We start from the raw sequence: 56405 nt of genomic DNA on the forward strand, positions 1-56405 counted from the left end.
ACCCTGCCCCCCGCCGGCTCCGCCGTGGCCACCCCGCTCCACGCCAGGGGGCGATTGCCCCCCCCCACGTCTACAGCGCGGGGGCCCCCCGCACCGCGCTTCGGGGGCCCCACGGCGTTCCCGTACCGTCGCCGCATGGATCCCCCGGACCGTACGGAGATCAGGGCCTGCCGCGCCGCAGACGTGCCCCTGCTCGACCGCCACCTTCCCGCCCCCGGGGCGCCGACGCGTCACGCCGACCGGTTCGCGCGCCAGGAGGCCGGGGCCGGCACGTACCTCCTCGCCTGGCGGGACGGCGTACCCGTCGGCCACGGGCAGGTCCGCTGGGACGGGTGCGCGGCGCCCGAGGTGCGGGCCGAGGTGGGGGACTGCCCCGAGTTCAACGGCCTCGACGTACGGCGGGAGCTCCGGGGACAGGGCATCGGTACGGCCCTGATCCACGCGGCCGAGGGACTGGCGCGGGAGCGCGGCAGAGCGGCGCTCGGCCTCGGCGTGGCCCGGGACAACCCGCGCGCGGCGGCCCTGTACGCACGGCTCGGCTACGCGCCCGTCGTGGCGTACACCGACCGCTGGAGCTGGACGGACCTGAGCGGTCACCCGCACGACGAGGCCGACCCGTGCACGTTCCTGGTCAGGGACCTGGCGGCAGGGGACGGTTGACGGGGACGTACGGCCGGAGGGCCTCCGCCACCGCCGCCGCGATCAGGGCATGCCCCCGGTCGTCCGGGTGCAGTCCGTCCGCCAGGTGCTCCGGGCCGAGCAGTGGTCGTCCTGAGAGGACCAGGAGGCGCCCGTCGCCCTCCGCCGCCAGGTCCCGGCCCGCCCGCTCCATCGCCCTGCGCAGCTCCGTGAGGGTCGCTCCGAGGGCGTTGCGGGTGTGCTCGGCCTCCGGGCGGAGCACCGGCGAGACGATCAGCAGCGGGGCCTCCGGATGCCCCTGGCGCACGAGCCCGACGAAGGCCCGGACGGTGGCGTACAACCAGTCGGCCGTCGCGGGCACCCGCGACCAGCAGTTGGTGCCGAAGGCGAGGGTGATCACCTCGCCCGGGAGCCGCGCCAGCTGCTCGGCGAGGGGGAGCTCGCCCCGGGCCCCGCCCGCGTATCCGAGGTTCACCGCGTCGAGGCCGAGCAGCCGTCCCGCCGTCGCGGGCCAGGACAGGGCCGGACGGGTCGACCACCAGCCCTCGGTGATCGAGTCGCCGTGGACGAGCCAGCGGGGCCGGACCGGGGCGGGGGAGAGGGCGCCGCCGACGGCCCGCAGGGCGAGCGGCACCGGGGCCTGCCCCTCCGGGAGGTGGACGGTGAAGACACCGCCGGCCGGGGGCAGCGGCAGGGTGACGGTGGCCTCCGCGGCCGGGGCGGCGCAGGTCTCGCCGACCAGCCGCGTACCGCTCCAGACGGCGAAGCAGTGGCGCAGCCCGGCGAGGGGGTCGTCCGGCTCCGGGACGGCCGCCCGGTAGCGGAGCCGTACCGCGCGCGTGCCCGGCGCGGCCGTGAACTCCAGCCGTACGCCGATGGGCAGCGCGGCCCGCGCGGCGATGTCCCACGGCAGCCGCTCCAGGTCGGCGGGATCGGCCCGCACCGGCCGGCCGCCGTCCAGCCAGGCGGTACCGCGGAGGAAGGGTGTCGGGTCGAGCCAGCCCACCGGGTCCTCCGTTCGCGGGGAGGTCGGGAGCTCGAAGCGTCGGTCATCGGCCATGAGGAGTCCCTACGCGCGAGAGCACCGGTTCACACCCCGATGTGTCGATTCATGCGGGGGAGCGCAATGTTTCCCCGTCTGCGCCCGAAGAGCGCAATGATCATCCGCCAGTGCGCAACAACCCTGCATTACGAGTGCGAACCTCTGGCGCTTAGGCTCGTGCCTCGTACCAGGAGTGGCGGCGACCGCCTGCTCGGCGGTTCCCCTTCCCCCGTGGGTCTGACGCGTCATGCCCACGTACCGCTGCGGTCGTCTCCGTACCCACAGGCAGCGATAAGGAGCCTCCGCAGTGCTGGATCAAGGCACAGCCCCGCCGGTCGACGACACGACCACCCGCAAGACCTCCGGGCTCGGCGCACTTACCCGGCGCAAGCCAGTGGAACGCCTGGTCATGGAGGGTGGGCAGGGTGAGGGCGGTAGCCTCCGCCGCTCGCTCACCATGTGGCAGCTGACCATGATCAGCATCGGTGCCACGCTCGGCACCGGCATCTTCGTCGTCCTCGGCGACGCCGCCCCCAAGGCCGGCCCCGCAGTCACGATCTCCTTCGTGATCGCGGGCCTGACCGCACTCTTCTCGGCCCTGTCCTACGCGGAGCTGGCCGGATCGGTGCCCGTCTCCGGCTCCTCGTACTCGTATGCGTACGCAACGATGGGTGAACTCGTCGCCTGGGTCTGCGGCTGGTGTCTGGTCCTGGAGTACGGCGTCTCCGTCGCGGCGGTCGCCGTCGGCTGGGGCGAGTACCTCAACGAACTCCTCGACGGCACCCTGGGGATCACCATCCCCGAACAGGTCTCGTCCCCGATGGGCGAGGGCGGCTTCATCAACCTGCCCGCGCTGGTCGTCGTCCTGCTCGCCATGGTCTTCCTGATGCGTGGCGCCAAGGAGAGCGCCCGGATCAACTCGATCATGGTCGCGGTGAAGATCGTCACCCTGCTGCTCTTCATAGGCATCGGGTTCCTGGGCATCAAGGGTGGCAACTACACGCCCCTCGCCCCGCTCGGCATCACGGGCATCAGCGCCGGCGCCGCTACCCTCTTCTTCTCGTACATCGGCTTCGATGCCGCCTCCACCGCCGGTGAAGAGGCCAAGAACCCCAAGCGCGACCTGCCCCGCGCGATCATGCTCTCGCTGCTGATCGTCACCGTGCTCTACGTCCTCGTCGCCTTCGTCGCCGTCGGCGCCATGCCGTGGCAGGACTTCGGGTCCACCGAGGCCGCGCTCGCCAAGATCATGACCGACGTCTCGGGGCACACCTTCTGGGGTGTCGTCCTCGCCGCCGGCGCCGTCGTCGCCATCGCCTCCGTCGTCTTCGCCGTCCTCTACGGCCAGACCCGCATCCTCTTCGCCATGTCGCGCGACGGGCTCGTTCCCAAGGCCTTCGCCAGGGTTCACACCAAGTCCGGCGCCCCGCGCGTCAACGTGGTGATCGTCTCCCTCTTCTGCGGCACTCTCGCGGCCTTCATCCCGCTCGGCAAGCTCGCCGACGCCACCAGCATCGGCACGCTCTTCGCCTTCGGCCTCGTCAACGTCGCCGTCGTCATCCTGCGCTGGACTCGCCCGGACCTGCCGCGCACCTTCAAGGTCGCCCTCTTCCCGATCACGCCGATCCTCGGCCTGATCGCCTGCGGCTACATGATGTTCAGTCTGGACACCGCCACGTGGATCGTCTTCGGTGGCTGGATGGTGGTGGGCCTCGTGTTCTACTTCCTGTACGGCATGCGCCGCTCCCGACTGGCTTCCGAACAGAAGTGATCCACCCGTAGTGCGACTCAACGACCTCGACGAACGCATCGTCCACGCTCTCGCGGAAGACGCCCGCCGCAGCTACGCCGACATCGGCATGCTCGTCGGACTCTCCGCGCCCGCCGTGAAGCGGCGCGTGGACCGGCTCAGGGCCGAGGGTGCCATCACCGGCTTCACCGTACGGGTGGACCCGGCGGCGCTCGGCTGGGAGACCGAGGGCTTCGTCGAGATCTACTGCCGCCACAACACCTCGCCGAACGACATCCGGCGAGGCCTGGAGCGGTACCCCGAAGTGGTGTCCGCGTCGACCGTCACCGGCGACGCGGACGCCGTCGTCCAGGTCTTCGCCTCGGACATGCGGCACTTCGAGCGGGTCCTGGAGCGGATCGCGGGCGAACCGTTCGTGGAGCGCACCAAGTCCGTCCTGGTGCTCTCGCCGCTGCTGCGGCGCTTCTCCTCGGGCTCGCCCGCGTAACCCTGCGGGGCGTCGGCGATCGGGGCGGTGCGGGCCGTGGTTCCCGCACCGCCCCTTCGCCCGTCCACCCCCGTGGGGCGGTCCATGGGTGGCCGCTCTACTCGGTCGGGTAGACGAACTCCCAGGGCGTGACCCGGAAGTCGCCCGTCCCCTCCTGGACCTTCTCGAACGGCGCTCCGCTGACGCACGGCGGGACCTTGTCCTTCTGCGGGTCGGCCGTCATCCACGTGTAGCCGAGCCGGTCACCGCCGGCGTCGTCGTGCACCGTGACCCCGACGCGCGCCTTCCGGAACTCCTTCACATCCGTCTCGACGACGACGCCGGACACGACAGCCACCTTGCCGCCCGTGGCGAGGCAGTCGACCTTCACCTTCGCGTACCCACCCCAGTCACCCTTGTAGTGGCTGAAGCGGAACGTGCCGGTGGCCTTCATCGGGTCCTGCCGGTCCTGCTCGGCCAGGTGGGCGTCGAAGGAGAACGTGATGTCGTCCCCGGCCGGCCGGTACAGCTTCGCCGTGCCGGTCAGCGCGGCGGCCTCCCGCTGCACGGTCCGCGCGGCGGACATGCCGTCCGCGCCCTCCCCCGAGGCGACGGCGGAACCGGTGGCTCCCGCGATGATCAGGAAGGCGGCGGCGACGGCGATGATCTTCGTACGGCGCTTCATGGTCGTTTCGGTCCTTTCGGCAGGTCAACCGGACGACCACCACTCTTCCGCGACCACCGCCGCACGGCGTCGCACCCGAGGACGGTCCCGTCTCCGCCGTGCGGCGGGGAAGCCCTGCGACCCCCGGGGGAGGCGTGCGCAACGAATCGCCGCCCCACCCGTCGATCGCGCAACGGTTCGACGGTCGGTCCGCAACGCTGCCGCCTTGTCCCGGCGGAGTCCGGAACCGTACCGTTTTTGACGTCTCCCTCCCCCTTCAGACACTCCGAGGACCGCCGATGCCCGCGCTGCGCACCGCCCTGCTCCAGAGCTCCGGACAGCCCGGTGACGTGGCCGCCAACCTCGCCGTCCTCGACGAGGCCGCAGGTCGCGCCGCGGCCACCGGAGCCGGCCTCCTCATCGCCCCCGAGCTCTTCCTCACCGGGTACGCGATCGGCGACGACGTCCCGAGGCTCGCCGAGCCCGCCGACGGCCCCTCGGCGCGGGCCGTCGCCGCACTCGCCGTCCGCCACGGTCTCGCGATCGTCTACGGCTACCCGGAGCGGGACACCGAGCGGCACGGCGTGCTCTACAACTCCGCCCGGCTCGTCGGCGCCGACGGCACCCTCCTGGCGAACTACCGCAAGACCCACCTCTTCGGCTGCTTCGAGCAGAAGTGGTTCACCCCCGGCGACCGGACCGTCGTCCAGGCCGAGGTCGACGGCGTCCGCGTCGGCATGCTGATCTGCTACGACGTCGAGTTCCCGGAGAACGTCCGGTCCCACGCGCTCGCCGGCACCGACTTCCTCGTCGTCCCGACCGCGCAGATGCACCCCTTCCAGTTCGTCGCCGAGTCGGTGATCCCCGTCCGCGCCTTCGAGAGCCAGATGTACGTGGCGTACGTGAACCGGACCGGGCCCGAGGGCGAGTTCGAGTTCGTCGGCCTCTCCACCCTCGCGGGCCCCGACGGCACCGCCCGCGCCCGCGCCGGACGCGGCGAGGACCTCGTCTTCGGCGAGGTCGACCCCGACTTCCTCGCGGCCTCCCGGAAGAACAACACCTACCTCGCCGACCGCCGCCCCGGGCTCTACGGCTCCCTCGTCTGAGCCGTCGCCCACCGGGCCGCCGTGCACAGGCACGGGCCCTCCCCAGCCTTCCTGACCTGCCTTTTCTTTTCCGTGCAAGGAGTCCGTACCCCATGACGTCCACGGTGCCCACGACCGCCGTCCCCCACAGCGACGGCCAGCCGCCGATCACCATGTTCGGTCCGGACTTCCCGTACGCCTACGACGACTTCCTGGCCCACCCGGCCGGGCTCGGCCAGATACCGGCCACCGAGCACGGCACCGAGGTCGCCGTCATCGGCGGCGGTCTCTCCGGCATCATCGCCGCGTACGAACTCATGAAGATGGGCCTCAAGCCCGTCGTCTACGAGGCCGACCAGATCGGCGGCCGGCTGCGGACCGTGGGCTTCGAGGGCACCGCCACCGAGGGCCTCACCGCCGAGATGGGCGCCATGCGCTTCCCGCCCTCCTCGACCGCCCTCCAGCACTACATCGACCTGGTCGGCCTGGAGACCAGGCCGTTCCCGAACCCGCTGGCCGAGACGACCCCCTCGACCGTCGTCGACCTCAAGGGCGAGTCGCACTACGCCACCACCGTCGACGACCTCCCGCAGGTCTACCGCGACGTGATGAACGCGTGGAACGCCTGCCTCGACGAGGGCGCCGACTTCTCCGACATGAACCAGGCCATGCGCGAGCGGGACGTCCCGCGCATCCGCGAGATCTGGTCGAAGCTCGTCGAGAAGCTCGACAACCAGACCTTCTACGGCTTCCTCTGCGAGTCGGAGTCCTTCAAGTCCTTCCGGCACCGCGAGATCTTCGGCCAGGTCGGCTTCGGCACCGGCGGCTGGGACACCGATTTCCCCAACTCCATCCTGGAGATCCTCCGCGTCGTCTACACCGAGGCCGACGACCACCACCGGGGCATCGTGGGCGGCTCGCAGCAGCTGCCGCTGCGCCTGTGGGAGCGCGAGCCCGGGAAGATCGTCCACTGGGCGCAGGGCACCTCGCTCAGCTCCCTGCACGGGGGCGCCCCGAAGCCGGCCGTGACCCGGCTGAACCGGACCGCCGGCAACCGGATCACCGTGACCGACGCCTCCGGGGACATCCGCACCTACCAGGCGGCGATCTTCACCGCACAGTCCTGGATGCTGCTCTCCAAGATCGCCTGTGACGACTCGCTCTTCCCGATCGACCACTGGACGGCGATCGAGCGCACCCACTACATGGAGTCGTCCAAGCTCTTCGTGCCCGTCGACCGGCCGTTCTGGCTGGACAAGGACGAGGAGACCGGCCGGGACGCCATGTCGATGACGCTGACCGACCGGATGACCCGCGGCACGTACCTCCTTGACGACGGACCGGACAAGCCGGCCACGATCTGCCTCTCGTACACCTGGTGCGACGACAGCCTGAAGTGGCTGCCGCTCTCCGCGAACGAGCGGATGGAGGTCATGCTGAAGTCGCTCGGCGAGATCTACCCGAAGGTCGACATCCGGAAGCACATCATCGGCAACCCGGTGACGGTCTCCTGGGAGAACGAGCCCTACTTCATGGGCGCCTTCAAGGCGAACCTGCCGGGCCACTACCGCTACCAGCGGCGCCTGTTCACCCATTTCATGCAGGACAGCCTCCCCGAGGACAAGCGGGGCATCTTCCTCGCGGGCGACGACATCTCCTGGACGGCCGGCTGGGCCGAGGGCGCGGTGCAGACGGCGCTCAACGCGGTCTGGGGCGTGATGCACCACTTCGGCGGCGCCACCGACGGCACCAACCCGGGTCCTGGCGACGTGTACGACGAGATCGCCCCGGTCGAGCTGCCGGAGGACTGAGTTCCTAGGGGCGTCCGAGCGGGGTGAGCAGCATCCGCCCCACCAGGCCCACCGAGCGGTCGAGGCGCTCCGTGAACTCCCCGGCGAGCTCGGGGAGTTCACGGAGCTGCCAGAGCGAGCGCGCCGCGAGCCAGGCCCCGTCCCTGGCCCGGTCGAGGCTCCAGCAGCCGAGCAGATGGGTGAGCGGGTCCGCGATCTCCAGGAGGTCCGGGCCCGGCATCAGCTCCTCCCGGATGCGCTCCTCCAGGAGGACGAGGATGTCGCCGACCCGGTCGAACTCGTCCTCCAGGTCGGGCGGCGCGCACTCCAGGATCCGGCAGGCGTCGACGACGGCGAGCGCCAGGTCGTGGCCGACGTGGGCGTTGATCCCGGCGAGCGCGAACTGCAGCGGCCGTACGCCGGGGTGGCGCCGGTAGTGGAAGAGGGGCCGCCAGCAGGCGGGGGCGGGGCCACCGGTGGCGACGGCGTCGACCGCCGCGAGGTACCGCTCGGCGAACCGTACGTCGAGGATGGCGGCGGCCCTCCGGTCGGCGAAGCCGCCCGCCTCGATGGCGTGGCCGATCTCCTCCGTGACGGTCAGATAGACCCGGTTGAAGACGGCGACCCCGTCGGCCGGATGCCAGGCCGAGCGGAGCGACCGCATCCGGTCCACCACGGGGTCGACCGCCACGAAGGGCCCGAGCAGATGCTCGGCCCGCTCGATCTCCTCGGCCCGCTCGATCTCCTCGGTCTGTCCGACCTTCTCGATCTGCTCGATCTGTTCGATCTGCTGGGTCTGCGCCATGGGGGCAGGCTCCCAGCCACCGGGCCCGGGCGGGAGCACCCCGGGCCCGGCTTCCCCAGAACGGGCGAATCACTCAGTTCTTCGACAGCGGTTCCTCGCCGGACGTGCTCTCGTACGAGCTGGTCCCGGAGTCGAGCAGGGGCTCCTGCTCCTTGAGGTGGGCCGGGGCGAAGGCGCGCAGCACGTGGTAGCCGGTGATGACGACGATCGTGCCGAGCGCGATGCCGCCCAGCTCGAAGGTGTCGGTGAAGGTCAGCTTCACCCCGCCGACGCCGATGATGATGCCGGCGGCGGCCGGGACCAGGTTGAGCGGGTTGCGCAGGTCCACCCCGGCGTTGATCCAGATCTGGGCGCCGAGCAGGCCGATCATGCCGTACAGGATCACGGTGATGCCGCCGAGGACACCGCCGGGGATGGCGGCGACGACCGCGCCGAACTTCGGGCAGAGCCCGAAGAGCAGGGCGAAGCCGGCGGCGGCCCAGTAGGCGGCGGTCGAGTAGACCCGGGTGGCGGCCATGACGCCGATGTTCTCGGAGTACGTGGTGTTCGGCGGGCCGCCCACGGCCGTCGACAGCATCGAGGCGGCGCCGTCGGCGGCGATCGCGGTGCCGAGCTGGTCGTCGAGCGGCTTGCCGGTCATCTCGCCGACGGCCTTGACGTGTCCGGCGTTCTCGGCGAGCAGGGCGATGACGACGGGCAGCGCGACCAGGATCGCCGACCACTCGAAGCTCGGTCCGTGGAACGAGGGCAGGCCGATCCAGTCGGCCGTGGAGACTCCGGAGAGGTCGAGCCGCCAGTGGTCGGTGACCTGGCCGCTCGGGGACATCGAGTGGATCTTCCCGAAGACCAGGTCGAAGACCCAGGAGATGCCGTAGCCGAAGATCAGGCCGAGGAAGATCGCGATCCGGGACCAGAAGCCCCGCAGGCAGACCACGGCGAGACCGGTGAACAGCATCACGAGGAGGGCCGTCCACTGGTCCTGCGGCCAGTACGTCGACGCGGTGACCGGGGCCAGGTTGAAGCCGATCAGCATGACGACGGCGCCGGTCACGATCGGGGGCATCGCCGCGTGGATGATCCGCGCCCCGAACTTCCGGACGGCGAGACCGGCGAGGAAGAGCGCCGCGCCCACGACGAGGACCGCGCCGGTCACGGTGGCGCTGGTGCCGCCGGAGGCCCGGATGGCGGCGGCGACACCGACGAAGGAGAGCGAGCAGCCCAGGTAGGAGGGGACGGTGCCGCGGGTCGCGAGGAGGAAGATCGCGGTCGCGACACCGGACATCATGATCGCCAGGTTCGGGTCCAGGCCCATGAGGACCGGGGCCACGAACGACGCCCCGAACATGGCCACCACGTGCTGGGCGCCGAGGCCGACCGTACGGGGCCAGGAGAGCCGCTCGTCCGGACGGACGACGGCCCCGGGAGCGGGTGTTCGCCCGTCGCCGTGCAGGGTCCAGCGCACGCCGAGGTTCATGAGGTCGCTCCCGTTCTGCGGTTCGGGCCGCCGTGTCGCGACCGCTGAAGATCAGCCACATGGTATGCGCCACCGCAGGTGGGAGCCGTGCGCCGGAGGCCGGGGCCGATCGACGGGAGGACGCGGGCCGCCGAGCGGAGCCTCTGTGCCGGAGCCCGCGGCCCGACCGGCGGGAGGACGTCAGGACGCGTCCGGCGGATCGTGGCCCGGTCGGCCAGGGGCGTCAGCCGCCGACCGGACCGGAGGCCTTCGCCTGGGCGCCGTCCGCCGCCGGTGTCGACGCCGTCTTCCGGCCCGCCGTCCTCAGTACCCCCGCGCCGGCCACCAGACCCAGCGCGAGCAGGGTGACCAGGCCGAAGGAGACGACCAGGGAGGTCGCGTCGGCGATGCCGCCGATCGCCGAGGGGGCGATCAGACCGGAGGTGTACGTGATGGTGGCGACGCCCGCGATGGCCTGGCTGGGATTCGGGCCGCTGCGCCCGGCCGCCGCGAAGGCGAGCGGGACGACGACGGCGATCCCGAGCCCGATGAGACCGAATCCGGCCATCGCCACGGCGGCGTGCGGGGCGAACACGACCATGAGCCCGCCCACGGTCGCGGTGACGCCCCCGACGCGTACGGTACGGACCGCCCCGAAGCGGTCCACGACCCGGTCGCCGGCAAGCCGTGCCACGGCCATCGTCAGCGCGAAGGCGGTGGTGGAGGCGGCCGCGAGCCCGGCCGAGCTGCCCAGCTCGTCCCGGAGGTAGACGGCGGACCAGTCGAGGCTCGCGCCCTCCGCGAAGACCGCGCAGAAGCCGATGGCGCCGATGACCAGGGCGGACCTGGGCGGCAGCGCGAACCGCGGCGGGGCCTCCTCGTCCGGGGTGCTGCGCACGTCGAGCACGCCCTGGCAGAAGAACAGGCCGAGCGCGGTGAGGAGCAGGGCCGCGGTGAGGTGGTGGAGCCGGGCGTCGCCGCCGAGGTGGGCGGCGACCGTGCCGGCGGCGGAGCCGATGAGGGCGCCGACGCTCCACATGCCGTGCAGGCTCGACATGATCGACTTGCCGAGCCGGTTCTCGGTCTCGACGCCGAGCGCGTTCATCGCGACGTCGGACATGCCCGCGGTGGCGCCGTACACGAAGAGCGCGCCGCACAGCCCCCAGATGTTCGGTGCCAGCGCCGGCAGCGTCAGGGAGAGCGTCCACAGGGCGAGCAGGCCGCGCAGCGCCGTGCGGGCGCCGAAGCGGTGGCCGATGGCCCCGGCGAGCGGCATCGCGAGCGAGGCGCCGAGCGCGGGGAAGGCGAGCGCGAGTCCGAGCTGGCCCGCGCTGACGCCCGCGTGCTCCTGGATCCAGGGGATCCGGGTCGCGAAGCTGCCGGTGACGGCGCCGTGGACGCAGAACACGGCGGCGACGGCGAAGCGCGCCCGCCGCAGGCGATCGGTGCTGGTGACGGTCTCCGCCGCCATGGGCCCCTCCCGGTGGTCGTGGTGTGCGCGTAAACTATCAGGAACCCTGCCTGATAAATAGACCGCGGCGGGGAGTGCCGCTCCCCACGAGTCTGAGAGGATCGCCGCATGGCCGCATCCCCGAGCACCGCACGAGCCATCAACGACCGGTTCGCCCTGCGACTGCTCCAGGACGAGGGCCCGTTGACGGCCACTCAGCTCAAGGCCCTCACCGGCCTCTCCCGGCCCACCGTCGCCGACCTCGTCGAACGGCTCCAGGGCTCCGGGCTCGTCCACGTCGTGGGGGAGTCGGGAGCCGAGCGCCGCGGCCCCAACGCCAAGCTGTACGGGATCGTCGCCGACCGCGCGCACCTCGCCGCCCTCGACGTCCGCACCCGCTCGGTCTCCGTCACCGTCTCCGACCTGCTCGGCACCACCCTCGCCGAGGCGTCCGTACCCGTCGGCGACGACAGTGGCACCGGGCCGGCCGTCGAGAAGGCGGTCACGCTCCTGGAGCGGACCGTGAAGGAGGCGGGCGCCGACCGGCTGCACACCGTCGCCGTCGGCGCTCCCGGGCTCATCGACCCGGCCACCGGCGAACTGCGCGACTCCACGGGGCTCCCCGCCTGGCACCGCCGGCTCGTCGCCGTCCTCCAGGAACGGTTGCCGGCCCATGTGCTCGTCGAGAACGAGACCAACCTCGCCGCCGTCGCCGAACTGCGCGAGGGCGCCGCCCGCGACCGCGAGGACTTCGTCCTGCTCTGGCTCGGTCAGGGCGTCGGCGCCGCCGTCGTCCTCGACGGGCGGCTGCGCCGCGGTGCCTCCGGCGGCGCCGGCGAGATCGGCTTCCTGCCCGTGCCCGGCACCTCGGGACTGCCCTCGGCCACCGGCTGCGACGGCGGCTTCCACGAGCTGGCCTGCGCGGCCGCCGTCGAGACCCTCGCCGTCGCCCACGGGCTCGACCCGGCCGACGCGCTCGCCTCGGGCCACGGGCCCTTCCTCGACGCCCTCGCCCGTCGCCTCGCCGTCGGAGCGGCCGCGGTCGTCTCCGTCCTCGACCCCGGCTGTGTGGTTCTCGGCGGGGAGACCGGCCACCAGGGCGGCGCCGGACTCGCCGCGCGCGTCGAGTCCGAACTCGTGACGCTCTCACCCCTCCGTACGGAGGTCCGGCCCACCGCCCTGGGCGACACGGCCGTCCTCCGCGGCGCCCTGCTGCGCGCCCGCGACGCGGCGCAGGACGAGCTGTTCCCGTAGCCCGTGGCCCGTGGCCCGTGGCCCGTAGCCCGTAGCCCGGGAACGGGTGCGCGCCGCGCCCCGGACAGGGGGGCGCGGCGCGAAGAGAGCCCGGCGGCGGCAAGGGCCGTGAGTGTCCGCCGCCGGGAGCTTTCAGGGGAAGGCGTCGGAGAGGGCAGGTCAGGTTCTCAGCAGGCGCCGAGGTCCTTCCAGACGCCCCACTCGCCGGTCGTGCCCGGCGTCTCGTTCTGGGTCCACCACTGGGCCTTGTACTTGCGGCCGTTGTGGGAGACCTCGTTGCCCGCGTTGTAGACCGTGCCGGCCACGTACGCCGGGACCGAGCCGCAGCCCGTGGCCGGCGGCGTCGTCGGGGGAGTCGTCGGCGGAGTGGTGGGCGGCGTCGTGGGCGGGGTGGTCGGCGGGGTCGTGGAGCCCGGCTCCACCACCGTCGTGCCGCGCGCCAGGTCACCGGCGAGGGCGTACGTCGTGCCGTTGATGTTCACCGTCCAGTTGGAGGGGGTGGACACCGGCAGGTAGTAGTTGAAGGCCAGGTCGACCGTGGCGCCCGGGGCCAGCGACTGCCAGGCCGGGAGCTTCAGGGAGACGCGGTGGAAGTCGCCCTTCAGACCGCCCACGTTGGAGCCCGTGTGGTCGCTGCTGACGACCTTCGTGCCGAAGCCGGACTGGTCGGAGGCGTTGGCCGGCGCCGAGGTGCCGTAGTCGAACTGGAACTCGGTGCCGCCGGGGAGGGTGGTCGCCGTGTTGTTGGTGATCTTGATCTTCGGGGTGATCGGGTAGTTCGAGTCGCCCAGCTTGAACTCGGTGAACTGGGCGTCGATCTTCACGGCCTGGGCCGGCAGCGCCTTGTTCGACTTCTTCGCGCCGTACGGGGCGGCCGCCTTGAACTTGTCGTACATCAGCGAGGTGAGCGTGGAGCCCATCTCGTACTGGCCCTTGGCGGCGTTCCAGGCGTAGTCGCCCGCCATCTCCCAGACCATGGTGCCGCCGATGCCCTTGGCGACCACGTAGTCGGCCTTCGCGGCCACCGACTGCTCGTCCTCGGTGGAGAGGAAGACCCTCTTCTGCGCGTTCCACAGCCACGGCGCGACCAGGGTCGAGTCGTACTTGCGGGCGTAGGTGCCGGTCAGCGTGGTGTTCGCGGGGAAGCCGTACTGCGTGACGTAGTCGCCGACGATCCCCTTCTCCAGGTTCTTGGCGTGCCACATCGGGTTCGAGCCGGCGGGCGACTCGACGCCGTTGGTGTCCTTGTCGTGCCACAGGTTGTCGATGCCGACGGCGCCGTCACCGCACTTGGTCAGACCGGCTCCGGCCGGGCAGGTGGCCGCGGAGGCCTTGCCCCACAGGCCGTCGGTGCCGCCCTGCACGTTCTTGTGGCCGCGGGTGTAGTAGGGCAGGCCGATGTTGATGCGACCGGCCGGCATCGAGCCGCGGAAGTAGTGGTAGGCCCAGTCGGTGTTGAGGTAGCCGATGCCGCCGTACTGCGCCGAGCCGTAGACGTTGGCCGCGGCGAGCTCGCCGTCCTTGCCGTCGTCGAAGAGCGAGGCGTTGGGCCCGACGTACTCGTTCCAGGCGCCGTGCAGGTCGTAGGACATGATGTTGACGTAGTCCAGATACTTCTGCATCTGGAAGGTCTCCATGCCGCGCAGCAGGTAGCCGGAGGAGGGGGCGGCGACGGTCAGCAGGTAGTGCTTGCCGTCGGCGGCGCCGGCCGCGTCCAGCTTCTCGCGGAGGGACTTCATGAGGGCCGCGTAACCCTGCACGAGCCCGGCGCGGCGCGCGTTGGCGAACTGCCAGTCGAGCGGGTTGCCGGCGTCCTTCATGGTCGTCGGGTACTCGTAGTCGATGTCGACGCCGTTGAACCCGTACTTGCGGATGAACTCGACGGACGACGTCGCGAAGGTGTCGATCCCGGCCTGGTTGACCGAACCGTCGGCGTTGGTGGCCATCGAGTAGAAGCCGCCGGAGTTCACGCGGTCGCCGTTGTCCGCGAAGTAGCCGCCCGTCTCCGCCCAGCCGCCGACCGAGATCAGCGTCTTCACGTTCGGGTGCTGCTTCTTGAACTTGTTGAGCAGGTTGAAGTGGCCCTTGTAGGCGTACGCGGGGTCCATCTCGGCTCCGGCGACACCGGGCCAGGTCATCCCGGTGGCCGCGTTGTTCGGACCGTCCGCGCCGACGGAGAGCTTGTTGTCCCCGCCGACGTGGCCGAAGGCGTAGTTGATGTGGGTGATCTTCTCCCACGGGATGTCCTTGGCCAGGTACGCGGGCTGGCCGTTCTTGCCGGTGCGCCAGCCGGTGAAGTAGCCGATGACCCGGCGCTGGTGGTCCGCGCCCATCTTCTCGCGGCCCTCGGTGTCGTAGACCGAGCAGTACGGGACGTCGACGCCGGGGGTCTTGTGGAGCCCGTCGGGACGACAGGACTCGTTGTCGGCCGCGTACGAGACGCCGCCGACCAGCGAGCTGAGCAGCAGCCCGGTGACGGCCGCGCCGGAAGCGAGCAGCGAGGCTCTCTTCGTGGTGGGGGACAACACGATCGGTTCCTCCTGGGGAGGCTGGGAAAACACAACGAACAAGGCGGTGGGTCGTGTTGGGCCCGTGGAGTGCGCACGCCGTCGGACCGTTACCTCGGAGGTGACACGGAGATTAAGAGGACTAGACCAGTGCGTCAATAGGTCTGGACCAAAGTCGTCGTCAGCGGAATCGTGTGAGCCAGCCCACAGGGTCTCGGCCGCATGGCCTCACGGCGTCCGTGGCACACTGGCCCTGTATCAGCAGCAGCGCACTCCGGGGTCGGTGTAATTCCGAACCGGCGGTATAGTCCGCGACCCGTCCGCAGCCAGCGGCCGGTTGACCAGGTGAGATTCCTGGACCGACGGTGAAAGTCCGGATGGGAGGCAGTGCGCGGCGGGCGACCCCTGTCAGGGGTGTGCCGGCCGTACGTCCGCTGGTCGCCGTTCCCGGCGAACCACGCGACGCCGGCCTCGGCGCACCCTGCGCGAGGCGTCGTTTCCGCTCTCTGTCGTCATCGACAGGCCCCGGAGTCCGTGCCCGAAGAGGCAGGAGGACCCGGTGGCCCAGCAGGCCGACACCACCGCCATGCGACGCGCCGTCGAGCTCGCCGCCCGCGGTCTCGGCGCCACGAGCCCCAACCCCGTCGTCGGCTGTGTCGTCACCGACGCCTCCGGCCACCGGGTCGGCGAGGGCTGGCACCGGCGCGCCGGAGGCCCGCACGCCGAGGTCCACGCCCTGCGCGAGGCCGGCGCACTCGCCCGCGGCGGCACCGCCTACGTCACCCTCGAACCCTGCAACCACACCGGCCGCACCGGCCCCTGCGCCCAGGCCCTGATCGAGGCCGGGATCAGCCGGGTCGTGTACGCGGTCGGCGACCCGAACCCGCAGGCCACGGGCGGTGCCGACACCCTGCGCGGCGCCGGGGTCGAGGTCGCGTCCGGAGTCCTGGCCGCCGAGGCCGAAGCGGTCAACATCGCCTGGCTCACCTCCGTACGCCACGGCCGCCCCTTCGTCCGGTGGAAGTACGCCGCCACCCTCGACGGCCGGATCGCCGCCGCCGACGGCAGCTCCCGCTGGATCACCTCCGCCGAGTCGCGCGCCGACGTCCACCGGCTGCGCGCCGAGTCCGACGCCGTCGTCGTCGGCTCCGGCACCGCCCGCGCCGACGACCCCCATCTGGCCGTACGCGGCATCGAGGGGGCCGTCCAGCCGCTGCGGGTCGTCGTCGACACCGAGGCGACCGCCGTGAAGCCGGGCGCCCGGATCCTCGACGACGCGGCCCCCACCCTCATCGCCGTCGCCGAGGACGCCGAGACCACGCTCACGGACGTCGTACGCCTCCCGAGGGCCGAGCACGGCCTCTCCGTCCCCGCCCTCCTGGACGCCCTCCACGCGCGCGGTGTCCGCTCCGTCCTCCTCGAAGGCGGCCCCACCCTCGCGGGCGCCTTCCTCGCCGCGGGCGCCGTCGACCAGGTCGTCGGCTACCTCGCCCCCGTCCTCCTCGGCGCGGGCCCGAACGCCCTCGCCGACGCGGGAATCGCCACCATCACCGACGCGTTGCGGCTCGACATCACCGAGACCGCGCGCATCGGAACCGACCTCCGCATCACCGCCATCCCCAAGGGAGCCTGACCGTGTTCACCGGAATCGTCGAAGAACTGGGCGAGGTCGTCGCCGTCGAGCAGCTGGAGGACGCCTCCCGCTTCCGACTGCGCGGCCCCCTGGTCACGGAAGGCGCCCAGCACGGCGACTCCATCGCCGTCAACGGTGTCTGTCTCACGGTCGTCGAGTTCGGCGACGGCGAGTTCACCGCCGACGTCATGGCCGAGACCCTGAAGCGGTCCAGCCTCGGCGCCCTCGCCATCGGCTCCCGCGTCAACCTGGAGCGGCCCATGGCCGTCGGCGGCCGCCTCGGCGGTCACATCGTCCAGGGCCACGTGGACGGCACCGGCACGATCCTGGAGCGGACCCCGTCCGAGCACTGGGAACTCGTCAAGGTCGGCCTGCCCGCCCACCTCTCCCGGTACGTCGTCGAGAAGGGCTCGATCACGGTCGACGGCGTCAGCCTCACCGTCGTCGAGGTCACCGACGACTGGTTCACCATCAGCCTCATCCCCACCACCCTCGACCTGACCACGCTCGGCATCAAGAAGAGCGGCGACCCGGTCAACCTCGAAGTGGACGTCATCGCCAAGTACGTCGAGCGGCTGCTCGGCGCCGACGCCAAGGAGAACGAGAAGTGAACTGGCTCAACTCCGAGGCGTTCACCGTCCTCGACCAGCACATCATGTGGTCCGACATGATCGGCAACACGATCGGACTCATAGCCCTCGCGCTCGGCTGGCGCCGCTCCATCCTCACCTGGCCCGCCCAGCTGCTCTCCGGCCTGATCCTCGTCGGCGCCTACGCCTCCGCGAACCTCGCGGGCGGCGTCGGCAAGCAGCTCCTCGTCATCGGCGTCGCCGCCTGGGGCTGGTGGCAGTGGAACCGGGGCAGGCAGCAGGCCCAGGACGGCTCCATCGCCGTCCGCTTCGCCACCTGGAAGGAACGCGGCCTGCTCCTCACCGGAGCGGTTCTCGGCACCCTCGCCGTCGGCGGTCTCTTCACCCTCTACCCGTCGCTCTCCTGGAGCCCGTGGGCCGACGCGTACATCTTCGTCGGCACCCTCGTCGCGATGGTCGCCCAGGCCCGCGGCCTGGTCGAGTTCTGGTTCGCCTGGCTCCTCGTCGACCTCGTCGGCGTCCCCCTCGCCTTCCACAGCGGCCTCGCCTTCTCCGGACTGGTGTACGTCATCTACTTCGCCCTCGTCATCTGGGGCATGCGCGACTGGTGGCTCCGGACGCGTACCACCTCCGCTCTGGAAGGAGCAACGGCATGAGCGCGCATCCGCTGTGGGACGCCACCGACCTCGCCCTCGACCCCGTCGAGCAGGCCATCCGCGACATCGCGGCCGGCCGGCCCGTCGTCGTCGTCGACGACGAGGACCGCGAGAACGAGGGCGACCTCGTCATCGCCGCGGAGAAGGCCACGCCCGAGATCGTCGCCTTCATGATGAGCGAGTGCCGCGGCCTGATCTGCGCGCCCATGGAGGACGACGAACTGGAGCGCCTCCAGCTGCCGCAGATGGTCGAGCACAACACCGAGTCGATGCGGACGGCCTTCACCGTCTCCGTCGACGCGGGCCCCGCGCACGGCGTCACCACCGGCATCTCCGCCGCCGACCGCGCCACCACCCTGAGGATGCTGGCGAGCGGCTCCCACGAGCCCTCCGACTTCGTCCGCCCCGGCCACGTCTTCCCGCTGCGGGCCAAGTCCGGTGGCGTCCTCGTCCGCAACGGCCACACCGAGGCCGCCGTCGACCTCGCCCGTCTCGCCGGCCTCCGCCCGGCCGGCGCGATCGTCGAGATCGCCGGCGAGGACGGCGTCATGCTGCGCCTGCCCGAGCTCGTCCCCTTCGCCCGCAAGCACGGCCTGACGATCATCTCCATCGAGGACCTGATCGCCTACCGGCGCTCCGCCGAACCGACCGTCCGCCGCGAGGCCGAGGTCCGGCTCCCCACCGCGCACGGCGACTTCACCGCGTACGGCTACCGCTCCATCGTGGACGGGGTCGAACACGTCGCCCTCGTGCACGGCGAGATCGGCGACGGGGAGGACGTCCTGGTCCGCGTCCACTCCGAGTGCCTGACCGGCGACATCTTCCACTCCCTGCGCTGCGACTGCGGCCCCCAGCTCCAGGCCTCCATGGACCGGATCCAGGAGGCCGGCCGCGGTGTCGTCGTCTACCTCAGGGGCCACGAGGGCCGCGGCATCGGCCTGCTGTCCAAGCTGCGCGCGTACGAGCTCCAGGAACGCGGCCGCGACACCCTCGACGCCAACCTGGAACTCGGCCTGCCCGCCGACGCCCGCGACTACGCGGCCGGCGCGCAGATCCTCGGCGACCTGGGCGTCCGCAGCCTGCGCCTGATGACCAACAACCCCGACAAGATCGACGCCCTCACCCGGTACGGCCTGAACGTCGAGGGCCGCGAGCCGATGCCGGTCACGGCCGGCGAGCACAACCTCCGGTACCTGACCACCAAGCGGGACCGGATGGGCCACGACCTGCCCTGGCTGGACGGCTCCCCTGCCTCCACCTGCGGCAACCAGTAGACCTTTCACTTCGCATCACTTCGCATCACTTCGCATCACTTCGTACGGTTCAATACGGTTCAAGGAGAGACATGAGCGGCAAGGGCGCACCCGTCCTCAGCGTGAAGAACTGCGGCGACCTGCGGGTCGCGGTCGTCGCGGCGCAGTGGCACGAGAAGATCATGGACGGTCTCGTCGACGGCGCCCTGCGCGCCCTGAGCGAACTCGGCATCGAGGAGCCGACCCTGCTGCGCGTCCCCGGCAGCTTCGAGCTCCCGGTCGTGGCGAAGGTCCTCGCAGGGCGCGGCTACGATGCCATCGTGGCGCTCGGCGTCGTCATCCGCGGCGGAACGCCGCACTTCGAGTACGTGTGCCAGGGCGTCACCCACGGCCTCACCCAGGTCTCGATCGACACCGGCGTACCCGTCGGCTTCGGCGTCCTCACCGTCGACACCGAGGAGCAGGCCCTCGACCGGGCCGGCCTCGAGGGCTCCAGCGAGGACAAGGGCCACGAGGCCGTCACCGCCGCCGTCGCCACCGCGACCACGCTGCGGACGGTCAGCGAACCCTGGCGCTGAGTGCGCGACCCTCACCCCGTACCCTTAGGACCATCATGGCGAACAAAACCTTCGAAGAGCTCTTCGCCGAGCTCAAGCTCAAGGCCGAGACCGGCGACCCGGCCACCTCCCGCACCGCGGAGCTGGTGGACAAGGGCGTCCATGCCATCGGCAAGAAGGTCGTCGAAGAGGCCGCCGAGGTCTGGATGGCCGCCGAGTACGAGGGCAAGGAAGCCGCCGCCGAGGAGATCTCGCAGCTGCTGTACCACGTCCAGGTGATGATGGTCGCCCGCGGGATCTCGCTCGACGACGTCTACGCCCACCTCTGAGCAGGATTCCTCCCCGAGCACGACTTCTCAGGTCTTTTCCCCACCACTCCCAGGCAAAGGAAGCTCACCCCATGCTGCGCATCGCCGTTCCCAACAAGGGTTCCCTCTCCGGACCTGCGTCGGCAATGCTCCATGAGGCCGGCTACCGCCAGCGCAAGGAGTCCAAGGAACTCGTGGTCATCGACCCCGACAACGAGGTCGAGTTCTTCTACCTGCGCCCGAAGGACATCGCGATCTACGTCGCCTCCGGGAAGCTGGACATCGGCATCACCGGCCGTGACCTGCTCCTCGACTCCGGCGCCAGCGCCGAGGAGATCCTCGCGCTGAACTTCGGCCGCTCCACCTTCCGGTACGCCACCCGCCCGGGCACCGCGAACGGCCCCGAGGACTTCGGCGGCATGACGATCGCCACCTCCTACGAGGGCATCGTCGCCAAGCACCTCGCCGACCAGGGGATCGACGCCTCCGTCGTGCACCTCGACGGCGCCGTCGAGACCGCGATCCAACTGGGCGTCGCCCAGGTCATCGCGGACGTCGTGGAGACCGGCACCAGCCTGCGCAACGCCGGCCTCGAGGTCATCGGCGAGCCGATCCTCACCTCCGAGGCCGTCGTCGTCCGCCGCCACGGCGCCGAGGACGACCACCCGCAGGTCCAGCAGTTCCTCCGCCGCCTCCAGGGCGTCCTCGTCGCCCGCTCGTACGTGATGATGGACTACGACTGCCGCGCCGAGCACCTGGAGCAGGCCGTCGCCCTCACCCCGGGCCTGGAGTCGCCGACCGTCTCCCCGCTGCACAACGAGGGCTGGGTCGCCGTCCGCGCGATGGTCCCCGCCAAGGAGGCGCAGCGGATCATGGACGACCTGTACGAGATCGGCGCCCGCGCCATCCTCACCACCGCCATCCACGCCTGCCGCCTCTGACGGCACGGACCGTACGCCCCGAGGCTCCGAGGAACACCCGATGTCCCAGCCCACCGTCCCCGCCCTCCCGGTCACCTTCCGCCCCGGGCGCACCCGGGCCGTCCTGCTGACCGTGGGAATCGCGATGTTCGCCGTCATCACCGCCGTCGCGCTGATGCTGGAGCGGCTCGGGCCGGGGGAGCGCGTCAGCTTCGTCTTCGTCGCCGCGCTCTTCCTCGGGGTCCTCGTCCTGCTGAGCCGCCCCAAGGTGGTCGCCGACGACGAGGGCGTCACGGTCGTCAACATCACCAGGACCCGGCGGCTCGCCTGGGCGGAGATCCTCAAGGTGAACCTGCGCCCCGGCGACGCCTGGGTGTTCCTCGACCTGAGCGACGGCACCAGCCTGCCGGCGCTCGGCATCCAGCCCGGTATCGCCAGGGAAGCGGCGATCCGGGACGCCCGCGCGCTGCGGGCCCTGGCCGAGGCCCACGGGTCGGGCGCGGAGCGGACGGCCTGATCCGAGCCGGGGCCGCGCCGGGGGTCCCTCCGGCGTCACCCTTCCGGGACCGACAAGCCCACAGCCGGGGTTTCCTCCGGTGGGACCCGGGTCCGTCCCCCATCCGGGTCCGACCCCCTGCCCCTCGGGGCCTTCGCGTGGCTACTCTGGATGCGGTGGTGCCGAGCGGCACCACCGCCTCGCGTGTGCAGGGCCGCCGACACGGCCCGCGAGGCCTCTCCCTTCGACCCGAGGAGTGACTCCCTCCAGCAATGGACGGATCGTCCGGTAATACCTGCGCCGCCCCCTCCCAGGAGGCGGCGGCATGATCGTCTCCCTTCTGCTGCTCGTCGCGGCCTTCGTCCTCATCCTCGCCAACGGCTTCTTCGTGGCCGCCGAGTTCGGTCTCGTGACCGTCGAGCGGGCCGAGGCCGAGCGGGCCGCGGCCGCCGGCGACCGGCGCGCCCGCACCGTCGTCGCCGCCCTGCGCGAGCTGTCCTTCCAGCTCTCCGGAACCCAACTCGGCATCACGATCACCTCCCTCGTCGTCGGCATGCTCGCCGAGCCCGCGCTCGCCGGACTGCTGCACGGCCCGCTCACCGCGACCGGACTGCCGGCGGGGGCGGTCTCCGGGATCTCGGTGGTGATCGGGATGCTGCTCGCCTCCGCCGTCCAGATGGTGGTCGGCGAGCTCGTGCCGAAGAACTGGGCGGTCTCCCGGCCGCTCCAGGTGGCCCGTTTCGTGGCCACTCCGCAGCGCCGCTTCTCCGCCCTCTTCCGGCCGGTGATCTCCCTGCTCAACCGGGTCGCCAACCGGCTGGTGCGGCTCCTGGGCGTCGAGCCCACCGAGGAGCTGGACTCGGTCCGCACCCCGGGTGAACTGGTCTCCCTCGCCCGGCACTCCGCCCTGGCCGGCGCCCTCGAACAGGACACCGCGGACCTCTTCGTACGGACCCTGTCCCTCGGCGGCCTCACCGCCGAGCGGGTCATGACCCCGCGCGTGAAGGTCAGCGCCCTCCAGTGGGGCGCCACCGCGGCCGACGTCCTCAACCTCACCCGGGCCACCGGCCTCTCGCGCTTCCCGGTCTACCGCGACCGCATCGACGAGATCGTCGGCATGGTCCACCTCAAGGACGCGCTCGCCGTCGCCCCGGAGGCCCGGCTGCGTACCCCCGTGGGCCGGATCGCGGTCCCCCCGCTCCTCGTGCCCGAGACGCTGCCCGTCCAGACCCTCCTGGAGCGGCTGCGCCGCGAACAGCCGATCGCGGTGGTCGTCGACGAGTACGGCGGCACGGCCGGCGTCGTCACCCTGGAGGACATCGTCGAGGAACTCGTCGGCGAGGTCCGCGACGAGCACGACACCGTGAGCGACGGGCGGCCGGAACTGGCCGCCGCCCCCGCCGAGGACGGCCGTCCCGCCTGGGACGCCGACGGCTCCTGCCGGGTCCACATCCTGCGCCGGATAGGCCTCGACGTGCCCGACGGGCCGTACGAGACCGTCGCCGGACTCGTCGCCGACCTCCTCGGCCGCATCCCCGCCCCCGGCGACCGGGCCGAGCTCCCCGGCTGGCTGCTCTCGGTACGCCAGGTCGACCGCTACCGCGCCGAGCGCGTACGCCTCGTCCGCACGGAGCCGGCCACGGACCCGCACCGCACCACGGGCCTGGACCCGGCCGAGATCCCGGTCGTCGCCCAGGACCAGAGCCCGGTCGCCGCGCCCGCGTCCGCCTCGCTGGTCGCGGAGGGCGTCCGATGAGCACCCTCCTGCTCCTCTTCGCCGTCCTCCTGGTCCTGGCCAACGGCTTCTTCGTCGGAGCCGAGTTCGCGCTCGTCTCCGTCCGCCGCAGTCAGATCGAGCCGCTCGGCGGCGCCCGCGCCAAGCAGGTCCTGCACGGTCTGGAGAACCTGCCGCAGATGATGGCGGCCGCCCAGTTCGGCATCACCGTCTGCTCCCTGACGCTCGGCGCCGTCGCCGAGCCGACCGTCGCCCGTCTCCTCGAACCGGTCTTCCACACGGTCGGGGTCCCCGAGGGGCTGATCCATCCGCTCGGTTACGTCATCGCCCTGGCCGCGGTCGTCTTCCTCCACCTCGTCATCGGCGAGATGGTCCCGAAGAACCTGGCGATGGCCGCGCCCGAACGGACCGCGCTCTGGCTCGCCCCGGGCCTGGTCGGCTTCGCCCGGCTCTGCCGTCCGGTCACGGCCGCGCTCGGCGCCTGCGCCCGGCTCGTCCTGCGGGCGTTCAAGGTCGAGCCGAAGGACGAGGTGGAGGCGGTCTTCACCCGCGCCCAGCTGGGCCGGCTCGTCGAGGACGCGGGACAGGCCGGACTGCTGGACCCGGCCGAGCAGGAGCGCCTGGAGGACGCGCTCGAACTGGGCACCCGCCCGGTGACGGACGTCCTCATCGCCCCGGCCTCCCTGGTCACGGTCCCGCCGACGGTCACCCCGCGCGAGATCGAGGAGCTGACCGTACGCACCGGGTACTCGCGCTTCCCGGTGCGGGCCGGGGCGGGCGCCGCCTTCATGGGCTTCGTGCACGTGAAGGACGTCCTCGACCTGGAGGAACGGGAGCGGGCGGTGCCGCGGCGGCTGTGGCGGCCGATGGCGACGCTCGGCGCCGAACTGCCCCTCGACGACGCCCTCACCGTGATGCGCCGCGCCGCCACGCACCTGGCGCAGGTCGCCGACGGCTCGGGCCGGGTGCTCGGCCTCGTCGCCCTGGAGGACGTCCTGGAGACGCTGGTGGGCGAGGTTCGCGACCCCGCCCACCGGGTGCGGACGTCGGCACCCGTCCAGCCCCTCGGTGCCGTCTAGTATCCCGGCGGCTCCTGCTGCGGGCCGCGGTCGACCGGACCGCGGCCCGACAGGACCTCGCCGTACGCCTGCATGAGGTCGGCGAGCCGGAGGGTGGCGAGGTCGTCCCGGGTCGGGGTGGTCGCGTATCCGGAGAGCCGCAGGTCCCGGTAGGCGCAGGACTTCTCGTACAGGGTGCGCAGGAAGCGTCCGTTGCCCAGCTCGTCGATCCAGCCCTGCTCGACGACGTGCCCGCTGATGGAGCGCAGCTCCTCGCGGGCCTCCTCGTCCCAGCCGTCCCCGTTGGCCGCCGCGAGCACCTCGCCGATGGCGGTGAGTTCCAGCGGCCGGTAGGAGGGGAAGTCGACCCGGGTGGTGAACCGGGAGGAGAGCCCGGGGTTGGTGTTCAGCAGCCGGTCCATGCCCTCGGGGTAGCCGGCCAGGATGACCACGAGGTGGTCGCGGTTGTCCTCGGCCCGTTTGAGGAGGACCTGGAGGGCCTCGTCCCCGTAGGCGTCGCCCTTGCTGTAACCGGTGTTGGAGAGCGCGTACGCCTCGTCCACGAAGAGCACCCCGCCGACCGCCGAGTCGATCAGCTCGTTGGCCTTGATCGCGGTCTGCCCGAGGAACTCGCCCACCAGATCGGCCCGTTGGGCCTCGACGAGATGGTCGCCGCCGAGCAGCCCGAGGGCGTGGAAGACCCGGCCGAGGATGCGGGCGACGGTGGTCTTCCCGGTGCCGGAGGGCCCGGAGAAGACGAAGTGGCGTTTGGGCGGCTGGACCGGAAGGCCCTGCCCGGCCCGCAGGCGCGCCATCTCCAGCTGCGCCGACAACGCCTTGACCTGGCGCTTCACCGGCTCGAGGCCGACCATGCCCTCCAGCTCGGCGAGTGCCTCCGCGAGCACCACCGGGTCGGTGGGGCCCTCGGGGAAGCGCGGAGGCATCGGCTGGGAGGGCAGCGGGACCTTCTGCCGTACGGTCTCCGGCGGTGTGACCGGAGCCGCCGGAGGCACGGGCTCGGGCGCGAGCCGCAGCCCGTCGCCCAGCGGCCCGGAGTCGGGATCGGCGCCGGGAGCGGTGTCCCCGGCGTCCTGGCCGAGCCCCCCGCCGACGGTGCCGAGGGCGACCGTCGCGAGGCCGGCCGGGTCGTCCACGCCGTCGTACCCCTCGAAGCCGTCGTACTCGGCGATCGCGGCGAGGCGCGCGGCCGTGTCCATGAACGTCGGGTCGATCCGGTGCACGGCCCGGTAGAGCGGCAGCGCGGCGGCGCTCCGCCCGGTGCCCTCGTGGGCGCGGGCCAGCCAGTAGCGCAGTTCCTTGCGCTGGGGCTGCTCGCTGCGGCACCGCATCAGAGAGGCCGAGAGGAGCGGCTCGGCCTGGCCGTACATCTCCAGGCGGACCCGGGCCATGCCGCCGAAAAGGCCGGCCTCGATGCCGAGGAGCGGGTCGTCGACGAGGGTCTCGGTGTGCCGGACGAGCTGGTCCCAGTCCTTGACGAGATAGGCGCGGCAGGCGTGCAGGAAGCGCACCTGCGGGTCGGTGTCGACCGGCGGGAGCCCCGCGAGGGCCCGGTCGAGCTCCGGCACATGGCGCCCGTCGAGCCAGTGGGAGGCGTGCGCGAGGAGCAGGTCGCGCGAGCTCTCCAGGACCGGTTGCACCCACCAGCCCAGCCAGTACCAGGAGTTCAGGGTGCGCCGGTACCGGGCACGCTGCTCGCCGAAGCGGTCGCGGTTGCGGTACATGCGCAGCAGCGCGGTCGTGGTGTCGACCCTGAGCGCGTGCAGCCCGAGCCAGGCGTCCGCCATCCCGGGGTCGATCCGTACCGCCGTCCGGAACTCGTCCTCCGCCTGCGGATAGGCGCCCATCGTGTAGGCGTCGACTCCGCGCAGCCAGGCGAGCTCGGCGGGGGCCTGCGCGCCCTGCGTGCCGATGTCCATCGGGTCCCCCACAACCGTCTTCGCATGGACGGGATTTGACCGCACCTGGGGGCATCGTACCTGCGCAGGGGGTGCGCGCTTAAGGAGAAGCACATGATCCGGAAGCGGTGACCCTGGGTGAGCATCAGGGGTCGCGAAGGGGCCCGGAGAGGGCCGGGGAAGGCCGTCGGGGGCAGAACGAAGCCCCCGATCACGGGGGAACAACCGGGGGCTTCGTGTCCGCGGCGGCTCCGAAAAGCCGCACATTCAGAACGTAAGACCTGTACGCCCCTTGGGTCAAGCGGAGTTGAGGCACTTGCGGAAGCGGACTTTCGGGCCCTCAGTTCACGGACATGAAGCCGTCACGGTACGTGATGATCTGGTCCGCGCCCGCTGTCACGCCAGGACCGGGAAGCCAGTCGTACCCCGTCCGGCACTCCCGTACCAGGGTGTCCGCGTGGGGCCGGGAAGGGTCCTCGGCGAAATGGCGAGTCTCCGCCACGGTCCAGCCGTCCCAGAAAGCGGCCTGGTCCGGGCCGTCCCGGTGGCGGCCACGCGCCCAGGACTCCTCCGCGCCGCGCTCCATCCACAGCAGCCACGCCAGGAACGGCCGTACCGCCCGCCTGCCCGCGCCGACGCCCTCGACGAGCACGACCGGGGCCGGGACCAGCGCGCGTGCCTCCCCGAAGCGCCTCAGCCGCCAGTCGTACGGGCGGTAGGACGCCGTCTCGCCCCGCGAGAGGGGGTCGAGGACCTGTGCGCGCAGCCGGCCGGTCCATCCGAAGAGTTCCTCGTGGGTGGCCAGGTCGTCGAGGTGGAGGACGGGGGCGTCACCGAGGGCGGCGGAGAGCCGGGCCGCGAGGGTGGACTTGCCGGAGCCCGCGTGGCCGTCGACCGCGACCAGCCGGACCGGTCCGCAGGAGGGCGGCAGCCGGAGCAGCGCGTGCGCCGCGCGGTCGAGGTCGTTCATGGGCCCAGAGTAGGGGAGTGGGGGACCGTCGCAGGTCAGGGAGGTACCGCCGTCAGTGGTCGATACCAATATTGGTCCGGCGACGCGGGGCGAAGTGCTGGCGGAGGCCTGCCGCGAGCCGCGATAGTGGGCCCGCGCGGCCCGGTCCGTACACCCCCGGGCCCGTACGCTCGCGGGCTCGTGCGCCCGGACGCCGGGCCGCGCGTGGGCCGGACGGACGAACGCGGTCCCACTCGCCCGCGGTTCCCGTCCGTTCTCTCGTCCTCTCGTCCACAGGTCCGTACGCCCACCGTTCTCGACTGGGGGTCACCGCCCATGACCAGCTCCACCCCGCGCAGAACCGTCCTCGCCGCGGCCCTCGCGGCGGCCGGAACGGCCGCCACCGCCGTGCCTGCCGCTGCCGCCTCCGCTGCCGCCTCCGACATCCCCGAGCACGCCTCCGACCGCGACCCGGCCGCCGCCCGGGACCACGCCCCCGCACCGGGCCTCGTCGACAACCGCTTCTGGTCCACGTACACGGACTGGAGGTGCGGCAGCGCCGCCGGCACCAGGGCGGTCGCCGGGCGCCGCCCCGGCCTCGTCCTCGCCGAGCCCGCCGGACGCACCGACTACACCGACCCGCACACCGGCAGGACCTCCGCCTGGGAGTACGCGAGCTGGACCTCGCCCGTCCACACCCCCGCCGTGCCCGCCACCGAGGTCATCGCCTCCTGGAACGCCCACACACCGCCCGGCACTTGGCTCCAGGTCGAGCTGTCCGGCACCTACGACGACGCCACCGCCACGCCTTGGTACGTGCTGGGCCGCTGGGCCTCCGGCGACGGCGACATCCTGCGCACCTCGGTCGACGACCAGACCGACGGCAGGAGCACCGTCTGGACCGACACCCTCGCGATCGACGACACCGCGAGCGGGCTGCGGCTGGTCTCGTACCGGCTGCGCCTGACGCTGTACCGCACGCCGGGGAGCGCCCTCACCCCCACGGTCCGGCGACTGGGCGCGATGGCGTCGGACATCCCGGACCGCTTCACGGTCCCGGCCTCCGTGCCGGGCCCGGCACGCGAACTGGCCGTGCCGCGCTACTCGCAGAACACCCACGTCGGGCAGTACCCGGAGTACGACAACGGCGGCGAGGCCTGGTGCAGCCCCACCTCCTCCCAGATGATCATCGAGTACTGGGGGCGCCGGCCGTCGGAGGAGGAGCTGGCCTGGGTGAACCCGGCCTTCGACGACCCCCAGGTCTGCCACGCGGCCCGCCACACCTACGACCACCAGTACCAGGGCTGCGGCAACTGGCCCTTCAACGCCGCCTACGCGGCCACCTACCCCGGCATGAACGCCGTGGTCACCCGACTGAGCTCGCTCACCGAGCTCGAGAGCCTGGTCCGGGCCGGCATCCCGGTCATAACGTCCCAGTCCTTCCGTAAGGAGGAGCTGACCGGGGCCGGGTACGGCACCGCGGGCCACCTCATGACCGTCATCGGCTTCACGGCGGACGGCGACGTCATCGCCAACGACCCCGCCTCACCCAGCAACGACGCCGTGCGCAGGGTCTACCGACGCCGCGAGTGGGAGAACATCTGGCTGCGTACGAAGCGCTACGACGCGAACGGCAAGGTCAGAGGCGGTACGGGTGGTGTCTGCTACATCTTCTGGCCGGTCAGGTCAGCGCCAGGTCAGCACCGCGTGCTGCGGTCGCTCGGTCTGGCATGAGCATGCGCGCCCCGACGGTCGCTCCTTTGTGAGGAAGGTCGACGCGGTGCGACCCCTGGGCGGTGCGCGGGGTGACCGGGGTCAGTCGATGTCGGTGTCCGCCCGTAGGGCCTTTCGGGCGTCGTTCCTGAGGTTGGCGAAGGGCAGGGCTCCTCCGTGGAGTTCTTTGAACTCGTCGATCAGGTCCTGCTCGGCCTCACCCGCGTCGTCCTCGGTCATCGGCCGCCAGGCGACGAGCAGCGCGTCCGAGTCGACCAGCTGCCAGATGTAGCGACCGCCCCAATGGCCGGCCGGCAGACCGGTGCCGTGCCGGCGGTAGTCGCCGAGCCGCCGGTTCAGCCCGTTCCGCCCCGCGGCCTTGCCGATGTACACGACCGTTGCCCCGTCCACCCAGGCATCGCCGAGCTTGTCGGCCGACACGGACGGATCGCGGCCTTTGAGGTGTCCGGCAGGGCCGGCGGGGAGGAACGACGGGGGCGAGGTGTCCGCGCGGATCACCACGTAGATCCCGTGCCCCGTGGGGACGTCGCTGTCGGGCAGCTCACGGAACGGCACGAAGCCGCGGAAACCGCGTTCGGCGAGGGTCATCCGTGTCAACTCCGGTGCCGGGCTCATGCCGGGCATCGTGCCAGGCGCGTCCGACACTCCTCGGTCGGACGGCTCCGGACCGAGCGGTACGAGGCGAGCGGCACAGCGGTCTCCGGCACAGTGGTCTCCGGCACAGGCGGGGGTCCGTCACCCCTGCTTCCCGACCGGCCCTCGCCCGTGCGGCGCAAGGCTTGCGCGGCCCTCGGCATCGTCCGACGCGGCCGGGCGGCGCCGGGGGACGTGACCGACGTCTCTACCCCGGGGCCACCCCCGTACCGCAAGGTGGTCGCCATGACCTCCACCACCCACACCCGTCTCCTGTTCCGCGCCCGGACGGGCGGTCCCGAGGACGACAAGGGCCCCAAGATCCTCGAACACGTCCTCGGCTGGACCCTCGTCGTGCTCCTCGCCGTCCTCGTCACGCGGGCGGGCCTCGTGTGAGCCTGGGGACCGATCATCCGTCCCACAGGTCTTCCCGAGAACAGGGCGACCCCGCCCGCGTTCCGTGCGAGCCGGAAACCCCGCCCGCGCTCCTGTGACCCTTCCGGGCGTCCGTGTGATCCGCCGGCCGTCCGCGTGAGCCCCGGGTCTCGAACGGGCATACTCCCCGCGACCCCGCGCGCGGCCCGCCCGCGCCCGGCAGGGAGGAGTCCCCGGCCATGGCAGCGACATGGAACGCGGACGGCGTGGAGCGCCGGCTGCCCACCGACGAGGCCCGCGAGCTGCTCGCCCTGACGCGTGACATCGCCCGGCGGGAGATCGCGCCGCGCGCCGCCGAGGAGGAGGCCGCCGGACGGTTCCCGCGTGAGCTGTTCGCGCTGCTGTCCCGCTCCGGACTGCTCGGGCTGCCCTACGACCCCGTGTACGGCGGGGGAGGCCAGCCGTACGAGGTGTACCTCCAGGTCCTCGAAGAGCTCGCCGCGGCCCGGCTCACGGTGGGGCTCGGGGTCAGCGTCCACACCCTCTCCTGCCACGCGCTCGCCCGCTTCGGCACCGAGGAGCAGCGGGCCGCCCATCTGCCCGCGATGCTGGGCGGCGGCCTCCTCGGCGCGTACTGCCTCTCCGAACCCTCCGCGGGATCGGACGCGGCGGCGCTGCGCACCCGGGCCGTCCGCGAGGACACCGACGAGGGCGGCGGTGGCGGTGGCGACTGGATCATCGACGGCACCAAGGCGTGGATCACCCACGGAGGGATCGCCGATTTCTGCACGGTCATGGCCCGTACCGGTGGCGCGGGCGCGCGCGGCATCACCGCCTTCCTGGTGCCGGGGGACGCACCGGGGCTGAGCGCGGCCCCTCCCGAGCGGAAGATGGGCATGACGGGCTCGCCCACCGCGCAGCTCCACTTCGACGGGGTACGGGTGCCCGACGCGCGGCGCCTCGGCGCGGAGGGGCAGGGCTTCGCCATCGCGCTCGACGCGCTGGACTCGGGGCGCCTCGGCATCGCCGCCTGCGCGGTCGGGCTCGGACAGGCGGCCCTGGACGAGGCGGTGACGTACGCCAGGGAGCGCCGCCAGTTCGGCCGGCCGATCGCCGACTTCCAGGGGCTCCGCTTCCTCCTCGCCGACATGGCGACCCGGGTCGAGGCGGGCAGGGCGCTGTACCTGGAGGCGGCACGGCTCCGGGACGAGGGGCGGCCCTTCGGCCGGTGCGCGGCGATGGCCAAGCTGTTCTGCACGGACGCCGCCATGCAGGTCACGACGGACGCGGTGCAGGTGCTCGGCGGGTACGGCTACACGGCGGACTTCCCCGTGGAGCGGTACCTGCGGGAGGCGAAGATGCTCCAGATCGTCGAGGGGACCAATCAGATCCAGCGGGTGGTCATCGCCCGTCACCTGGTCGGACCAGAATCCCGCTGACGCGCACGGTGCGGTCCGCCCAGACGGGGCCGGCCGCGAGCGTGACCCATTCCTGGTCACGGTGGCCGGGAAGGGTGCGGCCCTGACCGGCCCAGAGGGAGAGCACGGCCTTGTAGATGGGAGGGTCTCCGGGGACGGGCGGCGGGGCGGTCGCCTGCGCCGGTACGGGGACGGGGACGGGCGCCGTTGCCGGAGCCGATGCCCTGACAGGTGGCGATGTCCGTTCCGGCGCGGGTGACGACGTCGGCACCGGGACAGGCGCAGGCATGGGCATCGGCATCGGATGAGGAACCGATTCTTCAAGGCGCGGCTCGGCCTGCCGGTGCCGACCGATTCCGCTGGAGGTCGTGGACAGCGTGGTCATGCCCGGACCAACGCGTCCCGGCGGCCGTGGTCACCGCCGAACGGATTCGAGCGGCAGTTCGCCCGGTACCCGGTGCAGGGATCTGGCCCCTCGACCGCTACCTGACGTACCGTCAGTTCTCCTCGCGGAAGCCCCGCCGACCAGGAGGTCAGCCATGTCCGCGCACCGGCACGCCGACGACCGGCCCGTCGCTCTCGACGAATATCCCGTGCACCAGGCCCCGCTCTCGATGAAGCACCACATCAGCGGCGACCGCAACGCCTACGACCGGTGCATCTTCCACGTCTTCGACCACACGGGCCGCGCCCTGCTCATCGCAGGCCTCGGCGTCTACCCCAACACCGGGGTGGTCGACGCCTACGCCACTCTCCGGACCGGCGACCGGCTGCACGCCGTCCGGGCCTCCGACGCCCTCGGCGACGACCGGATGAACCTCTCCGTCGGCCCGCTCGCCATCACCGTCGACGAACCCCTCAAGCGCCTCTCCCTGCGCTGCGCGGCCGACCCCGACGACCCCGAAGGACTCTCCTACGACCTCTCCTGGACCGGCGACTTCCCCGCCGTCTGGGAGCCCCACCACACCCAGCGCCACGGCGGCCGGCTCACCCTCGAAGGCCGCCGCTTCGTCCAGGCGGGGCACTGCGCGGGCACCATCAGGGCCGGCGGCGAGGAGTTCACGGTCATCCCGGGGGAGTGGACCGGCACCCGCGACCGCAGCTGGGGAGTCCGCCCGATCCCCGGCGAGGAGCCCGGCCGCGCCGCCGAACACCGTCCCGAGGGCTTCCACTGGCTCTGGATCCCGATGCGCTTCGCGGACCGCTTCCTCATGGTCATCACCCAGGAGGACGCCGACGGCTACCGCACCCTCAACGAGGCCCTGCTCGTACGGAACGGCCACCGCGACACCCAACTGGGCTGGCCGCGCACCGAGATCACGTACCGACCGGGCACCCGCCACCCCGAACGGGCCACCGTCCACCTCACCGACCCGACCGGGAAGCCCCTGGAGGTCGGCGTCGAGATCCTCGCCTCCTCCCCGCTCGCCGTCGGCGCCGGCTACCCGCCCGCCACCGACTGGCAGCACGGCACCTGGCAGGGCCGCGGCTGGACCGACCGGCGCGTCTACGACCTCTCGGACCCGTCGGCCCACCCCATGGCCGCGTACGGCGTCACCGACCACGCCGCCCGCTTCACCCTCGAAGGACACACCGGCCACGGCGTCTTCGAGCACGGCTCCTTCGGCCGCCACGACCCCAGCGGCTTCGCCGACCCCACGTCAACGGCCCCCTGAGGAGACCCCCTTGGTCACCGCGCCCCGCCCCCGCACCACCACCCGCGACCCCGAGGAGCTCGGCCGCCGGCTCACCGCCTGGCTCGACCGGCACCTGCCCGGGGCCCGGGTCGGCGGTCTCGCCGTCCCCGGATCCAACGGCATGTCCAGCGAGACCCTGCTCTTCGACCTCGACCACCCGGACGCCCCCGTGCGCGGCTGCGCCCTCCGCCTTGCCGCCGACCCGGCCGCGTACACCGTCTTCCCCGTCTACGACATGGCGCGCCAGCACCGGGTCATGCGCCTGGTCGGCGAGCACACCGACGTCCCCGTGCCGCGCGTGCTCTGGCTGGAGGAGGACCCGGGGCCGCTCGGCGCCCCCTTCTTCGTGATGGCCCGCGCGGAGGGCCGCGTCCCGCCGGACGTGATGCCCTACACGTACGAGGGGAACTGGCTGCACGCCGCCACCGACGCCGAACGCGCCCTGCTCGAAGCCGAGTCCGTCTCCGTGCTGGCGAGGCTGCACGACCAGTTCCCGGCGAAGGAGGCCGAGTTCCTGCTGCCGGACGGCGCCGGGACCCCGCTGCGCCGTCATGTCGACGCCCAACGCGCCTACTATGCCTGGGTGGTGGACGGACTCGCCCCCTCGCCGCTCATCGAGTCGGCCTTCGACTGGCTGGCGGCGCACTGGCCGGCCGACGAGGGGCAGGCCGTCCTCGGCTGGGGCGACGCGCGGATAGGGAACATCGTCTACGACGGATTCGCCCCCGCCGCCGTCCTCGACTGGGAGATGGCGGCCTGCGTCCCGCGCGAGGTGGACCTCGGCTGGACGGTCTACCTCCACCGCTTCTTCCAGGATCTGACCGTCGGCTTCGGCCAGCCCGGACTGCCCGACTTCCTGCGGCGCGACGCCGTCGAGCGGCGCTACGCGGAGCTGACCGGACACACCCCGCGCGACATGGAGTTCCACACTCTCTACGCGGCGCTGCGGCACGCGATCGTCATGCTCAGGATCGCGTACCGGCAGGCCCACTTCGGCGAGGTCGAGGTACCCGCGGACCCCGACGCCCTGATCCTGCACCACGCCACCCTGGCGGCGATGGTGCGGGGAAGCTATTGGTGAGACCGGGTGGCCAGGGCCGGTCTCCTGGTCCAGGTCCTAGGCGGCGCGGCGCATCTGCGGCACCCGGATCGGACGCGAGCCCGGACCGCCGACGTGCGAGAAGGGCTGCGTGCGCCAGTCGAGTCCCTGGGGGAGCGTCAGGAGCAGCGCGGTGTCCTGCTCCTGGACCTCCAGGCTGTCGTCGGCCGGACGGGCCTCGGTCGCCGACAGGCCCGTGCCCGGGCAGACCGTCAGGACGAAGGGGTTCCACGGCGTGGGGCACAGCGCGTGCTCCGGCAGCGCGTCCTCGTCCGCGAGCAGCGCGATGGGCTGCACGCACTCCGGGCAGATGACCCGGAACATCTCAAAGGTGTCGTACGCGTCGAGCTCGTCGGACGTGTCGACCGAATCAACAGGCTCCTGCATGGAGAATCTCCCCCTCGGGTGGGTCGGCCGGATCTGTACGGCCTCGACCACAGCAAGCACTTCCCATGCGGCCGTCCGCATAATCGTGTGGCAGTACCTCGGGCCGGACGCAAACCTGTGGCGTTCGTCACATGCCCGTCGCAGGTGCCTCGCGACCGCCCATACCGCCCGATAGCGGCCGACCCCGGCGGTGCCCGTTCCCCCCGGGCGCAATAGGGTCACCGCATGGAGGAGCTGGATCGTCAGATCGTGGAGTTGCTCGTCAAGGACGGGCGCATGAGCTACACCGACCTGGGCAAGGCCACCGGCCTGTCCACGTCGGCGGTGCATCAGCGCGTCCGTCGTCTGGAGCAGCGCGGAGTCATCCGCGGCTACGCCGCCGTCGTCGACCCGGAGGCCGTGGGCCTGCCGCTGACCGCCTTCATCTCGGTCAAACCCTTCGATCCCAGCGCCCCCGACGACACCCCCGACCGGCTCGCGGACATCCCGGAGATCGAGGCCTGCCACAGCGTCGCGGGTGACGAGAACTACATCCTCAAGGTCCGGGTCGCCACCCCGCTGGAGCTGGAGCACCTGCTCAGCCGCATCCGCTCCCAGGCCGGCGTCTCCAGCCGTACGACGGTGGTCCTCTCCACGCCGTACGAGGCGAGGCCGCCGCGCATCTGACGTGCCGCCGCGCATCTGGCGGGGCGCCCCGTATCCGACACGGCGCCCCGCGTCTGGCAGGCGCCCCACTCCCGACGTGCCGCCCGCTCTGCCACGGCGCCCGCGTCCGGCGTGGCCTTGAGGGACCTGCCGGACAAACCGGGTCCGGTCAGGTCCTAGCCTGGTCGCATGAGTGAGTCCATGCCTGTCGCGTCTTCCGCCGAACACCGCACCGTGCTGCTGCGCGGTGGAGAAGTCCACAGCCCCGCCGACCCCTTCGCCACCGCCATGGTGGTGGAGCGCGGGCACGTCGCCTGGGTGGGCTCGGAGGGTGCGGCCGACGCCTTCGCCTCCGGGGTGGACGAGGTGGTCGACCTGGAGGGCGCGCTCGTCACCCCGGCGTTCGTCGACGCCCATGTGCACACCACCGCCACCGGCTTCGCCCTCACCGGGCTCGACCTGTCCGCCGCCGCCTCGCTCGCCGACGCGGCGGAGCTGATCCGCGCCCATGCCGCCGCCCGCCCCGACGACCGCATCCTCATCGGTCACGGCTGGGACGCCTCCCGCTGGCCCGAGCGCCGGCCGCTCACCCGCGCCGAACTCGACGAGCTCACCGGCGGCCGCCCGCTCTACCTCACCCGTATCGACGTCCATTCGGCCGTCGTCACCACCGCGCTCCTCGACCTCGTCCCCGGCGTCCGAGGCCTGGACGGCTTCCACGACGGACAGCGACCGCTCACCGGCGACGCCCACCACGCCGTGCGCGCGGCCGCCTTCGGTGCCGTCTCCGCGCGCCAGCGCACCGAGGCGCAGCGCGCCGCCCGCGACCGGGCCGCCTCCCTCGGCATCGGCACCCTGCACGAGTGCGGCGGCCCGCGGATCTCCTCCGAGGGGGACTTCACCGGCCTCCTGGACCTGGCCCGTGACGAGGCCGGCCCCCGCGTCGTCGGCTACTGGGCCGACCTGGAGGTGGAGCGGGCCCGCGCCCTCGGCGCTCTCGGTGCGGCCGGGGACCTCTTCGCCGACGGCTCCCTCGGCTCCCACACGGCCTGCCTCCACGAGCCGTACGCCGACGCCGGCCACACGGGCGCCGCCCACCTGGACGCCGCGACCGTCGCCCTCCACGTCGTGGCCTGCACGGAGGCGGGGCTCCAGGCCGGTTTCCACGCGATCGGGGACGCCGCGGTGACCGCCGTCGTCGAGGGCTTCAGGGCAGCCGCCGAGAAGCTCGGCCTGGCCAGGATCCGGGCCGCCCGGCACCGGGTCGAGCACGTCGAGATGCTCACCCCCGAGACGATCGCCGCCTTCGCCGAGCTCGGCCTCACCGCCTCGGTCCAGCCCGCCTTCGACGCGTTCTGGGGCGGCGAGGACGGCATGTACGCCGACCGGCTCGGCGCCGAGCGGGCGCGCACCCTCAACCCGTACGCGGCGCTGCTTCGCTCCGGTGTGCCGCTGGCCTTCGGCTCCGACAGCCCGGTCACCCCGCTCGACCCCTGGGGCACGGTCCGGGCCGCCGCCTTCCACCGCACCCCCGAGCACCGGATCTCGGTCCGGGCCGCCTTCACCGCGCACACCCGGGGCGGCTGGCGGGCCGTGGGCCGGGACGACGCCGGGACGCTCGTCCCCGGCGCCCCCGCCGACTACGCGGTCTGGCGCACCGAGGAGCTCGTCGTCCAGGCCCCCGACGACCGGGTGGCCCGCTGGTCCACCGACCCCCGGTCCGGGACGCCCGGTCTGCCCGATCTGTCCCCCGGTGTCGACCTGCCCGTCTGTCTGCGGACGGTCGTGCACGGACGGACGGTGTTCGTACGACCGAACGAGTGATGTACGGATATGTCCTACCCTTGACCTGTGTCCGTACGCTTGTCCTCGACCTGCGAATCTTCCCCTCCGGCCTGGCCTTTTGATACATCTCCGCAGGTCAATCGGGTATTGACAGTCGACCGCCACGGGCGGGTAGGTTCTCCGCGTCCACCACAGGACGTCCGACCGGACCGCCTCCTCGCAGTCGCCGAACGCCGCCCGCGCCTCGGCCGCGAGGGAAGGTTTCTCCGGCGGAAGGTGCGACCCGGGTGGGGCCCGGACGTTCAGTAGACAACGGCTCTCGGTCGACCCGCAGCCAGCGGATCCCAGGTCGGACCGAAGGACGTCGGGCCCCGCACCGCACGCCGCCCCCTCCCGTACGACCCGCCGCGGCGGAGCACTCCGAGGACCTCGCTATGGTGGGGGCCTGCGTTTGTATCCGAAGGGGCAGTAGTGAACGACGGTGGCCAGAGGCGTTACGGCCCGCTCGGCAAGGCCTTGGTGATCATTCCGACCTACAACGAGGCGGAGAACATCAAGCCGATCGTCGCGCGGGTGCGGGAGGCCGTGCCCGAGGCGCACGTTCTCGTCGCCGACGACAACAGCCCTGACGGCACGGGCAAGTTCGCGGACGAGATCGCGTCCGAGGACGACCACGTGCACGTCCTGCACCGCAAGGGCAAGGAGGGGCTCGGCGCCGCCTACCTCGCCGGCTTCCGGTGGGGCATCGAGAACGGGTACGGAGTCCTCGTCGAGATGGACGCCGACGGCTCCCACCAGCCCGAGGAGCTCCCGCGGCTGCTCACCGCCCTCAAGGGCGCGGACCTGGTGCTCGGCTCCCGCTGGGTGCCCGGCGGCCGGATCGTGAACTGGCCGAAGTCCCGCGAGTTCATCTCCCGGGGCGGCAGCCTCTACTCGCGCGTGATGCTGGACGTGCCGATCCGCGACGTCACGGGCGGCTACCGGGCCTTCCGCAAGGAGACCCTGGAGGGCCTGGGCCTGGAGGACGTGGCCTCCGCGGGCTACTGCTTCCAGGTCGACCTGGCCCGCCGGGCGGTCGCCGCCGGCTTCCACGTCGTCGAGGTGCCGATCACCTTCGTGGAGCGCGAGATCGGCGACTCGAAGATGAGCCGGAACATCGTCGTCGAGGCGCTGTGGCGGGTCACCGGCTGGGGTCTGACGGCGCGGGCGGAGAAGGTCGGCAAGCTGCTCGGCCGCAAGCCCTCCTGACGCGTCCGGGGCGGGTTTCCCGTCCCGGAACGTCCTGATCCCCGTCCCGGACGTTCTGATCCCTTCTTTACGACGTTCCGGCACGGCCCCAGGCACACTGGGGACCATGACGACCGGCGCACCGCCTCCTCTCGCCCCCAAGCGCTCACGCGCGCGTACGTTCCTCCCGCTCGGCGTCGCCGCCTGGCTGGTCCTGGAGATCTGGCTGCTCACCGTGGTGGCCGGCGCGGCGGGCGGCCTGACCGTCCTCGCCCTGCTCGTCGGCGGTGCCGTGCTCGGCGCCACGGTCATGAAGCGGGCGGGGCGGCGCGCCTTCCAGAACCTCACCTCGACCTTCCAGCAGGCGCAGGCGGCGGCCCAGGCCGGCGTCATGCCCCAGGCCGCGGACCGGACCGGCGCGGAGGACCGCAACGGCTTCCTGATGCTCGGCGGTCTGCTCCTGATGCTCCCCGGCCTGATCTCGGACGCGGCGGGACTGCTCCTGCTGATCCCCCCGGTCCGCTCCTCCCTCGGCCGGTACGCGGACAGGGCCGCCGAGCGCCGGATCGCCTCCGCGCCTCCCGGCAGCCTCCAGGACGCCTTCCAGCAGGCGCGCATCCACCGCCCGGACGGCAAGGTCGTGCCGGGCGAGGTCATCCGCGAGGACGCCGCCGGCGGCCCGCGGGGGGCCGAGGAGCCCCGCCCGCCCCTGCTGCCCTGACCGGACGCGAACGTTTCCGTGCCCGTCCCCTCCGGCGGGCGGGCACGGAGGCCCTCCGGCGGGTGGGTACCCGGATCTCCGGGGAGCGGGCACGAAAAACGCCGCGGGGCCCGGTACACAAGTTCGTGTACCGGGCCCCGCGGCGTTGTCCGTCCGATGGTCCGCTAGGCGGACTTACGGCTGTCGCGCGGATGCACGGCGATGTTCATGGCGCCGGAGCGAAGAACGGCCAGCCTTTCGGCGAGGACCTCCTCCAGCTCCTCGCGGGTGCGTCGCTCCATGAGCATGTCCCAGTGCGTACGCGCAGGCTTGCCCTTCTTCTCCTCAGGCCCGTCCCCGTCAACCAGAAGTGCCTGGATTCCGCAGACCTTGCATTCCCACTCCGGCGGAATCTCCGCCTCGACCGAGAAGGGCATCTCAAAGCGATGTCCCTTCTCGCATGCGTACTCCACCGCCTGGCGCGGGGCCAGATCGATGCCGCGGTCGGTCTCGTAGCTCGTCACCACGAGGCGCGTGCCGCGAAGAGCTCGCTCACTCATGAATCGTGCCTCCCGGGCTTGTCGCCCACAGGACAGGTGTCGCTGTCGTCGTTATCCGGTCAACGTCCGGTCGGCGGTAAAGATTCCCGTGCCGGGTCATGCGTCGCCCGTCGTGCCGCCCCTTGTTGTACCCACCAGTGCCCGTTTTGTCACATCTGACGGCAGACGTAACCCGGTGTCTTCACCAAAGCAGCACGCAGTAACGGTCCGCCTGGCAGGCCAAACGCGTACACTACCGCCCTTTCATCGCCACGTCTAAATTCGGTCCGGCGCGGCGTTCCCCGCGGCCTCCACCGCGCGCCGTACCGGCACCCGGGCCAGCAGCACGAAGCCGAGCACGAAGAAGATCACCAGGGAGATGATGGCATCCCGGTAGCTTCCGGTCAGCTGGTACGCGAGACCGAACACGAGCGGACCGAGCCAACTGAGCCCCCGGTCGCTCATCTCGTAGGCCGAGAAGTACTCCGCCTCCTTGCCGCGCGGCACCAGATGCGAGAACAGCGAGCGCGACAACGCCTGGCTCCCGCCGAGCACCAGGCCGATCGCGGCCGCCAGGCAGTAGAAGAACACCGGCGCGCCGGCCGGCAGGAAGTAGCCCGCCACCAGGATCAGGGTCCAGACCGCGAGCGAGGCCAGAATCGTCCGCTTGGCGCCGTACGCCCGGGCGAGTCGCCCCATGCCGAGCGCGCCCGCCACCGCGAGCACCTGGACCAGCAGGACCGCCGTGATGAGCGTGGTCTGGTCGAGCCCCAGCTCCTCCGAGCCGAAGACGGAGGCCTGCGAGATCACCGTCTGCACACCGTCGTTGTAGACCAGGTAGGCGAGGAGGAAGGAGAGGGTCAGCGGGTGCCGGCGCATGTCCTTGAAGGTCGCCCGCAACTGCCGCCAGCCACTGCCGACCGCGCCCCCGCCCGCCCCGCCGTGCCCCTCCGCGCGGACCTGCCGGTCACGCAGCCGCCGCAGCGGTACGAGGGCGAAGGCACCCCACCACACGCCTGCCGAGGCCAGGCAGATCCGGACCGCCTCGCCCTCGGTGAGACCGAAGGAGTCGTGGCCCGAGTAGAGGACCAGGTTCAGGACGAGCACCAGCGCGCCGGACGCGTAGCCGAAGGCCCAGCCGCGCGAGGAGACCGCGTCCCGCTCGTCCGGCTCCGCGATCTGCGGCAGATAGGCGTTGTAGAGCGCCATGGAGACCGCGAGCGAGGCGTTCGCCACGATCAGCAGGAACGCGCCGAGCAGATACCGTTCGCCCGCCAGGAAGAACATCCCCGCCGTCGCCGTCGCCCCCAGATAGGCCGCCGCGGCGAGCAGCGGCTTCTTCCGGCCCGTACGGTCCGCCACCGCGCCCACCAGCGGCATCACCAGGACCGCGACCACGATCGACGCGGAGACGGCGTACGCGAAGAGGGAGCCCGCCCGCACCGGGATCCCGAGCGGGTGCACGAAGCCCTCGGCGTCGGACGCGGCCCGGGCCACCGAGGTCAGATACGGGCCGAGGAACACGGTGAGCACGCTCGTCGAGTACACCGAGCACGCGAAGTCGTAGAAGTACCAGCCCCGCTGTTCCCGCAGGCGCTCGGCGGGACCGGCCGCGTACTCCTCCGGTTCGGTGGTTTCAGCGGTCAAGGCCGCGCCCCCTCGTTCGTCCCCGTGTCCGGCCCCGTGCGTCGGGTCCGGTGCCGTCGGCACGCGCGCTCAGACCCACGCACCCCGCTCGGTCAGCACCGAGCGCAGCGTCTCCAGCTGATCGGTCATGATGCCATCGACCCCGAGGTCGAGGAGAGCGTTCATCCGGGCCGGATCGTTCACCGTCCACACGTGGACCTGGAGCCCGCGCGCGTGCGCCTCCCGGACGAAACGCCGGTCCACCACCGGGACGCCGCCCTGACGCTCGGGAACCTGCGCCGCGACCGCCCCGGCCCGCACCGCGGCCGGGATGCCGAGGGAGCGCAGCCGCAGTCCGAGCACCCCGCGCACCCCGTACGAGGTGGCGAGCCGGGGACCGGCCAGGTGCTGCGCCCGCGCCACTCGCGCCTCGGTGAAGGAGCCCACGCAGACCCGGTCCCAGGCGCCGGTCCTGCGGATCAGGTCCACCAGCGGCTCCAGGGCCGACTCGGCCTTGAGGTCCACGTTCCACCGGGCCTCGGGGAACTCCTCCAGGAGGTCGGCGAAGAGCGGCAGCGGCTCCTTGCCCGCCACCCGCGCCTCGCGCACGGCCTCCCAGGGCAGGTCGCGGATCCGGCCCGTGGTGTCCGTGACCCGGTCGAGGGTCGCGTCGTGGAAGGCGACGAGCACCCCGTCCGCCGTCGTGTGCACATCGGTCTCGAAGTACCGGTAGCCCGCCGCGGCGGCCCGGCGGAAGGCGGCCGCGGTGTTCTCCAGGCCGTTCGCCGTACCGCCGCGATGGGCGAACGGGAGGGGCGAGGCGTGGTCGAGATAGGGGTGGCGTACGCGAGTCACCGCCGCAGTATGGCCCCTTCCGGTGTCGCCGGGGCGACCGCGGCGCTGCCGGAGTCCGGCTCGGGGACGGCGAACCAGCGAAGGAAGAACTGGGCCAGCGGCCCGATCGCCAGCGCGTACAGCACCGTGCCGACGCCGACCGAGCCGCCGAGCAGGAAGCCGGTGGCGACGACCACCACCTCGATCGCCGTCCGCACCAGACGGATGGAACGGCCGGTGAGGCGGTGCAGACCGGTCATCAGGCCGTCGCGGGGACCGGGGCCGAAGCGCGCCGCGATGTACAGGCCCGTCGCGAGCCCGTTGAGGACGACGCCGAACACGAGCAGCGGCACCTGCCCGACGAGGCCGTGGACGTCCGGTACCAGGGCCAGGGTGCCGTCGATCGCCAGACCGATCACGAACACGTTGGAGACGGTGCCGAGACCGGGCCGCTGGCGGATCGGGATCCACAGCAGCAGCACCACCGCGCCGACGATGATCGACACCACGCCGATGGTCAGCCCGGTCTTCTCCGCGAGGCCCTGGTCGAGGACGCTCCAGGGCGAGAGGCCGAGACCGCTGCGCACGAGCAGCGCCGCGCTGGCCCCGTACAGCGCCAGACCCACGTAGAGCTGGATCAGCCGACGGATGAGGTGCCGGCCGTCGAGGCCGGAGGCGATGGACAAAGGAATTCCCCCCAGGGTGGTGGTAGTGGACTGGCTCATGCCACTCTGTGGCGGGGGAATGGATGCCAACCATGGCCAATTCGAGGAAGGTGGACTGATTTCGATGGCCCAGTGGACTTCGGCGGTAGGACCGGCTCAGCTCGCGCGGCAGCTCCAGGCGCAGCAGCCGCGGCCCGCCGGGCCCGGCGCCCGCAAGCCGCCCGCCTACCGCGCGCTGGCCGACGGCATCCGTCTGCTCGTCCTCGAGGGACGCGTCCCGGTCGCCGCCCGGCTGCCCGCCGAGCGGGAACTCGCCCTCGCCCTCACCGTCAGCCGCACCACGGTGGCCGCCGCCTACGAGGCGCTCCGCGCCGAGGGCTTCCTGGAGTCGCGGCGGGGAGCCGGCAGCTGGACCGCCGTGCCGGCCGGGAACCCGCTGCCCGCGCGCGGCCTCGAACCCCTGCCGCCCGAGTCCCTCGGCTCGATGATCGACCTCGGCTGCGCGGCGCTGCCCGCGCCCGAGCCCTGGCTCACCCGGGGCGTCCAGGGCGCCCTGGAAGAGCTCCCTCCCTACGCCCACACGCACGGCGACTACCCGGCGGGACTGCCCGCGCTGCGGCAGATGCTCGCCGACCGCTACACCGCGCGCGGCATCCCCACCATGCCCGAGCAGATCATGGTCACGACCGGTGCCATGGGGGCCATCGACGCCATCTGCCACCTCTTCGCGGGACGCGGCGAGCGCATCGCCGTCGAATCGCCCTCGTACGCCAACATCCTCCAGCTCATGCGGGAGGCCGGCGCCCGGCTCGTTCCCGTCGCCATGTCCGAGGGACTCGGGAGCTGGGACCTGGGCCGCTGGCGCCAGGTGCTGCGCGACGCGGCGCCCCGCCTCGCGTACGTGGTGGCCGACTTCCACAACCCGACCGGCGCGCTGGCCGACGAGGACCAGCGCCGGCAGCTGGTGGACGCGGCCCGCTCGGCCGGCACCGTCCTCGTCGTCGACGAGACCATGGCCGAGCTGCACCTCGACGACGAGCTCGAGATGCCCCGGCCGGTCTGCGCCTTCGACCCGGCCGGCTCCACCGTCCTGACGGTCGGCTCGGCCAGCAAGGCCTTCTGGGCGGGCATGCGCATCGGCTGGGTCCGGGCGGCTCCCGACGTCATCCGCTCCCTGGTGGCCGCGCGCGCGTACGCCGACCTCGGCACCCCCGTCCTCGAACAGCTCGGTGTGAACTGGCTCATGCGGACGGGCGGCTGGGAGGAGGCCGTGGCGCTCCGCCGGGAGCAGGCCAGGGAGAACAGGGACGCGCTCGTCGCCGCCGTCAGCCGGGAGCTTCCCGAATGGGAGTTCGCGGTACCGCGGGGCGGCCTGACCCTCTGGGTCCGTACCGGCGGCCTCTCCGGCTCCCGGCTCGCCGAGGCGGGCGAGCGGGTCGGCGTCCGCGTCCCCTCCGGCCCGCGTTTCGGCGTCGACGGGGCCTTCGAGGGCTTCGTCCGGCTGCCCTTCACGGTGAGCGGTGCGGTCGCCGACGAGGCCGCCGCCCGCCTGGCCGCCGCGGCCCGCCTGGTCGAGTCGGGCGCGGGCGGAGGGACCGAGCCGCCGCGCTCGTTCGTGGCGTAGTCGCCGGTGCCACGCGGAGAGGCCGGTACGGATCTGGGATCCGTACCGGCCTCTCCCACGCGCGCGTGACGCTCAGGACCGGGTCGTCACGGCCCGCGTCGGCCGTCGGCCCCTTCGCGCGCGTGGTGCTCAGCCCTCGGCGGGCACCGGGGCGTGCAGGGGCGCCGGGCCCGGGGCCGGTTCGGCGGCGCGGGGCGCCGGGGCCGGGTCGGGGACCGGGCCGACGACGGTCCCGACCGCCGGGGCCGTCGCCGGCGCCGTCTCGCGGCGCTCCGGGAGAAGGTCGAGGACCGCCTTCCGGTGCGTCTCGCTCGTCGCGTCGTCGTACGGGTCGGGCGTCGCCGGCACCTGGAGGCGCAGGACCGGGCCGGTACCGAGGCGCGCGTAGCCGCGGCCGACCGGGACCTGGGGCGTCGGGGTGGTGTGCGGCTCCGCACCGAGGACGGCCGCGATCTGCTCCGGCACGGCGGGACCGAGCACGATCCGGGCGCGGGTGTGGGTCCGTACCGCCTCGCTCAGCGTGTCGACACTGTCGAACTGCTCGGCGACCACCACCGTGACCTGGGCGGCGCGCCCGTGCCGCAGCGGCACCTGGAGCAGCTCCTGCGGGTCGGTGCGGCCGTCGGCGGCGGCGAGGTGACCGAGGATGCTCGGCCGGTCGAGCAGGATCCACAGCGGCCGCCGGGTGTCCTCGGGCGCCGGGTGGCCGGCCTGCCGGGCGCGGTTGGCGGCGATCAGGCGCCGTTCCGTCTCGTGCGCCGCCCACTCCAGGCTGGCCAGGGCGCCGGAGAGGCCGCACTCGACGGCGAGGACGCCGTCGCGGCCGGTCAGGCAGGCGTACTCGCCGGTGCCGGCGCCCTCGACGACCAGCACGTCGCCGTGGGGGAGGGCCTGCAGGGCGATCGACCGCAGCAGCGAGGTGGCGCCGCTGCCCGGCTGGCCCACGACGAGCAGGTGCGGCTCGGTGGAGCGGGGACCGGTGCGCCAGACCACGGCAGGCGCGTCCTCCGTGCCGTCCGCCGCGACCACGGGCACGGTCCGCTGCACGGCGTCCGCGTCGGTGAAGCCGAGGACCGTCTCGCCCGGCACGGTGACGAAGCGCTGGGCGGCGATGGTGGTGGGCAGGGCGGGCAGCACGCTCATGACGAGCCGGTTGCCCTCCTCGTCCCAGTCGAAGCGGTACTCGCGGCCGCGTCCCGACTTGGCGTGCAGAAGGTGCTCGATGCGCGCGCGTGCGTCGGGCTCGCCGTCGGTGAAGTACGGGGGGTACGCGATCCTCAGCCGGGTGAGCCGCCCGTCCTCGTCGAAGGCGTACTCCGCGAAGGCGCCGCTCCAGTCACCGCCGTGGGAGAAGAGCGGGGAGGGGTCGTCGGGTACCGAGAAGTAGGGCACGAGGGCCTCGTACAGGCCCTTGAGCCGGGCGAGCTCCGCGTCGTCGGGCCCGGTCCTCACGACCGGACGCTCGCGTCCCTTCCACGCGGCCGCGCCCATCAGCGTGACGAGCGCGAGGAGCGGCCCGTACGGCGCGAGGGCGATGACCAGGACGCAGGCCGCGACCAGGAACAGCGTGGGACCACGCCGCTCCTTGGGGGTCGCGGCCCACTTGGCGCGCGCGGTCGCGGCCAGTTTCCGCAGACCACGGGAGACCGTGATCAGTGGATGGAGCACGTCGGTGGCGCTGTCGGCGGCCGTGCGCGCGATCTCGCGACTGCGAGCGATCTGTGCGCTGCCGCTGCTCAGAATGCGGGGGAGTGGTCGCCGGGCCACGAAGTACTCCTGAGGTGGTGGAAGGGACGGAGGGGCGTCAGAACTTGATCCCGCCCAGGAGGCCGGCGAGGCTCTGCCCGCCCGCCGTGATGCTCGGGGCGATGGCGGTGCCCGCGAGGTAGAAACCGAACAGAGCGCTGACGAGGGCGTGCGAGGCCTTCATCCCGTCCTTCTTGAAGAACAGGAAGCAGATGATGCCGAGCAGGACCACGCCTGAGATGGACAGGATCATTGGTGTTCTCCTGGTTGAGGGGGACAGTCACCATGAGTCCTTCCAAGTTCACAGCAAGTATCTATGTGACTAAAGGTTCATTCGAGTGAAAAACGGGTGATTTCACTTGACCGGCGGATGTCGAACGGACTGTCGGGTGGCGAAATGTCCGGTGTGCGTTAGAGGGGCGAACCGGGTGCGGGCTGCCGTGATCTTTGCCTCGGTCGGGCGAGGTCATGTCACCGGGCGGGCAGTACCCTGTCGATTCACTCGTACGGCGGCGCTCGCCGTGCGCCGATCGGCAACGCAGGAGAGAGGCGGTCCCACCCGATGAGCGAGACTCCGGACCCCGAGGTCATCGAGCTGGCGTCCAAGGTCTTCGACCTCGCGCGCACCGGGGACGCCGACGCGCTGGCCGCCTACGTCGACGCGGGCGTCCCCGCGAACCTCACCAACGACAAGGGCGACTCCCTCGTCATGCTCGCCGCCTACCACGGCCACGCCGACGCCGTCTCCGTCCTCCTCGCGCGCGGTGGCGACGCCGACCGCGCCAACGACCGCGGCCAGACCCCGCTCGCCGGCGCCGTCTTCAAGGGCGAGGGCGACGTGATCCGCGCGCTCCTCGCCGGCGGCGCGAATCCGGAAGCCGGGACTCCGTCCGCCGTCGACACCGCCCGGATGTTCGGCAGGACCGAACTCCTCGAGCTCTTCGGAACCCGGTGAACGGGCGCTGAACCCCAGGTGAGAGCGGCGTCGTAAATGTGGTCGCGGTGGCGAAATGGGTGGGTCATCATGACGTCGGGCCCGGCAAAACGGGCCACCGACGAGAGGCAGAGGAAGATGGTCACTGGCAAGCGCAGGACGACGGGCGGCCCGACATGTCGCCGCACGGCCCAGGCGTACTAGGCGTACAGCGATGTACCGCCTGACCGGGGTCATCCCGGAACCCACCGGTCGTGTCGACAGCTTGATGTGAGGCGTCTTCCCATGTTCGATCCAGTCATAGCGCCGAGCGGCACCCTGCTCGGTCTGCTGCAGCGGGGCCGCGGCGACGGCACCCTGCACGCGCTCGCCGCGCCACGCGCCGAGGCCCTCGCGGCCCTCAACCACTGCGTCCTCGCCGACCCACGCCACGACTGGCAGGTCGAGAACCGCTCCCTCTACTACGCCCGTCTCTACCTGGACCTCCACGGAGGTCTCGAGGAGATCGAGGCCCACCTCTTCGCGGCCGAGGACCACCTCGACACCGAGGAGTCCAGGACCGGACTCGCGCTCGCCGTCCTCGGGCACCTCGCGTCGTACGGACGCCAGGACGCCCTGCTCCTGCTCCGCCGCTACGCCGCGACCGGCACGAACTGGGCCTGGGCCCTGGACGAGCTGGCGCTCCGCGACGACGACGCCGGGCTGCGCGCGCTCGCCGTGCCCGTACTGGCCCGCTTCCCGGCCGATCCGGAGGGCGACGCCGAGCTGGCCGGCATCGTGCGGGACGCCTTCGAGCCCCGCCCGTGGCGGCTCTGGGCCGAGGACCGGCGCGACACCGTAGGCGCCCGGGTCAGGGCCGCCCAGGAACAGGGCTCCTTCGACCGCTGGCAGCGGCAGATGCGCCCCGCCGGGCCGCGTCCCGGCTGGAGCGTGCGGGCCGTCCTCGACTGGGCGCAGGAGGGTTACGAGCGCGGAGCCGTGCTCTACGGGCCCGCCGCCCGCTGCCTGACCGCCGTCGCGGGCCCCGAGGACCGGCCCGAGCTCCTGGCCGCCGCCCGGCACGGCTCCGTGGGAGCCCGGGGAGCCGCCCTGCACCACCTCGCCGAGTCGCGGGACCCCGCCGTCCTCGACCTCGTCGAGGCCGCCGCCGACGGCGACTCCCGCGAGGTCGCCGAAGCCGCCGTCGCCGCCTACCGGCGCATGTGCGGCCAGGACGCGGTGGCCCGCGCCCGCGCGTGGATCCGCAGGACCGACGCCCTCGGCGCCGCCGCCGCCGACGTGCTCGCGTGCCGCGGCACCGCCCAGGACTCCCCCTCCGTCCTCGGCGTGCTCCGCGACACCGTCCGCTCCGAAGGCCCCGACTCACCCGCGCTCGCCGGACTCGTCGACGGCGCCGGACGCCTCGGCATCACCTGCGCGGCCCCCGTGCTACGCCACGTCTACCGCGAGACGGCGTCCTCGCAGCTACGCGGGCGCGTGGCCCGTGCCCTCGCCGCCACCGATCCCACCTTCGCGACCGGCTTCGCCGTCGAATGCCTCTGGGACTGCGAGGAGACCACCCGTGAGGTCGCGGCCCAGCACGCCGAGACCGGAGACGTACGCGTCGCCGAGCGATTGCGCCGCCTCGCCGCCGACCCGGCCGAGGAGGTCGAGGTCCAGACCGCGGTACGCAACCGGATAGGACCGGACCTCCAGGTCTGACCACGGTCATCCCCCCGCCACCCGGCTCCGGGGCGGCGCGGCCCACGGCGGCGACCCCGCCGTGCGAGGCCCCGCCCCGGAGGACCGGTGCGGGGGGCAGAGGGCTGGAGGACCGGTGTGAGTTGGGGCAGAGGGCTTGGAGGACCGGTGCCGGCAGGGCCAGTGGCCCCAGGGACCGGCATCGAAGGGGCCTAGGACGAGGGCTCCGGCCCGGCGGCGGTGTCTCGCGCCCGGGCTTCGCGGCCGCGTGAACTCCGCGTGTCCGGCCTCGCGCCCAGGGGATCCCGCTGCGGACGTCCCCGTCCGTCTCGGATCTCGCGCCCACGTGGCCCCGCCCATCCCGGGTTTCGCGCCCGCGTGGCCCGCCCGGCTCGGTCTCGAGCCCGCGTCGACCCCGCACGCCCGGCTGATCCCGCCGACGCGGGAGCGTCACCCCCGGCGGCCCCCGCGCGAAACGCTCATGGGACGTTCCCTCCCCGTCCAGATCGACGTTGACGGGGACACGTCGAGCGCGACGACAACACCCGTATGCGTGTCGTCATCGTCACCGAATCCTTTCCTCCCGACGTCAACGGTGTGGCGCACTGCGCCCTGCAGACCGCGCGCCATCTGGTCAGGCGGGGCCACACCCCGCTCGTCATCGCCCCCGCCGTCGCCGACCCCGCCGCGGACGCCGACGCCCCCTGCGCCGTCGTACGGGTGCCCTCCCTCCCGCTTCCGGGATATCCGCAGGTACGGGTCGCCCTGCCCAGCCGCCGCGTCGCCGCGGCCATCGCCGCCCACCGCGCCGACCTCGTCCACCTCGCCGGGCCGTTCGTCCTCGGTGTGCGGGGAATGACCGCGGCCGCCCGGCTCGGCATCCCCGCCGTCGCCGTCTACCAGACCGACCTCGCCGGCTACGCCCGTACCTACGTGGGAACCGGCGAGGCCGCCGCCTGGCGGCGCCTCCGCGCCGTCCACGGAGCGGCCGACCGCACCCTCGCCCCCTCCTCCGCCGCCGTCCGCGACCTGGAGGCCCACGGCATACGCCGTATCCGGTTCTGGGGACGCGGCGTGGACACCGCGCGCTTCCGCCCCGAAGCGCGGGACACCGCCCTGCGGCGGGAGCTCGCACCCGACGGGGAGCTCCTCGTCGGCTACGTGGGCCGGCTCGCCCCCGAGAAGCGCGTGGAACTCCTCTCCGGAGCTGCGGAACTCCCCGGCGTACGGGTGGTGGTCGTCGGGGACGGACCGAGCGGGCCGGCGCTGCGCACCGCGCTGCCGCACACCCGGTTCCTGGGCCGCCGCACCGGCACCGACCTCGCCCGGATCTTCGCCTCGCTCGACGTGTTCGCCCACACCGGCCCGTTCGAGACCTTCTGCCAGACCGTCCAGGAGGCCATGGCGAGCGGCGTCCCGGTGGTCGCCCCGGCCGCCGGAGGGCCACTGGACCTGGTCGACCACGGGCGCACCGGGCTCCTCGTGGCGCCGGGGGACCCGGACGCGCTGCGCGAGGCCGTCGTCACGCTCGCCGCCGCACCGGATCTGCGCGCGGCGTACGGCCGGGCGGGCCGGACCGCCGTGGAGGGCCGCACCTGGGAGGCGCTCGGGGACGAGCTGATCGGCCACTACCTGGAGGTACTGCGCGAGCGGACGGCGGTGGCGGCATGAGCGGCAGCATGAGTGACGGCGCCGGCCTTCGGATCGTGCGGCTGGCCAACTTCGTCACGCCCACCTCCGGCGGCCTCCGCACCGCCCTGGACCAGCTCGGCCGCGGCTACCGCGCGGCCGGCCACGAGCCCGTCCTCGTCGTCCCCGGTGACATCGCCCGCGACCAGGAGACCGGACAGGGCCGGGTCATCACCCTCCCCGGCCCGGTACTGCCCGGCACCGGCGGCTACCGGGTCCTCACCGACCGGCGCCGGGTGCGCGACCTCCTCGACGACCTGGCCCCCGACCGGATCGAGGTCTCGGACCGTACGACCCTGCGGTGGACGGGGGAGTGGGCGCGGCGCGCCCGCGTGCCCTCGGTGATGGTCTCCCACGAGGCCGCGGACGGGGTGCTCCGCACCTGGGGCGTGCCGCCCGCCGCCGCGGCCCGCGCGGCGGACCGGCTCAACCGCCGTACGGCGTGGGCGTTCGCGCGGATCGTCTGCACCACGGCGTGGGCGGAGCGCGAGTTCGTACGGATCGGGGCCCGCAACGTCGTACGGGCCCCGCTCGGCGTGGATCTCGACCGTTGCAGGCCCGGCCGCCGCAGCACCGGCCTGTGGACCCGGTACGCCGAGGGGGAGCGGGTGCTGCTCCTGCTCTGCTCGCGCCTCTCCGTCGAGAAGCGACCCGGTACGGCCCTGGACGCCCTCGCCGAGCTGCGGGACGCGGGCATCGCCGCCGCCCTGGTGGTCGCGGGCGACGGGCCGCTGCGGGGCGCCCTGGAGCGGCGGGCGCGGGAGCGGCGGCTCCCGGTTCGGTTCCTCGGACACGTCCTCGACCGGGAGGTCCTCGCCGACCTTCAGGCGGCCGCCGACGTGTGCCTGGCGCCGGGCCCCGCGGAAACGTTCGGCCTCTCCGCGCTCGAAGCCCTCGCCTGTGGGACTCCTGTCGTGGTCAGCGCCTCCTCCGCCCTGCCGGAGGTCGTCGGCAGCGCGGGCGCCGCCGCCGTGGACACTCCGGGAGCCTTCGCCTCCGCCGTCCGGGGCCTCCTGGCCGTCCCGGAGACCGCCCGCCGCACGGCCGCACGCGCGCGTGCGGAGGCCTTCACCTGGGACCGGTCGGTCACCGCCTTCCTCCGGGCCCACGACGCCCTCCCGGCACCGGAGCGGCGCCTGTCCGAGGAGGCCCGCCGATGACACAGGACCGGGCGACCGTGGTGGACCTGGCCGCTGCCGTCCCGCTTTCCGGCCTGGGTTCCGCTCCGGTTTCCGGCGACGCCTCCGCGCCGGCCTCCGTTGCGGCCGGGGTACGCCGCCCAGGCCCAGGCCCCGGAGCCGGTACGCGTCCCGTCCGCGTCCCCGCGCCCCGCCCCGGTCCCGCGCCCCGCTCCGCTCCTGGCCCCGGCCACGCGCCCCGACCCGGTGACGACCCCGGTGCCTTCGGCGTCCTCCGGTTCGCCGTGCTCGGGGACTCGCTCAGCGAGGGCGTCGGGGACCGGGTGGACGGGGCCTGGCGCGGCTGGGCGCCGCTGCTCGCCGACGCACTCCCGGCCGAGGGACAGCGGACCGCGTTCCTGAACCTCGCCGTCAGCGGCGCCCTCAGCGGGGACGTCGCCGAGCGGCAGGCTCCCCGCGCCCTCGCCTTCCGGCCGCACCTCGCCTCCGTCGTCGTCGGGGTCAACGACACCCTGCGCCGCACCTTCGACATCGCGTTCCTCGCCCGGCACCTGGACCGCGTCTGCGCCGACCTCGACGCCGCCGGAGCCGTACTCCTGACCGCCTGTCTGCCCGATCCCGGCCGGATGCTCGGGCTGCCGCCGCCACTGGCGCGCCCGCTCGCCCGCCGCCAGCGGTCCGTCAACGCCGTGGTGCACGCCCTCTCCGCCCGCTACGGGGCCGTCCACCTGCACCTCGCCGACGACACCTGGACCGAGGACCGCGCCCTGTGGAGCGCCGACCGGCTCCACCCCGGCGAGCGCGGCCACCGGGCCGTCGCCGCGGGCTTCCACCGGCTCCTCGCCGAACGGGGACTCGCACACGGCGTGCCGCCCGCGCGGGAGCCCGCCCAGCCGCCTCCGACCCGCGCCGAGGCCGTGCTCCGGCTCGCCACGGCCGGCACCGGCTGGCTCGTCCGCCGCAGCCACGACCTGCTCCCGCAGCTCCTGCTGCTCGCCGGTGCCGAACTGCGCCACTGGGCCGACGGCACCGGCCCCGCTCCCCTCGACGCGCGCGCGGACGCCGCCCTCGCCGCCGCGCTCGCGGCCACAATGGGGAGATGAACGGGCGCTGGGAGTTCTGGATCGACCGGGGCGGCACCTTCACCGACATCGTGGGCAGGCGGCCGGACGGCCGGCTCGTCACCCGCAAGCTGCTCTCCCACGCCCCCGCCCGTCAGCAGGACGCCGCCGTCGCCGGAATCCGCCTCCTCCTCGGGCTCGCCCCGGACGAACCCGTCCCCGCCGACCGGATCGCCGTCGTCAAGATGGGGACCACCGTCGCCACCAACGCCCTCCTCGAGCGGCGCGGCGAACCGACCGTCCTCCTCGTCACCGAGGGCTTCCGCGACGCGCTCCGCATCGCGTACCAGAACCGGCCCCGGCTCTTCGACCGCCACATCGTGCTCCCCGAAGCGGTGTACGCGCGCGTGATCGAGGTCCCCGAGCGGGTCGACGCCCACGGGCACGTCGTCCGGCCCCTGGACGAGCCCGCCGTCACCGAGGCGCTCGCCGCCGCCCACCGCGACGGATTCCGCTCCGCCGCCGTCGTCCTCCTGCACGGCTACCGCCACCCGGCACACGAGGCCCGCATCGCCGAGATCGCCCGTGACACGGGGTTCCCCCAGATCAGCTGCTCGTACGAGGTGAGCCCGCTCATCAAGCTCGTCCCGCGCGGCGACACGACCGTCGTCGACGCCTACCTCTCACCGATCCTGCGCCGGTACGTCGACGAGGTCGCCCGTGAACTCGCCGGAATCCGCCTCATGTTCATGCAGTCCAACGGGGGACTGCGCGAGGCGGCCCACTTCCGGGGCAAGGACGCCGTCCTGTCGGGGCCGGCCGGCGGTGTCGTCGGCATGGCACGCACCTCGGCGCGGGCGGGACACGAGCGGGTCATCGGCTTCGACATGGGCGGCACCTCCACCGACGTGTCGCACTACGCCGGCGCCTTCGAGCGCGAACTCGGTACACAGGTCGCAGGGGTTCGGATGCGGGCACCGATGATGAGCATCCACACCGTCGCGGCGGGCGGCGGGTCCGTCCTCCACTTCGACGGACGCCGCTACCGTGTGGGCCCCGACTCGGCGGGCGCCGACCCCGGACCCGCCTGCTACCGCAGGGGTGGACCCCTCACGGTCACCGACGCCAACGTCATGCTGGGCCGCGTCCAGCCCGCACACTTCCCCGCGGTCTTCGGCGAGTCCGGCGACCGGCCCCTGGACGCCGACGTCGTGAGGGAACGGTTCACGGCCCTCGCCGGGGAGGTCGGGGGCGGCCGCACCCCCGAGCAGGTGGCCGCGGGCTTCCTGGAGATCGCCGTCCTCAACATGGCCAACGCCGTCAAGAAGATCTCCGTGCAACAGGGCCACGACGTCACCCGGTACGCCCTCACCAGCTTCGGCGGCGCCGGCGGCCAGCACGCCTGCGCCGTGGCCGACGCCCTGGGCATCGACACCGTCCTCGTACCCCCGCTGGCCGGAGTGCTCTCCGCGTACGGCATCGGGCTCGCGGACGCCACCGCCATGCGGGAGCGGTCCGTCGAGGCCGAACTCGACGCCCCCGGCACCCCCGCGCGCGTGCGGGCCCTCCGCGCCGAACTCGCCGGGCTGACCCGTGCGGAGCTGCGCGCCGACGGCCTGCCCGACACGGCGATCACGACCCACGCGCGCGTACTCCTGCGGTACGCGGGGACCGACGCGAGCCTCCAGGTCGACCTCGCGTCCCCCGAGGAACTGAGAACCGCGTTCACAGCGGCTCACCGGGCCCGGTACGCCTTCACCCTGGACCGGCCCCTCGTCGTCGAGGCCGTCTCCGTGGAGGCCGTCGGCCGCACGGACCCGCACGGCTCCGACCGGGCCGACCCGATGCCCCCGAACGGACGGACAGGCGGCCTCACACCCCGCGCGACCGTCCGGACGTACAGCGCCGGCGCGCACCACGACGCCCCCCTGTACCGGCGGGAGGGCCTGCGGCCCGGCGACACCGTGGACGGACCCGCGATCCTCGCCGAGGCCGACGCCACCACCGTCGTCGACGACGGCTGGCGGGCCACCGCGGCCGACACCGGGCACCTCGTCCTGCGCCGCGTCGCTCCGCGCCCCACGCGCGTGGCGGCCGGCACGGACGTCGACCCCGTCCTCCTGGAGGTCTTCAACAACCTCTTCATGTCCATCGCCGAGCAGATGGGCGTCCGCCTGGAGAACACCGCCCAGTCCGTCAACATCAAGGAACGCCTCGACTTCTCCTGCGCCCTCTTCGACGCCGAGGGCAACCTCATCGCCAACGCGCCCCACATCCCCGTCCACCTCGGCTCCATGGGCGAGTCCATCAAGGAGGTCCTGCGGCGGCGCGCCGACGACCTGCGCCCCGGCGACGTGTACGCGATCAACGACCCGTACCACGGCGGCACCCACCTGCCCGACGTCACCGTCGTGACCCCCGTGTTCGGCGCCGCGGGCGGCGAACTCCGCTTCCTGGTCGCCTCGCGCGGCCACCACGCCGAGATCGGCGGGATCACCCCCGGCTCCATGCCCGCCTTCAGCCGGACCGTCGACGAGGAGGGCGTCCTCTTCGACGACTGGTTGCTCGTACGGGACGGACGGCTGCGCGAGGCCGAGACACGGGCCCTGCTCACCGGCGCCCGTCACCCCTCCCGCGACCCGGACACCAACCTCGCCGACCTGCGCGCCCAGATCGCGGCCAACGAGAAGGGAATCGAGGAACTGCGCCGAACCGTCGACGAGTTCGGGCTCGACGTCGTCCAGGCCTACATGCGGCACGTCCGCGCCAACGCCGAGGAGTCCGTGCGCCGCATCGTCGCGCGCCTGGACGACGGCGCGTACCGCTACGAGACCGACGGCGGCGCGGTCATCCGGGTCGCGGTCCGCGTCGACCGCGAACGGCGCTCCGCCGTCCTCGACTTCGCCGGGACCTCCCCGCAGCTGCCCGGCAACGCCAACGCGCCCACGGCCGTCGTCACGGCCGCCGTCCTGTACGTCTTCCGCACCCTCGTCGACGAGGACATCCCGCTCAACAGCGGCTGCCTGGAACCCCTGGAGATCCGCGTCCCGCCCGGCTCCATGCTCGCCCCCGTCCCCCCGGCCGCCACCGTCGCCGGGAACGTCGAGACGTCCCAGGCCGTCACCGGCGCGCTCTACGCGGCCCTCGGGGTCCAGGCAGAGGGCTCCGGCACCATGAACAACGTCACCTTCGGCAACGCGCGCGTGCAGTACTACGAGACCGTCGCCAGCGGCTCGGGCGCGGGCGACGGCTTCGACGGCGCCGACGCCGTCCAGACCCACATGACCAACTCGCGACTCACCGACCCCGAGATCCTGGAGTGGCGGCTTCCGGTCCGGATCGACTCGTTCGCGGTACGGGACGACGGCGGCGGGCGCGGCCGGTGGCGGGGCGGCCGCGGGGTGGAACGCCGCATCCGGTTCCTGGAACCGATGACGGTGGCCCTCCTCACCGGACACCGCAGGGTCCCCCCGTACGGCATGGCGGGCGGCGAGCCGGGCGCCCTGGGCGAGAACCTCGTGGAACGCGCCGACGGCACCGTCGAGCGTCTCGGCGGCGCCGCGACCACGGAGGTCGGCCCCGATGACGTCCTGGTCGTGCGCACCCCCGGCGGCGGGGGCTACGGCCCGCCGGCCGGACCACCGCCCCCGGACGCCCTCAGCGCACCGGGATGAACCGCACCGGAGTCCCCGGCGCCGCCTGCGCCGCGGCTCCCAGGTCGGCCTCCCGGACCACCCCGACCACCGGATAGCCCCCGGTGGTCGGATGGTCCGCGAGGAACACCACGGGCCGCCCGTCCGGCGGTACCTGGACCGCGCCGAGGACCATGCCCTCGCTCGCCAGCTCTCCCGGCAGGGCCCGGTCGAGGGCCGGACCTTCGAGCCGCAGTCCGATGCGGTTGCTCGCCGGCGACACCCGGTACGCGCGCGTGGCGAGGGTACGGAGCGCCCCGGTGGTGAACCAGTCGTCCCGGGGCCCGAGCCGGACCCGCAGCACGAGTTCGTCCGGCGGGCCCGGCCACGGCGGAGCGTCGACCGGTCCCCCCGCGGCCGCGTCCGGGCGCGGCCCCAGCGGCAGGACCGCTCCGTCCGCGAGCGGCGCGGGACCCAGTCCCGACAGCAGGTCGGTGGAGCGGCTGCCGAGCACCGGCTCGACGCCGACCCCGCCGCCGAACGCCACGTACGCGCGTACC

Annotated in this window: 49 protein-coding genes and 1 riboswitch (1 of these 50 running past the window's edge); of the genes, 32 read left to right on the forward strand and 17 right to left on the reverse strand. The window is 72.9% G+C overall.

Features of this window, described 5'->3' with window-relative positions; translation table 11 throughout:
- Window positions 1–135: 135 nt before the first annotated feature.
- Window positions 136–660: a GNAT family N-acetyltransferase gene (locus ACFWUY_RS29305; protein ID WP_384116177.1), complete on the forward strand. Its 525-nt coding sequence runs from the start codon at window positions 136–138 to the stop codon at window positions 658–660.
- Here the strand turns inward: ACFWUY_RS29305 and ACFWUY_RS29310 are convergent.
- On the reverse strand, window positions 632–1699 hold the full coding sequence (locus ACFWUY_RS29310) for a GDSL-type esterase/lipase family protein (RefSeq protein WP_384116181.1): 1068 nt from the start codon (window positions 1697–1699) through the stop codon (window positions 632–634). The two genes, ACFWUY_RS29305 and ACFWUY_RS29310, sit on opposite strands and share 29 nt — an antisense overlap.
- Before the next feature lie 289 nt (window positions 1700–1988).
- On the opposite strand from ACFWUY_RS29310, the gene ACFWUY_RS29315 reads away from it, so the two are divergent.
- Both ACFWUY_RS29315 and ACFWUY_RS29320 read left to right on the forward strand, forming a co-directional pair.
- Window positions 1989–3452 (forward strand): amino acid permease, encoded by a 1464-nt coding sequence (locus tag ACFWUY_RS29315; protein WP_384116187.1) that lies wholly within the window; start codon window positions 1989–1991, stop codon window positions 3450–3452.
- 10 nt (window positions 3453–3462) lie between these two features.
- Window positions 3463–3918 (forward strand): Lrp/AsnC family transcriptional regulator, encoded by a 456-nt coding sequence (locus tag ACFWUY_RS29320; protein WP_384116194.1) that lies wholly within the window; start codon window positions 3463–3465, stop codon window positions 3916–3918.
- Between the two features lie 97 nt (window positions 3919–4015).
- On the opposite strand, the gene ACFWUY_RS29325 is transcribed toward ACFWUY_RS29320, so the two are convergent.
- Window positions 4016–4582: a Repetin gene (locus ACFWUY_RS29325; protein WP_384116199.1), complete on the reverse strand. Its 567-nt coding sequence runs from the start codon at window positions 4580–4582 to the stop codon at window positions 4016–4018.
- A gap of 278 nt (window positions 4583–4860) precedes the next feature.
- Between ACFWUY_RS29325 and ACFWUY_RS29330 the strand changes: the two genes are divergently transcribed.
- Together ACFWUY_RS29330 and ACFWUY_RS29335 are read left to right on the forward strand one after the other, a co-directional pair.
- The gene (locus tag ACFWUY_RS29330) at window positions 4861–5667 is read left to right on the forward strand and encodes a carbon-nitrogen hydrolase family protein (protein ID WP_384116202.1); all 807 of its coding nucleotides are present in this window, start codon (window positions 4861–4863) and stop codon (window positions 5665–5667) included.
- 92 nt (window positions 5668–5759) lie between these two features.
- Entirely contained in the window at window positions 5760–7457 is a 1698-nt protein-coding gene (locus tag ACFWUY_RS29335; RefSeq protein ID WP_384116210.1) for a flavin monoamine oxidase family protein, read from the forward strand.
- A gap of 4 nt (window positions 7458–7461) precedes the next feature.
- Here the strand turns inward: ACFWUY_RS29335 and ACFWUY_RS29340 are convergent, their stop codons facing one another.
- The 3 genes from ACFWUY_RS29340 to ACFWUY_RS29350 all read right to left on the reverse strand — a co-directional run bounded on the left by ACFWUY_RS29340 (window position 7462) and on the right by ACFWUY_RS29350 (window position 11165).
- Entirely contained in the window at window positions 7462–8160 is a 699-nt protein-coding gene (locus ACFWUY_RS29340) for a DUF5995 family protein (RefSeq protein WP_384116451.1), read from the reverse strand.
- A gap of 154 nt (window positions 8161–8314) precedes the next feature.
- Entirely contained in the window at window positions 8315–9715 is a 1401-nt protein-coding gene (locus tag ACFWUY_RS29345) for a uracil-xanthine permease family protein (RefSeq protein ID WP_384116215.1), read from the reverse strand.
- Window positions 9716–9938: 223 nt separating this feature from the next.
- Complete coding sequence (locus ACFWUY_RS29350) at window positions 9939–11165, reverse strand: MFS transporter (protein WP_384116222.1); 1227 nt, start codon at window positions 11163–11165, stop codon at window positions 9939–9941.
- Between the two features lie 108 nt (window positions 11166–11273).
- Between ACFWUY_RS29350 and ACFWUY_RS29355 the strand changes: the two genes are divergently transcribed.
- A complete protein-coding gene (locus ACFWUY_RS29355; RefSeq protein ID WP_384116227.1) occupies window positions 11274–12398 on the forward strand; it encodes an ROK family transcriptional regulator in 1125 nt (374 codons plus the stop codon).
- Between the two features lie 167 nt (window positions 12399–12565).
- Here the strand turns inward: ACFWUY_RS29355 and ACFWUY_RS29360 are convergent, their stop codons facing one another.
- Window positions 12566–14926, reverse strand: a complete 2361-nt coding sequence (locus ACFWUY_RS29360; protein ID WP_384116231.1) for a chitinase C-terminal domain-containing protein — start codon at window positions 14924–14926, stop codon at window positions 12566–12568.
- A gap of 244 nt (window positions 14927–15170) precedes the next feature.
- Window positions 15171–15300, forward strand: a riboswitch (FMN riboswitch).
- 164 nt (window positions 15301–15464) lie between these two features.
- Between ACFWUY_RS29360 and ribD the strand changes: the two genes are divergently transcribed.
- The 10 genes from ribD to ACFWUY_RS29410 all read left to right on the forward strand — a co-directional run bounded on the left by ribD (window position 15465) and on the right by ACFWUY_RS29410 (window position 24132).
- On the forward strand, window positions 15465–16538 hold the full coding sequence (ribD, locus tag ACFWUY_RS29365; RefSeq protein ID WP_384116238.1) for a bifunctional diaminohydroxyphosphoribosylaminopyrimidine deaminase/5-amino-6-(5-phosphoribosylamino)uracil reductase RibD: 1074 nt from the start codon (window positions 15465–15467) through the stop codon (window positions 16536–16538).
- A gap of 2 nt (window positions 16539–16540) precedes the next feature.
- Window positions 16541–17149: a riboflavin synthase gene (locus tag ACFWUY_RS29370; protein ID WP_384116245.1), complete on the forward strand. Its 609-nt coding sequence runs from the start codon at window positions 16541–16543 to the stop codon at window positions 17147–17149.
- A 44-nt stretch (window positions 17150–17193) separates the two neighbouring features.
- A complete protein-coding gene (locus ACFWUY_RS29375) occupies window positions 17194–17784 on the forward strand; it encodes a nicotinamide riboside transporter PnuC (protein ID WP_384116454.1) in 591 nt (196 codons plus the stop codon).
- Window positions 17781–19058: a bifunctional 3,4-dihydroxy-2-butanone-4-phosphate synthase/GTP cyclohydrolase II gene (locus tag ACFWUY_RS29380; protein WP_384116249.1), complete on the forward strand. Its 1278-nt coding sequence runs from the start codon at window positions 17781–17783 to the stop codon at window positions 19056–19058. The genes ACFWUY_RS29375 and ACFWUY_RS29380 overlap by 4 nt, the downstream gene beginning before the upstream one ends.
- A 71-nt stretch (window positions 19059–19129) precedes the next feature.
- On the forward strand, window positions 19130–19615 hold the full coding sequence (gene ribH / locus ACFWUY_RS29385; RefSeq protein ID WP_384116252.1) for a 6,7-dimethyl-8-ribityllumazine synthase: 486 nt from the start codon (window positions 19130–19132) through the stop codon (window positions 19613–19615).
- Between the two features lie 35 nt (window positions 19616–19650).
- A complete protein-coding gene (locus ACFWUY_RS29390; RefSeq protein WP_030551960.1) occupies window positions 19651–19923 on the forward strand; it encodes a phosphoribosyl-ATP diphosphatase in 273 nt (90 codons plus the stop codon).
- Window positions 19924–19994: 71 nt separating this feature from the next.
- On the forward strand, window positions 19995–20843 hold the full coding sequence (gene hisG / locus ACFWUY_RS29395; protein ID WP_384116257.1) for an ATP phosphoribosyltransferase: 849 nt from the start codon (window positions 19995–19997) through the stop codon (window positions 20841–20843).
- Window positions 20844–20883: 40 nt separating this feature from the next.
- Window positions 20884–21339, forward strand: a complete 456-nt coding sequence (locus tag ACFWUY_RS29400; RefSeq protein WP_384116266.1) for a PH domain-containing protein — start codon at window positions 20884–20886, stop codon at window positions 21337–21339.
- Between the two features lie 304 nt (window positions 21340–21643).
- Window positions 21644–23074 carry a hemolysin family protein gene (locus ACFWUY_RS29405; protein WP_384116271.1) on the forward strand — a complete coding sequence of 477 codons (1431 nt, stop codon included), beginning with the start codon at window positions 21644–21646 and terminating at the stop codon, window positions 23072–23074.
- Window positions 23071–24132, forward strand: a complete 1062-nt coding sequence (locus ACFWUY_RS29410) for a hemolysin family protein (RefSeq protein ID WP_384116274.1) — start codon at window positions 23071–23073, stop codon at window positions 24130–24132. The genes ACFWUY_RS29405 and ACFWUY_RS29410 overlap by 4 nt, the downstream gene beginning before the upstream one ends.
- Here ACFWUY_RS29410 and ACFWUY_RS29415 read toward each other — a convergent pair.
- Window positions 24129–26048, reverse strand: a complete 1920-nt coding sequence (locus ACFWUY_RS29415; protein ID WP_384116279.1) for an AAA family ATPase — start codon at window positions 26046–26048, stop codon at window positions 24129–24131. The two genes, ACFWUY_RS29410 and ACFWUY_RS29415, sit on opposite strands and share 4 nt — an antisense overlap.
- A gap of 319 nt (window positions 26049–26367) precedes the next feature.
- On the reverse strand, window positions 26368–26997 hold the full coding sequence (locus ACFWUY_RS29420) for a uridine kinase (protein ID WP_384116285.1): 630 nt from the start codon (window positions 26995–26997) through the stop codon (window positions 26368–26370).
- 315 nt (window positions 26998–27312) lie between these two features.
- On the opposite strand from ACFWUY_RS29420, the gene ACFWUY_RS29425 reads away from it, so the two are divergent.
- On the forward strand, window positions 27313–28710 hold the full coding sequence (locus ACFWUY_RS29425; RefSeq protein ID WP_384116290.1) for a peptidase C39 family protein: 1398 nt from the start codon (window positions 27313–27315) through the stop codon (window positions 28708–28710).
- Between the two features lie 81 nt (window positions 28711–28791).
- On the opposite strand, the gene ACFWUY_RS29430 is transcribed toward ACFWUY_RS29425, so the two are convergent.
- Window positions 28792–29325 (reverse strand): hypothetical protein, encoded by a 534-nt coding sequence (locus ACFWUY_RS29430; protein ID WP_384116296.1) that lies wholly within the window; start codon window positions 29323–29325, stop codon window positions 28792–28794.
- A gap of 264 nt (window positions 29326–29589) precedes the next feature.
- Between ACFWUY_RS29430 and ACFWUY_RS29435 the strand changes: the two genes are divergently transcribed.
- The 4 genes from ACFWUY_RS29435 (at window position 29590) to ACFWUY_RS29450 (ending at window position 33914) form a co-directional block, all read left to right on the forward strand.
- On the forward strand, window positions 29590–29739 hold the full coding sequence (locus tag ACFWUY_RS29435; protein ID WP_384116301.1) for an SCO1431 family membrane protein: 150 nt from the start codon (window positions 29590–29592) through the stop codon (window positions 29737–29739).
- A 218-nt stretch (window positions 29740–29957) separates the two neighbouring features.
- A complete protein-coding gene (locus ACFWUY_RS29440; RefSeq protein ID WP_384116307.1) occupies window positions 29958–31157 on the forward strand; it encodes an acyl-CoA dehydrogenase family protein in 1200 nt (399 codons plus the stop codon).
- 518 nt (window positions 31158–31675) lie between these two features.
- A complete protein-coding gene (locus ACFWUY_RS29445; RefSeq protein WP_384116312.1) occupies window positions 31676–32812 on the forward strand; it encodes a hypothetical protein in 1137 nt (378 codons plus the stop codon).
- A 10-nt stretch (window positions 32813–32822) separates the two neighbouring features.
- Window positions 32823–33914: a phosphotransferase family protein gene (locus tag ACFWUY_RS29450; protein WP_384116317.1), complete on the forward strand. Its 1092-nt coding sequence runs from the start codon at window positions 32823–32825 to the stop codon at window positions 33912–33914.
- A gap of 36 nt (window positions 33915–33950) precedes the next feature.
- On the opposite strand, the gene ACFWUY_RS29455 is transcribed toward ACFWUY_RS29450, so the two are convergent.
- Window positions 33951–34319: a hypothetical protein gene (locus tag ACFWUY_RS29455; RefSeq protein ID WP_384116324.1), complete on the reverse strand. Its 369-nt coding sequence runs from the start codon at window positions 34317–34319 to the stop codon at window positions 33951–33953.
- Window positions 34320–34544: 225 nt separating this feature from the next.
- Between ACFWUY_RS29455 and ACFWUY_RS29460 the strand changes: the two genes are divergently transcribed.
- The 4 genes from ACFWUY_RS29460 (at window position 34545) to fxsA (ending at window position 38697) form a co-directional block, all read left to right on the forward strand.
- The gene (locus tag ACFWUY_RS29460) at window positions 34545–34985 is read left to right on the forward strand and encodes an Lrp/AsnC family transcriptional regulator (RefSeq protein ID WP_017242178.1); all 441 of its coding nucleotides are present in this window, start codon (window positions 34545–34547) and stop codon (window positions 34983–34985) included.
- A 168-nt stretch (window positions 34986–35153) separates the two neighbouring features.
- Window positions 35154–36788 carry an amidohydrolase gene (locus ACFWUY_RS29465; RefSeq protein WP_384116334.1) on the forward strand — a complete coding sequence of 545 codons (1635 nt, stop codon included), beginning with the start codon at window positions 35154–35156 and terminating at the stop codon, window positions 36786–36788.
- 432 nt (window positions 36789–37220) lie between these two features.
- Entirely contained in the window at window positions 37221–37997 is a 777-nt protein-coding gene (locus tag ACFWUY_RS29470) for a polyprenol monophosphomannose synthase (RefSeq protein WP_384116340.1), read from the forward strand.
- A 106-nt stretch (window positions 37998–38103) separates the two neighbouring features.
- Window positions 38104–38697: an FxsA family membrane protein gene (gene fxsA / locus ACFWUY_RS29475; RefSeq protein WP_384116345.1), complete on the forward strand. Its 594-nt coding sequence runs from the start codon at window positions 38104–38106 to the stop codon at window positions 38695–38697.
- A 164-nt stretch (window positions 38698–38861) separates the two neighbouring features.
- Here the strand turns inward: fxsA and ACFWUY_RS29480 are convergent, their stop codons facing one another.
- The 4 genes from ACFWUY_RS29480 to ACFWUY_RS29495 all read right to left on the reverse strand — a co-directional run bounded on the left by ACFWUY_RS29480 (window position 38862) and on the right by ACFWUY_RS29495 (window position 42400).
- Window positions 38862–39236, reverse strand: coding sequence for an RNA polymerase-binding protein RbpA (locus ACFWUY_RS29480; RefSeq protein ID WP_015032218.1), 375 nt, complete (start codon window positions 39234–39236; stop codon window positions 38862–38864).
- A 255-nt stretch (window positions 39237–39491) separates the two neighbouring features.
- Entirely contained in the window at window positions 39492–40862 is a 1371-nt protein-coding gene (locus tag ACFWUY_RS29485; RefSeq protein ID WP_384116355.1) for an MFS transporter, read from the reverse strand.
- Window positions 40863–40931: 69 nt separating this feature from the next.
- The gene (locus ACFWUY_RS29490; protein ID WP_384116360.1) at window positions 40932–41696 is read right to left on the reverse strand and encodes a glycerophosphodiester phosphodiesterase; all 765 of its coding nucleotides are present in this window, start codon (window positions 41694–41696) and stop codon (window positions 40932–40934) included.
- On the reverse strand, window positions 41693–42400 hold the full coding sequence (locus ACFWUY_RS29495) for a YitT family protein (protein WP_384116365.1): 708 nt from the start codon (window positions 42398–42400) through the stop codon (window positions 41693–41695). The genes ACFWUY_RS29490 and ACFWUY_RS29495 overlap by 4 nt, the downstream gene beginning before the upstream one ends.
- A 64-nt stretch (window positions 42401–42464) precedes the next feature.
- Between ACFWUY_RS29495 and ACFWUY_RS29500 the strand changes: the two genes are divergently transcribed.
- The gene (locus ACFWUY_RS29500; RefSeq protein ID WP_384116370.1) at window positions 42465–43964 is read left to right on the forward strand and encodes a PLP-dependent aminotransferase family protein; all 1500 of its coding nucleotides are present in this window, start codon (window positions 42465–42467) and stop codon (window positions 43962–43964) included.
- 129 nt (window positions 43965–44093) lie between these two features.
- Here the strand turns inward: ACFWUY_RS29500 and ACFWUY_RS29505 are convergent, their stop codons facing one another.
- Both ACFWUY_RS29505 and ACFWUY_RS29510 read right to left on the reverse strand, forming a co-directional pair.
- The gene (locus tag ACFWUY_RS29505) at window positions 44094–45731 is read right to left on the reverse strand and encodes a hypothetical protein (protein ID WP_384116376.1); all 1638 of its coding nucleotides are present in this window, start codon (window positions 45729–45731) and stop codon (window positions 44094–44096) included.
- Between the two features lie 37 nt (window positions 45732–45768).
- The gene (locus tag ACFWUY_RS29510; RefSeq protein WP_015032212.1) at window positions 45769–45963 is read right to left on the reverse strand and encodes a hypothetical protein; all 195 of its coding nucleotides are present in this window, start codon (window positions 45961–45963) and stop codon (window positions 45769–45771) included.
- A 309-nt stretch (window positions 45964–46272) separates the two neighbouring features.
- On the opposite strand from ACFWUY_RS29510, the gene ACFWUY_RS29515 reads away from it, so the two are divergent.
- The 6 genes from ACFWUY_RS29515 to ACFWUY_RS29540 all read left to right on the forward strand — a co-directional run bounded on the left by ACFWUY_RS29515 (window position 46273) and on the right by ACFWUY_RS29540 (window position 55887).
- Window positions 46273–46665, forward strand: a complete 393-nt coding sequence (locus tag ACFWUY_RS29515; protein WP_384116382.1) for an ankyrin repeat domain-containing protein — start codon at window positions 46273–46275, stop codon at window positions 46663–46665.
- A gap of 264 nt (window positions 46666–46929) precedes the next feature.
- A complete protein-coding gene (locus ACFWUY_RS29520) occupies window positions 46930–48345 on the forward strand; it encodes a HEAT repeat domain-containing protein (RefSeq protein ID WP_384116388.1) in 1416 nt (471 codons plus the stop codon).
- 528 nt (window positions 48346–48873) lie between these two features.
- Window positions 48874–49995, forward strand: coding sequence for a glycosyltransferase family 4 protein (locus ACFWUY_RS29525; protein ID WP_384116395.1), 1122 nt, complete (start codon window positions 48874–48876; stop codon window positions 49993–49995).
- Entirely contained in the window at window positions 49992–51173 is a 1182-nt protein-coding gene (locus ACFWUY_RS29530; protein WP_384116401.1) for a glycosyltransferase, read from the forward strand. Before ACFWUY_RS29525 ends, ACFWUY_RS29530 begins: the two co-directional genes overlap by 4 nt.
- Window positions 51174–51436: 263 nt before the next feature.
- Entirely contained in the window at window positions 51437–52255 is an 819-nt protein-coding gene (locus ACFWUY_RS29535) for an SGNH/GDSL hydrolase family protein (RefSeq protein WP_384116462.1), read from the forward strand.
- A complete protein-coding gene (locus tag ACFWUY_RS29540) occupies window positions 52252–55887 on the forward strand; it encodes a hydantoinase B/oxoprolinase family protein (RefSeq protein ID WP_384116407.1) in 3636 nt (1211 codons plus the stop codon). The genes ACFWUY_RS29535 and ACFWUY_RS29540 overlap by 4 nt, the downstream gene beginning before the upstream one ends.
- On the opposite strand, the gene ACFWUY_RS29545 is transcribed toward ACFWUY_RS29540, so the two are convergent.
- Window positions 55871–56405, reverse strand: the 3' portion of a protein-coding gene (locus tag ACFWUY_RS29545; RefSeq protein WP_384116411.1) for a biotin-dependent carboxyltransferase family protein. The gene runs 335 nt beyond the window's last position; the window shows 535 of its 870 coding nt (coding positions 336–870); its start codon lies off the right edge, out of view; the stop codon is at window positions 55871–55873. The two genes, ACFWUY_RS29540 and ACFWUY_RS29545, sit on opposite strands and share 17 nt — an antisense overlap.

This window comes from Streptomyces sp. NPDC058664, from assembly GCF_042716635.1.
Taxonomy (GTDB): Bacteria; Actinomycetota; Actinomycetes; order Streptomycetales; family Streptomycetaceae; genus Streptomyces.

Bases quoted from the DNA above. Each gene is read 5' to 3' on its own strand.
- ACFWUY_RS29445 (WP_384116312.1), top strand. From the start codon at position 31,676: ATGTCCGCGCACCGGCACGCCGACGACCGGCCCGTCGCTCTCGACGAA.
- fxsA (WP_384116345.1), top strand. From the start codon at position 38,104: ATGACGACCGGCGCACCGCCTCCTCTCGCCCCCAAGCGCTCACGCGCG.
- ACFWUY_RS29350 (WP_384116222.1), bottom strand. From the start codon at position 11,165: ATGGCGGCGGAGACCGTCACCAGCACCGATCGCCTGCGGCGGGCGCGC.
- ACFWUY_RS29425 (WP_384116290.1), top strand. From the start codon at position 27,313: ATGACCAGCTCCACCCCGCGCAGAACCGTCCTCGCCGCGGCCCTCGCG.
- ribH (WP_384116252.1), top strand. From the start codon at position 19,130: ATGAGCGGCAAGGGCGCACCCGTCCTCAGCGTGAAGAACTGCGGCGAC.
- ACFWUY_RS29380 (WP_384116249.1), top strand. From the start codon at position 17,781: ATGAGCGCGCATCCGCTGTGGGACGCCACCGACCTCGCCCTCGACCCC.
- ACFWUY_RS29455 (WP_384116324.1), bottom strand. From the start codon at position 34,319: ATGCAGGAGCCTGTTGATTCGGTCGACACGTCCGACGAGCTCGACGCG.
- ACFWUY_RS29435 (WP_384116301.1), top strand. From the start codon at position 29,590: ATGACCTCCACCACCCACACCCGTCTCCTGTTCCGCGCCCGGACGGGC.
- ACFWUY_RS29325 (WP_384116199.1), bottom strand. From the start codon at position 4,582: ATGAAGCGCCGTACGAAGATCATCGCCGTCGCCGCCGCCTTCCTGATC.
- ACFWUY_RS29375 (WP_384116454.1), top strand. From the start codon at position 17,194: ATGTGGTCCGACATGATCGGCAACACGATCGGACTCATAGCCCTCGCG.
- ACFWUY_RS29420 (WP_384116285.1), bottom strand. From the start codon at position 26,997: ATGAACGACCTCGACCGCGCGGCGCACGCGCTGCTCCGGCTGCCGCCC.
- ACFWUY_RS29310 (WP_384116181.1), bottom strand. From the start codon at position 1,699: ATGGCCGATGACCGACGCTTCGAGCTCCCGACCTCCCCGCGAACGGAG.
- ACFWUY_RS29510 (WP_015032212.1), bottom strand. From the start codon at position 45,963: ATGATCCTGTCCATCTCAGGCGTGGTCCTGCTCGGCATCATCTGCTTC.
- ACFWUY_RS29305 (WP_384116177.1), top strand. From the start codon at position 136: ATGGATCCCCCGGACCGTACGGAGATCAGGGCCTGCCGCGCCGCAGAC.
- ACFWUY_RS29495 (WP_384116365.1), bottom strand. From the start codon at position 42,400: ATGAGCCAGTCCACTACCACCACCCTGGGGGGAATTCCTTTGTCCATC.
- ACFWUY_RS29440 (WP_384116307.1), top strand. From the start codon at position 29,958: ATGGCAGCGACATGGAACGCGGACGGCGTGGAGCGCCGGCTGCCCACC.
- ACFWUY_RS29430 (WP_384116296.1), bottom strand. From the start codon at position 29,325: ATGAGCCCGGCACCGGAGTTGACACGGATGACCCTCGCCGAACGCGGT.
- ACFWUY_RS29400 (WP_384116266.1), top strand. From the start codon at position 20,884: ATGTCCCAGCCCACCGTCCCCGCCCTCCCGGTCACCTTCCGCCCCGGG.
- ACFWUY_RS29520 (WP_384116388.1), top strand. From the start codon at position 46,930: ATGTTCGATCCAGTCATAGCGCCGAGCGGCACCCTGCTCGGTCTGCTG.
- ACFWUY_RS29335 (WP_384116210.1), top strand. From the start codon at position 5,760: ATGACGTCCACGGTGCCCACGACCGCCGTCCCCCACAGCGACGGCCAG.
- ACFWUY_RS29460 (WP_017242178.1), top strand. From the start codon at position 34,545: ATGGAGGAGCTGGATCGTCAGATCGTGGAGTTGCTCGTCAAGGACGGG.
- ACFWUY_RS29390 (WP_030551960.1), top strand. From the start codon at position 19,651: ATGGCGAACAAAACCTTCGAAGAGCTCTTCGCCGAGCTCAAGCTCAAG.
- ACFWUY_RS29330 (WP_384116202.1), top strand. From the start codon at position 4,861: ATGCCCGCGCTGCGCACCGCCCTGCTCCAGAGCTCCGGACAGCCCGGT.
- ACFWUY_RS29345 (WP_384116215.1), bottom strand. From the start codon at position 9,715: ATGAACCTCGGCGTGCGCTGGACCCTGCACGGCGACGGGCGAACACCC.
- ACFWUY_RS29530 (WP_384116401.1), top strand. From the start codon at position 49,992: ATGAGCGGCAGCATGAGTGACGGCGCCGGCCTTCGGATCGTGCGGCTG.
- ACFWUY_RS29355 (WP_384116227.1), top strand. From the start codon at position 11,274: ATGGCCGCATCCCCGAGCACCGCACGAGCCATCAACGACCGGTTCGCC.
- ACFWUY_RS29515 (WP_384116382.1), top strand. From the start codon at position 46,273: ATGAGCGAGACTCCGGACCCCGAGGTCATCGAGCTGGCGTCCAAGGTC.
- ACFWUY_RS29540 (WP_384116407.1), top strand. From the start codon at position 52,252: ATGAACGGGCGCTGGGAGTTCTGGATCGACCGGGGCGGCACCTTCACC.
- ACFWUY_RS29480 (WP_015032218.1), bottom strand. From the start codon at position 39,236: ATGAGTGAGCGAGCTCTTCGCGGCACGCGCCTCGTGGTGACGAGCTAC.
- ACFWUY_RS29525 (WP_384116395.1), top strand. From the start codon at position 48,874: ATGCGTGTCGTCATCGTCACCGAATCCTTTCCTCCCGACGTCAACGGT.
- ACFWUY_RS29465 (WP_384116334.1), top strand. From the start codon at position 35,154: ATGAGTGAGTCCATGCCTGTCGCGTCTTCCGCCGAACACCGCACCGTG.
- ACFWUY_RS29500 (WP_384116370.1), top strand. From the start codon at position 42,465: ATGGCCCAGTGGACTTCGGCGGTAGGACCGGCTCAGCTCGCGCGGCAG.
- ACFWUY_RS29405 (WP_384116271.1), top strand. From the start codon at position 21,644: ATGATCGTCTCCCTTCTGCTGCTCGTCGCGGCCTTCGTCCTCATCCTC.
- ACFWUY_RS29415 (WP_384116279.1), bottom strand. From the start codon at position 26,048: ATGGACATCGGCACGCAGGGCGCGCAGGCCCCCGCCGAGCTCGCCTGG.
- ACFWUY_RS29410 (WP_384116274.1), top strand. From the start codon at position 23,071: ATGAGCACCCTCCTGCTCCTCTTCGCCGTCCTCCTGGTCCTGGCCAAC.
- hisG (WP_384116257.1), top strand. From the start codon at position 19,995: ATGCTGCGCATCGCCGTTCCCAACAAGGGTTCCCTCTCCGGACCTGCG.